This window comes from Mesorhizobium sp. 1B3 (genome assembly GCF_050958605.1).
Classification (GTDB): domain Bacteria; phylum Pseudomonadota; class Alphaproteobacteria; order Rhizobiales; family Rhizobiaceae.
The window spans coordinates 1-54,414 of record NZ_JBJHDO010000007.1; the positions used below are offsets into that span (position 1 = coordinate 1).

Below are 54,414 nucleotides of genomic sequence, written 5' to 3' on the forward strand. Positions count from 1 at the left end.
GGCCGCGTCACAAGCTTGTCGGCCACCTTCTCCCACAAGGGGAGAAGGCAAGACGGCCGCAGCGCTCATGCCAATCGCCAGCATTTGCGATTGGCAGGAGCGCTTCTGCAAAACTCCCCCTTCTCCCCTTGTGGGAGAAGGTGGCCGCGCCAAGCGCGGTCGGATGAGAGGCGCTCCAGAAAGCTCCGCCGGATGTGTGAAATCTCGTAGCCTTGTGGGGGAGATGTCCGGCAGGACAGAGGGGGTGTCGCAGGATGCGATCTGTTAAAAGCGATTCAATAAACCCGGCAGCGCCTTAGGACGACGTCGCATCCCCGTTGCCGCGAGAGGCGTTGCCAGGCTCGCCCGTCCAATTCTGCCCAACCAGATTATGTCCGGGATCACCCACCCGTGTGCTTTCGGTGCTGAACACCTGCCAAGCCGGTTCCTGCCGGGTCTGAAAAAAATAGCCTGCGCCGACGGCGACCACGACAGCGACCACAATTCCCGCGAAGATCATGCCCATCCCGCCACTCCTTTCCTGCTGCTTTGAAGCGACCCGTCTCATCATTGCGGCGCCGGCGTTTGCGGTACGGTCCCTTGCTCTCCCGCCGGCACTTCCGTGCCTGCCGGCGCGCCTGACTTCTGCTGATATTGCAGGTCGAGCGCCGCCAGTGCAATCAGCGGCGGAGGCAGGGCGACGCCCGCCACCCGCAAGTCGCGCGCTGTCTTCTGGCATTGCGCGATGTCATTGGCCGTAGCCAGTTCCTCTGCCCTGGCCATCTCCAGGATGGTCTCTTTGGGCGTACTCGTCACATCCGCGGGCGGCAGCGGCGCCGCCCTGCTCTCTTTCTGCGGCGCGTTCGTCGCCGATCCGCTGGCAGCATTGTCTTTGGCGGGTTCCGGTGCATCGGTCGCTACACCGTCCTGTCCGGTGATCTTCTGCGCAGATCCCGTTCCAGCCTCGGTTTTGGCTGGATCGCCCGAACCGGTCGTTCCCTGCTGTGCCGGTCCCGGCTTGGCGGCGTCCTGCTGAGCGGAGGCCGGCTTCTCGGCGGCGGCCGGCTTGGCAGCCGCCGTAGCAGTGGGCGGCGGCGGTGGCGCCTTCATGAAGGCCAGCAGCTCCTGGCAGAGATTCGCGGGACCGCCGGGCTGAGCGGCGGCCTGACCGCCCGACCCGGAGGCTGCGGGCGCATCGGGGCCAGTTGGCTGCGGCGCAGTGCCGGTCTGTCCGAACGAAGTTGAAGCCGAGAGGGCGAGGATCCCTGCGAGAACGATTATTCTCATCACTGAAGCTCCTTCCTTACATCCTGCGCCGCCGACAAGCTCGACGCCGCAGTGTGCCCGAACGATCCATGAACTTCTGTTGCAAATATCTGTACATCATCGACATGGAGGCTGGCCAGCTTTTGGCCCGCAGCTCTGGCGCATTTTTGCAGCCAAATGGAATAGCCTGGCGTCGCTGAGCTGGGTTCAGGCGTATGCTGAAGGCTCTTCGTCAACTTTCTCGCGTTTTCGGCCCGCCGCTGATCGACGTCGACGTCACCGACACCGGATCGCTCGCGGGGAATGTATCTTCCAGCCCCTCGAGCAGTTGCTCGTCGAGCGTTTCCCGGTCTTCGGCACGACCGGGCGTCCGCCGGTGCTGCCCCCCTACAAGGCTGGTTCCGGTCTTGGCGTTGTGTTTTGCGCGGTGCTTTTCCATTCCGCCTCAATCGCCGGGCCGTCGGTTTGGTTCCGGGCGGTTTCCATCTGTCCAGCCTCATTGGGTCCGTGCCCCATCCGGGCGGCAACCGTGGCCTGCTCGCGTGAAAGGAGGATAGCGACCACGCCGGCCATCACAGCAAGCAAGACAAGAACAAGCAACGCGATGAAAACATTCTTCACTGGCATGCTACGGCCCATGCGATAGGCGCTCGTCGGGAACCCCGCAACAGCATCCAAACGCGGCAAGAGCATTCCGGTTTCGTCGGCCAGGCGCCAGGCCTGTTCGGCGCCCGCCTCCTCGAGCGCGCCGTCGTTTCCGAAAATATCAACATGGTTGATCCATGGCTGCAAATAGCTGCGCGGATGGAACCGGAAGACCACGCTGGACATTGTGTAAGTTCGGGGTACAGTCTTGCCGAGGGGATCGGATCACGTTGCCGCACGACGCCGTCGAACTTCCGTTTCTTTCCGGAGGCGGAGAAGCTGCATCGCTCATTGCGCGATACGACTGGACACGGACTTCGCTCGGTGCGATCGCTTCATGGCCGCCCAGCCTGAAATCCTCGCTTTCGCTGATCCTGCTTTCGCCGGTCCCGATCGTCACGCTTTGGGGCGATGACGGTGTCATGATCTACAACGATGCCTATTCGAAATTCGCCGGCGGGCGCCACCCCGATCTGTTCGGCTCCAAGGTGCGCGAGGGCTGGCCGGAAGTGGCCGACTTCAACGACAATGTCATGAAGGTCTGTCTCTCCGGCGGCACCCTCGCCTATCGCGACCAGGAGTTGACCCTTTACCGCAACGGCGAGCCAGAGCAAGTCTGGATGAATCTCGACTATTCGCCGCTTCTCGACGAGGACGGCCGGCCGGCCGGGGTCATGGGGATCGTGGTCGAGACGACAGCCAAGATCCGCGCTGGGCGCGAGCTTCGCGGCGAGCGCGAGAGCCTGCGCCGGCTCTTCGAGCAGGCGCCAGGCTTCATCGCTCTCGTCACCGGCCCCAGCCACAGATTCACGATGGTCAACGAGGCGTTCCGGGAGCTGATCGGCTATCGCGACGTCATCGACAAGACTGCGGAAGAAGCTTTCCCCGAGGCGGTGCGCCAGGGCCTCCCTCAACTGCTCGATCAGGTCTACAGAACCGCCCAGCCCTTCGTCGCCCGCTCGGCGCGCGTGGCGCTCCGGCATCGCGACCGCGTCGACGAACGTTACCTCGACTTCGTTTGCCAGCCGGTCGTCGCGGAAGGCGGGGATATCACCGGCGTCTTCATCCAGGGCCACGACGTCACCGACAGGAAACGCCACGAATTCGCGCTGCGCGAGAGCGAGGAGCGATTCCGGCTGGTGGCCGAGGATGCGCCGGTCATGCTGTGGATGGGCGACGAGGCCGGACGCTGCCTCTATCTCAACAAGGCCCAGCGCGAATTCTGGGGCGTGGAGCCCGACGGGGTGACAGGATTCGACTGGTCGGGCACGATTCATCCCGACGACTGCTCATTGCTTGCGCCATTCCACGACGCCATGAAGCGGCATCGCAATTTCTCCATCGAGACCCGGATGCGCCGCGCGGACGGCGTCTACCGCACCGTCACCACCAGCGCCCAGCCGCGCTTCGGCCCACGTCGCGAATTCGTCGGCATGATCGGCGTCAATGTCGACATCACCGAAGCCCGCCAGGCAGAAGCGGAACTGCAGGCCCTCAACGCGACGCTGGAGCAGCGGGTGCTGGACGAGGTGTACGAACGTTCCAGGGCGGAAGACCAGCTCCGGCAGTTCCAGAAGATGGAAGCCGTCGGCCAGCTCACCGGGGGCATCGCACACGACTTCAACAACATGCTGGCCGTCATCCTGGGCGGGTTGAACCTGTTGCAGCGCAAGCTCGCCAAGGGCGAGACCGATGTCGAGCGCTTCATCGAGGGCGCCATAGACGCCGCCCAGCGTGCCGCGAACCTGACCCAGCGTTTGCTGGCCTTCTCGCGCCAGCAGCCGCTCTCGCCCGAACCGCTCAAGCCCAACCGCATGGTGGCCGACATGAGCGAACTGCTCGCCCGCACGCTCGGCGAACCCATCGTCGTTCAGACGGTCCTCGGCCCGGGATTGTGGCAGGTGAAGGCCGACCCCGGGCAGCTCGAGAACGCCATATTGAACCTCTCGGTCAACGCCCGCGATGCCATGCCGGGTGGCGGGCGGCTGACCATCGAAACCTCCAACGCCCTGGTCGACGACGTCTTCGCCAGGGAGTTCGCCATCCCGCCCGGCGAATATGTGCTGATCGCTGTCGCCGATACGGGCGAAGGCATGACGCCGGAGGTGATGGCCAAGGCTTTCGATCCCTTCTACACGACGAAGGGTGTCGGCAAGGGCACCGGGCTCGGCCTGAGCCAGGTCTACGGCTTCGTGCGCCAGTCCGGCGGCCATGTGAAGATTCACTCGCAGCTTGGCGGCGGCACGACCGTGAAAATCTATCTGCCCCGCTATCGCGGCGGGCTCGAGGAGCCTGTGCAGGCCGATCGGGCGTGCTCGCATCGCGGATCGCCGGGGGAGATCATCATGGTGGTCGAGGACGAGGACAGGGTCCGCGCCCTCTCGGTCGAGGCGCTGCGCGACCTCGGCTACAGCGTGATGGAGGCGGCGCGCCCGACCGATGCGTTGCGCCTGCTGGAGGAAGGTCGCGACGTGTCGCTGCTCTTCACCGACGTCGTGATGCCGGAAATGTCGGGACGGGACCTGGCCGAGCTCGCCCGCGGCAGGCGGCCCGGCATCAAGGTGCTCTACACCACGGGCTACACGCGCGACGCCATCGTACAGGACGGCATACTGGCCCCAGGCACCAGCCTGCTCGCCAAGCCCTTCAGCATAGACGAGCTGGCGGCGAAGGTTCGCTCCGTGCTGGACGGGTAGGCTCGAAAGCTTCCGCACGGCGAAGTTGCCTCGCCCCTGGAGCGGTTGACCCGGAGTAAGCGGCCGGGCAAAGTTCTGAATTGTCTCGCAATTCTCGCCGGCAATGCCTGACGAAGAATCCGAAGAGATAGAATTGCCGGAAATCACAGAGGGAATTGAGGGATGGATGATCGCAAGCCCTCGTTTCAATCAGGACTTGTGCACAAGATAATCATAGTATCGCAATACTATAAGCCAGAGAATTTCGTCATCAATACAATTTCCGAGCGGCTCGCGGCTCGGGGCCATGATGTGAAGGTCCTGACCGGGATGCCGAATTACCCACATGGCCGGGTCTTTTCTGGATATCGGGGTTTTGCGCCACGCCGCGACAAACACGATTCCATCGAGGTCGTGCGCGTGCCCTTGATCCCGCGCGGACGCGCCAAGGGTCTTCGGCTAGCCCTCAATTATCTTTCCTTCGCCGTCTCCGCCACGCTGGCTGTTCCATTTCTGTGGAAAAAGGCGGATGTCGTCTTCGTCTTCCAACCCTCGCCCGTGACCGTCGGCCTCCCTGCGCTGGCGGTCAAGTGGCTAAGCGGAATTCCGATCGTCTTCTGGGTGCAGGATCTGTGGCCGGAGAGCCTGGCCGCGACCGGCGCCACGCGGAATCAGGCGATCATCGGCAGGGTCAGAAGCTTCGTCCGCTTCCTCTACCGGCGGTCGGACATCATCGCGATTTCCTCCCGCGCTTTCGAAGAGAAGATCCTGACCTTGGCGCCGGGCAGCGACGTTCGCTACCTGCCCAACCCCGCCAATCCAGAACCGGAAAAATCGTCCCCATCGGGCCCGTCGGAAGCAGGCTTCCCGGAGGGATTCCGCATCCTGTTCACCGGCAATTTCGGCGTGGCGCAAGGGCTTGAAACCGTGCTCGAAGCCGCGAAGCAAACTCGCCATCTGCAACACATAAAATGGATTCTCGCCGGAGACGGCCGGCAGCGTGCAGCCCTTCGTTCACGCATCGATCTCGATGGACTGCAGGACACGGTGGCGATGGTCGGCCCATTCCCTGCTCACGCCATGCCCGCTCTCTTAGAACAAGCCGACGCCTTGCTGGTGACCTTGCGCAGGGATCCGCTGTTCGCCCTTACCGTGCCCTCGAAGCTGCAGACCTATCTGGCCGCGGGACGGCCGATCCTGGCGGCCACGGATGGCGAAACAGCTCGCATCGTGGAGGAAGCGCGGGCTGGATACAGTTGCCCGGCGGGAGATGCGGCAGCGCTCGCAAGGGCCGCAATCCGCCTGTCCGAATTGGACGCGCCTGCCCGGCAGGCGATGGGCGAGGCAGGACGGTCATACTATTCACGTGAGTTCGCCCTCGATCACATCGTCGAGCGTCTCGAAAACTGGTTCGACGAGTTGCTGGGGAAACGCGCATGCGCATCCTGATCCTCGGCGGTGACGGCATGCTTGGCCATCGGCTGCTCGCGGAGTTCGAAGGCAGGCACGATGCGGCGGTCACGCTCAGAGGACCGTTCGAGCGCTATGCGGCTTTCCCGGTCCTCAACTCGGGCAAGTGCTTCTGCGACGTCGACGCCCTCGATTTCGGCTCCATCGAGCAAGTCGTCCACATCTTCGAGCCCCAGGTGGTCATCAATGCCATCGGGATCGTCAAGCAGCGCGACGACGCCGACGACCGGCGGCTCGCCATCGAGATCAACGCCTTGCTCCCCCACAGGCTTGCCACGCTGTGTCGCGAACGTGGTGCTCGCTTGATCCATGTCAGCACCGATTGCGTGTTTTCGGGCAGCCGAGGGCTTTATCGCGAGACCGACAATGCCGATGCGGAAGACGTCTATGGCCGGACCAAATTCCTGGGTGAGGTTGTGGCGCCCGGCTGCCTTACGCTGAGGACGTCCATCATCGGACGCGAATTATCGCGCAAGCGCGGTCTGCTCGAATGGCTGATGGCGCAGCATGGCGAAATCCGCGGCTTCACCAGAGCGGTCTTTTCAGGACTTACGACACACGAATTCGGCAGGGTCATCCGCATGCTCGTGGAGTGGAAACCCGAAGCGCATGGTCTCTATCACGTCGCCTCTCAGCCAATCGACAAATTCAGCCTGCTCATGGCGATCAAGAAAGCCCTCGATCTGCCGGTCGAGATCGTTCCGGACGACAGGATCGTCGTGGATCGCAGCCTGGACGGCAGCCTCTTCAACCAAGTCCATGACTACAACCCGCCGAGCTGGAGCCGCATGCTGGCCGAGCTTCGTGAAGGCCTGACGGAAGACCGGTAGCGATGACGATCCATATGAACCATCCCAACGGCGTGCTGAGCGGAAAGACCGTCCTTGTAACCGGCGGCACCGGCTCCATGGGCGCCACTTTCGTCCGCCGTGCTCTTTCGGGCGAAGCGGGCATGCCGCGCCGGATCATCGTGCTGTCGCGCGACGAGGCCAAACAGTATCACATGCGGGTCTCCTTGCTGCGGCGCTGGGCAGCAACGGACGATATCCTCTACCGCAATTTCGAGAGCATCCTGCAGTTCCGCCTGGGGGACGTGCGCAACTATGCCGACGTCAGTTCGGCAGCCAAGCAGGCCGATATCATCATCCACGCGGCCGCCCTGAAGCAGGTTCCTTCTTGCGAATATTTTCCGGACCAGGCGGTGCTGACGAACTGCATGGGCGCGGCCAACATCGTGCGAGCGATCGAGGAGCACGGGCTGCCGGTCGAGACGGTCGTCGGCATCAGCACCGACAAGGCCTGCGAGCCCGTCAACGCGATGGGCATGACGAAGGCCCTGCAGGAGCGGATTCTCATCGCCGCCAATGTGCTGAGTCCCAGCACGCGTTTCGTCTGCACGCGATATGGCAACGTGCTTTCCTCGCGCGGCTCGGTCGTCCCGCTGTTCCAGGAGCAGATACGCAACGGCGGACCTGTGACGGTGACCGTGCCGGAAATGACGCGCTTCCTGCTGACCCTGGACGAGGCCATCGACACTGTCTTCGCGGCGCTGCGGGATGCCTTGCCCGGCGACATCTTCGTGCCCGATGCCATGGCGGCATCCGTGATCAATCTCGCCAAGGCGATGATCGGCGATCGCGATATTGCCATCGAATGCATCGGCAGGCGGCCTGGAGAGAAGCTGCACGAGATCATGGTTTCCGACGAGGAGGCGCCGCGCGCTCTGCGGCGCGGGGATTATTACGCCATCAGGCCGATGCTGCCGGAGCTCGCCCGGGCCGACGATACAGCCGACGAGCCTGCTCTTAGGGACAGGCTGAGTTCGTTCGACAGGGTCGTCGACCTCGAACAGACGATCGCAATGCTGCGGAAGAACGGCACTCTCCCCGCCGACGCGCGACCTCGACAGCGCTCCCTGACGATCCCGTCTTGATGGAGAAGCCGATGAAGGTCGTGACGCTGGTCGGCACCCGGCCCGAGATCATCAAGCTGAGCCTCGTGATGCAGGAACTGGACCGCAACTGCGATCACATGCTCGTCCATAGCGGACAGAATTACGACGACGAACTCAGCGGGGCCATCTTCCGCGACCTCGGCCTGCGCAAGCCGGACCGTTTCCTGGAGGCGGCGGGGGAAACACCGGCCGGGACGATCGCGCGCGTCATCGAGCGTTTCGATGGCGTGCTCGCCGCAGAGCGGCCGGACGCGATGCTGCTTCTGGGCGATACCAACACCGGCCTTGGAGTCATCGCCGCCAAGCGCCGCAGGATCCCGATTTTCCATATGGAGGCGGGCAATCGCTCATTCGACCAGCGCGTGCCGGAGGAGATCAACCGTCGCATCATCGACCATACGAGCGACATCAATCTCACCTACACCGAGCATGCTCGTCGTTATCTGCTGTCCGAAGGGCTGAAGCCGGAGACGGTGATCAAGACCGGCTCTCCCATGAAGGAGATCCTCGACCACCACAGCGACTCCATCGCGCGCTCTTCGATCCTGCGTGATCAGGCGCTCGAGCCCGGACGGTATTTCCTGGTCAGCGCCCACCGCGAGGAGAATGTCGACGATGCCGGTAACCTGCGCAATTTCAGGGAAGCTCTCGACGGCCTGGCGCGTCACTACAGCTGGCCCGTGGTCGTTTCGACCCACCCGCGCACGCGGCGCAGGCTCGCATCGGCTGGCTTGGACGACGCCGGTCCGTTGATCCGTTTCTGCCCGCCTTTCGGCTTCTTCGACTATGTAGCGCTTCAGCAGCAGGCAGCCTGCGTCGTCTCGGACAGCGGCACCCTGACGGAGGAAGCCTCGCTCCTGGGTTTTCCCGGCGTCATGATCCGCAATGCCCATGAGCGCCCTGAAGGCATGGATGAGGCCACCGTAGTAATGAGCGGTCTCGCGCCGGAAAGGGTGCTGGCCGCTGTCGCCCTGACGCGCGGACAACACGAGCGGGGTTTTCGGCCGCGGAACGTGGACGATTATGGTGCCGATGCCGTCTCGACAAAGGTGGTCCGGATCATCTTCAGCTATACGGAGCATGTTCGGCGAACGGTCTGGCGCGAAGGTGAAGCGGCACGATGACGGGCCTGCCGACGTCATGCCTGCCGGGCCGAGAGAGCGGCGGTACGATCGTCGTGCTGGGCGGCAGCGGCCTGATCGGACAGGCGCTCGCGGCACGCTGGCCGGCGGAAGAGAAACGCCGCCTAAGGCTCCTGTTTCACAAGACACAGCCCCGGTCCCGGCCGGCTGCCAATATCGAGCACCGACAGGTGGACATCGGCTCGACGGAGGACCTGCGGCTCGCCCTGGATGGAGCGACCACGGTCATCGACCTGCTGCGCCCGACGGGCGACGGCACGCGCCGCTTGGCCGGCGTGCGGCTTGGCGCAGCGCTGCGGGGGTCGGCCGTGCGGCGCGTGCTCCATGCGAGCAGCATCGATGTCTACGGAAGGACCAAGGTTATCGTCGTCGACGGAGCGACGCCGCCGGAACCCGATACGGAATACGCTCGCGAGCATCTGGCGTCCGAGCGGCTCGCTGCGGACCGGCCAGTCTCGACGACCATTTTGCGGCTCGGGGCCGTCTTTGGACCGGGAAGCCGAAACCTCGTCGCGCTGGCAGCGGAAGTGGCTGTGGCACCCATATGGCGCCTTGCTGCCCGGCGATCCCTCAACGGGACGCGTCGCTTTCATCTCGTCAGCGTGGAGACCGTCACGGAAATTCTGCTCGCGATGATCCATGCCGATGATGCGCCGCCGCGCCTCGTCGTTACCGACGATGCCGCGCCCGAGAACAACTTCGCCTATGCGCAAGACCTTGCTATCGCGGCCTGCGGGAGGCCCGACATTTCCGGCACGCCGATCCTCCCGCGTCCCGCCTTGCGCGCGGCCTTGGCCTTGCGAGGGTATTCGCCTTCCCTTGCCTGCCGACGCTTCTCCGAACCCGGTCTGGGAGCGATCGGCGAACGGGGCGCGGCGGGCTTCCCCGGTCGGTTGAAGAACTATGTCGATGGCCTTGCCATCCAAAGGGGCGAGGACCGCCGTTGAGAGTACTGCTTGTTACCCTTTCATTGGACGCGGCGCGCGGCGGCGGCACGGCGGAACGCACACGCCGCCTCGCCCTTGGCCTCGCGGCGCTCGGCACCCCATGCGAGGTCGTCGCCATCGAGGACGGCTCCTTGGCCGAGGACCTGCGACGGGCTGGCATCCCCGTCCATGCGACAGGTTCCATACGCCTGAAATTCACGATCCCCATGATAAATCCGCTCTCGCTCTATGGCCTGGTGCGCCGCGCCGACCGGATCCACGTCCTCGGCTACTGGAACCTGCTCTCCGTAGCGACAGCGCGCCTGGCGCGAATGCTCGGTCGTCCATATGTCCTGTCGCCGGCTGGAGAATTCGCCGGTCTGGTAGAGCCGCGCCCAATAGGCCGGCTGTTCCACCGGCTGTTCGGCGTCGGGATGATCCGCAATGCAGCCTCCCTTCTTGCAATTACCGCGCTGGAGCGCAGCCAGATGACCGAGCATCTGGGTTCGCTCGCGCCCGAGATCTTCATCCTTCCCAACGGGGTGCCAACCCCGAGCGAATCCTGCCCGCCCCCCGAAGGAAAGAGAACCGTGCTTTTTGTCGGGCGGCTGGCGCCGATCAAGGGACCTGATCTTCTCCTCGAGGCCTTTGCTTCCGTCGCCGCCCGCCATCCTGACGTGCAACTGGTTCTGGCGGGGCCCGATTTCGGACTTCGCGATCAGCTCGCCAATAGAATTGTGGAACTCGGTCTCGAGGACCGCATCTTTCTGGCCGGATATGTCGACGAGGATCGCCGGTCTACGCTCTTCGGAAGCGCCTTGTTCCTCTGCCTGCCCTCCCGCGCGGAAGCGATGGCTCTGGTTGGCCTGGAAGCGGGCGCCGCGGGGCTGCCCCTGCTGTTGACGGATCAATGCGGCTTCGACGAGGTCGCCGAGATCGGGGGCGGCGCAGTCGTGCCGGCGACTGTGGAGGGGCTGGCGGCGGGGCTGGACCGGCTTCTCGCCGATCGAGGGGAGTTGCCCCCCATGGGCCAGCGCCTGCGTGCCCACATTCGGGATAACTACACCTGGCCAAGATTGGCCGGAGTTCTCCGGGATCGTCTTGCGGCGCTCGAACCCCGCTCGAGGAGGGCGCTCGGGTGAGTTCAACTCCTTCGGTTACCATCGTCATCCCAGTCTATAATTGCCGCGACTATGTCGCCTCGGCGGTTGAGAGTGTGCTTCGTCAGGATCACACCCGCCTCGAAGTGATCGTCGTCGACGACGGTTCGACCGACGATACAGCCGACATGATCCGCCCGTTCAGCGACCGGATAAAGTTGATCCGGCAACCGAACGGCGGACAGAGCGCCGCCCTGGCAAGAGGGTGGTCGCGTGCTTCCGGCGAACTGCTCGGCTATCTCAGCGCCGACGATCTGATGCGGCCGGCTTGCGTGAGCATGACTGCGAGCGCGCTCGTCGAAAGGCCAGGTACCGTACTTGCCTATCCCGATTTCGGCCTTGTCGACGCAGCTTCCAACGCGACAGGCGTGGTGATCACGCCCGACTACAGCGAGGCACGCTTGATCGGACAACTCCATTGCCTGCCCGGCCCCGGGGCGCTGTTCCGCCGCGATGCCTATGACCGCGCCGGCCCCTGGAACCCATCGCTGCACATGCTGCCCGATCTGGATTTCTTCTTGCGCCTGGCCTTGCTCGGCCCTTTCGCGCGCGTGCCTCACATTTTGGCGGACTACCGGATCCACGCCAATGCCACGACCTATCGCCCCACCTCGCCCGAACGGGCCGACGAGCCCATGCGAATGGTCGAGCATTATTTCGCCCGATCGGACCTGCCCTTGCGCATAAGGCGCATGGAGGGGAAGGCGAGGGCCAACGCCCTTCTGCTTTGCGGCGTTATGCATGGCCGCTCCCTCCGGCCCGCCCGCGCGGCGAAATGCTTTATCCGCGCGCTGCTCAGCGATCCCGCCTCAGCGTTGACGACCAAGGCGGCGGGTTTCATTGCAACGACCGCCGCCGCCAGTCTGAAACGGGTGCTGCCATGACAACGATAGCCGCTACGGCCGACCTGCCACACCTCTACCTGCAACGCTGGGCAGCAGTTGGCGCGGTGCTCATCGTGGCCGGCGCGTCCGTTCCCGCCACGGCCCACTATCCCGGCACTCCATGGCGGGCAGTCCTTTTCTGTCTCGTCGCCGGAGGGCTCTTGCCGCTCGCCATCCTTATCGGCCACTCGCCCTTCAGGATGCTGACCGCAGCGTTTCTGTGGTTGGGTTTTTGGGCGAAATTCGTGGCTCATTTCGCGCTCAGCGCCCAGTTCAACGAGCCGACCGGCTTGTTCTCCGGAAGCGCCGAGGCGTGGGACCGGGCGCTCCTCGTGGCCACGTCGGGCCTTTCCGGTGTTGCTATAGCCCTCGTCGTCATCGCTCGGTTGCGGCCGACGGAATCCAAACCGCCGGCGGAGACCTCCGAGGATCTTCTGTCCCGCTTCGGCGCTGTCCTGCTGACGATCTCCCTCGTTCCTGCCGTCGCCTTCTTCGGCTTCAACTACAGTTTCGCGATCCTGCGGGTCGGATTTGTGCCGAAGCTCGCCCTGCATCCTTATCTCTATGTGATCGTGGCCTTCGCCGTGAGCTGGGGCATCCTGCTCTGGCTGCTCGGCCTCACCTGGTGGCTCGTCGAACGGCGAAAGCTGGCGCCGACATTCCTCGTCTACATCGCAGCCGTCGAGGGCTCCCTTGCAGCGCTTTCAATGGGCAGCCGCGTGCAGATGCTGCTTCACGTCTGCGCCGGGCTGTTCGCTCTCTGGCAGGGTTGGGTCTGGCGGCGCTGGCACATCCCGTTCTCGGACTGGCTTCGTATGGCGGCGGTGGTCGCCCCGCTTTTTATTGGCGCGCTCGTGCTTGTGTCCTTCGACCGCGCGGTCGCCTTCGCCGAAGCCGCGGTGATCGTACAAACCGAACCGAGTCCCCGCTCGCCAGCCGGCGAGACGGCAAAACCGGAGTTTGTCAAAGCCAGCCCCAAGACGGATGCCAGGCCGCTTCCGCGCCCCGCAGACAAAGAGCTGCGACAGGCGATCGTCGAATCGAACATTCGATCCATTCCACAGGAGATCGGCAGCCTCTTCCTCATGCGCTGGCTCGGACTCGACGGCGTCCTCGCAACCGTCGAGACAGACAGCGTGCTCGGAATGGCAATGCTGCGCGATGCCATACTGGAGCAACCAGCCGCTGGCGTCGACGCCATTTTTCAGCGCATGTCGCACTCCGTTTACACTCGCCTGGACAATTTCGTCTTCATGACCATTCCCGGTCCCGTCGCCATCGCCGCCTTCTCCGGCAGTGCGCTCGTCTGCTTCCTCGCCTTGGCCGGCACGGTGTTGGCCGGAACGCTGATCGAGCATCTCGGGCTGCGGCTCACAGCCAATCCGGCGGTCGCCGCCGTGGCCGGCGTCGCGCTTGCCTATCTGCTCGTGCAGATGAATTTTCCGCGCACGCTATTCTTTTTCGCCATCGAGCTGATCCTCGCCTTTCTGGCAATGGCTGTGATCGGTTGGGTAGCGGGCGCGTACCGGCCGTTGTCGCGGCCGCTTTCCGCTGCGTCCTGAACACTGCGTGAGGATGTCATGGCCCTGTTGAAGACCGGCGCCATCGCATTCGGCGGCAGAATTCTGCAGCTTTCCCTGGGCGCCATCACGGCCCTGCTCTTGCCGGCGCTGATGACGGCATCGGATGTTGGCACCTATTTCCTCGCGCAGGTGGCGATCGCAGCCGGCGCCGTGCTCGCACAGGCCGGATTGACCTTCGTGATACCGGCATCGCTCGGCGAAGCTCTCGCGCGGCGCGATCTCGCGGAAGCGGCCAGCATCTGCCGAGCGGCGCTCCTGCTGTGCCTGGGCGTATCGCTGGTGACCTGTTCCATCGGGCTTCTGCTCGCCCAAGCGGTGCCTGCCGATGCGCTCGCCGCCCTCGGATTCGACAGACCGGTTGTCCGGGCGATCGTGGCCATGATCCCTTTCGCTGCGCTTTGTACTGTCCTGGCAGAAATGCATCGCGCCAGCGGCGACATCACCATGGCTTCGCTGCTGCCCAACGCCCAGGGTGCGGGGGTTGCTCTTCTTGCCCTTGCCGCCCTGGCGCTCGTCTTGCGCCCGGATGTCGTTCAGTTCCTGCTGGCCGGGCTCGCCGGACTGTTTCTGGCCACGGGCGCGGCGTTCCTTCCGCTTCGAGGAAGGCTCGACGTCCTTTCTCGGGCGCACTCTCCCCGCGTGCCGGAGCTTGCAGCAATTGCTTGGCCGGCCCTCGTGACCAGCCTTGCCGCGCTCGTCGTGTCGCTCTCCGACCAGACGATCGCCGGCTTGATCGGAGGACCTATCGAAGCCGCGCATTACGGGCTGGGCCTGCGGCTGTCCGCGCTGCTTATCCTGCCGCTGGCCATCGTCAATGCGACGATCATGCCTCAGATCGTCAAGTTGTGGGCCAGAAGCCGCAAGCGGCAGTTGCAGCATCTGCTGACGGCATCGGCGACGATTGCGAGCTGCGGTGCCGGCGTCGGCCTGTTAGGGCTGCTCCTTCTCGCCATGCTTGGGCCGGAGCCGGTCTGGGACAGCTCCTATGCGCCGGCGCTGACCGTCGCCGTCATTCTGGGCTGCGGCCAGTTCGTGCATACGCTCGGCGGGTCCGCAGGCTACCTCCTTCTGCTTCTAGGCCACCAGAAGATCTTCATGCGTCTCACGCTTATAGGTGGCGCGCTGGCGATCGCCCTCGCCGCGCCGGCCATGAGCCTGTTTGGCATCGTCGGCCTCGCAGTGGTCATGGCCGGCGCCAACGTGGCGCAGACAATCGCCGGCACGCTTCTGGCGCGCCGGCTGCTCGGCCTGGACAGCAAGGCTCGGCCGATCAACCTGTCCCGGCTGTGGCGCGTCCCCCGGCCGTAGGGCATTCCGGCCGGGTCGCCGGCATGTGCGCTCCGGCAGCCGCCTCGATGCGCCACGCGGCCAGCCGGGTTAACCTTCGACAGCCCCGGATTAACCCCTGCTTAACCAAGATCGTGGTTGATGCCACTACTTCCACGCGTGTCGCCATCGTGTCCAGCATCCATACGAACATCGCCGCCATGGCGGCACTTCAGACGAAACGCTCCATCGCAACCCTGCTGTCGCAGCAGACGGACATGATCGCAACCGGCCTGCGCATCCGGGAAGCTGCCGACGGCGCAGCCTAGTGGTCGATCTCGACCTCCATGCGATCCGACGCCAGTTCGCTGTCGACGATCATGGATTCTCTCGGTCTCGGCCTCCATCGTGGACATGGCCTATTCGGCGATGGACAAGACGATAGGGGTTGTCGATCGGATCAAGGCGAGGCTCACGGCGGCGACCAGCGACGGAATTGACCTCCCGGCCCTGCAGACCGAAATCTCGAACCTCGTCGAAAACACGGTCCAGATCGCGCAGTCCGCCAACTTTGCGGGCGTGAACTGGCTGTCGACGGATGTCCCCGACATATTGGAGACCGAAGAGAAGGCGCGCTGGCAACAGCTGACGACCTCGTTCACGCGCGGCGCCGACGGGCAGGTAAGAATCGGGTCGCTTCCGGTCGACCTGCAGAAGACGTCGCTCTACAACATGGACGGCGGAGGCATCCTGCAGGGCGACCCCAGGAGCCCGGGAACGATCGGCGGCATCAGGCTGCCCGACGCCGGGGGCGGCTACACCACCTACAACCAGCGATCAGGATCCCGGGCATCGAGGGATTTCGTTTTCTCGGGGCCGTTGGTCTTCGCGGATGCGAACGACAGGATCAGCTTCGACATCACGGTGGATGCCGACAACCCCGATCCGGCCACCAATGGCGGGCTTCCCGGGCCTTATGGCGGCGGCAGCGCCACGACCACCGTCACGATCGACCGCGCGTTGGTGGATTCGGTTTTCCCTAACAACGGCGGAATCGTTTCCACGTACCGCGAGATGGTGCAGGTGCTCTCGGCGGCGCTTGCCGGAACGGGCGCGTCGGCGGTGACGCTCCGCCACTATGTGGACGACCGTCTTGTCGAGATTCCGAATGCCTTCCGTATCCACACCAGCGAGACGTCCGGGCTGGACGGCTCCCACGTTTCCGTAACCGGGTTCACCTCCAATGTCGGCTCCGGCGGACTGGCGGATTTCACGAGCTACGGGCAGAGGGGAAGCTCCCTCACGCTCACCTTTTCTCCCTTCCAGGTCTATCGGGATGTCGAGATCGGATTCGATTTCTCGATCAACGGCGTGCCCAGCGGCAGCGGGCTGATTACGCGGACGCTCGTCGACACGCTACTGGGCAAGGACGACGGACGCGTCGAAACAGAGGACGAGACGGCAGCCCTGCTCGAGCACCTGATCGGCCAACCCGGATTGGTGATCGAGACGACCGGAGGCGGCATCACCTTACGCACCGATGCCGTCACGGACCGCCTCAACGGAGCCAAAACCGGCATCGGCTTTTCCGGCATCGCGGTGAACATAGAACCGCTTCCGGCAATCGGGTTGAGCGAAATCGACATCGTCGCCAATCCGCACATGATCCGATCCTATCTCGAAACCGTCGATGCCATGCTGCTGAAGCTCGCCAGCGGCGCGGCCGAACTCGGTGCGATCGCGAGCGCGCTCGATATGAGGAAAGACTTCACTGAAACGCTTCGGCAAGCAGTGGCGCGTGGTGTGGGCCAACTGGTCGATGCCGACATGGAGAGCGCCTCGGCAAGATTGCAAGCCTTGAAAGGCCCGCCGCTTGGCGCGGGCGGGCCTTCAAAATCAGTGCGCAAGCGAGGGTTCTACCAGCCCTGACGTCCGTACCAGTCGTCGATGTCGCGGCTAACCTGATCCTTCGCGATGCCGTAGCGCTCCTGGATCTTGCCTTCGAGCTGGTCGCGACGGCCATTGATCTGGTCCAGATCATCATCGGTGAGCTTGCCCCATTGCTCCTTCACCTTTCCCTTGATCTGCTTCCAGTTACCTTCGACGCGATTCCAATCCATGCGTGTTCTCCTTTCGGCGACCATCGCCTGGCAATTCAACGTCCGGGGACGGATTTGGTTTCGCATTTCTTGGGCAGGCAGTGCCACGTTCTCTTTTAGTAGAAATTCCTCATCCAAATTCAATTACGATCCAGAATATAGACAAGACGAACGAAAACAAATCTGAATTATATACTTGCCAATTTCAGTTACGTTGAGCAAATTTGTTTTTCAATTCGTTTATGAACCACGGGAGAAGAACATGGCCGCCTATAGTGTCGTGCGCTTTCGCGCAAAGCTGGACCAGGAAGAAGCGTTCAGGACAACTTTTCTCGGGCTCGATCGCCATTTCGAAGGTCTGCGCAGGTTCGTACTCATCAAGACCGGAGACCGGTCCTACTGTTCGATCGGGGAGTGGGACAGCTACGACCACCTGGCGGCATGCCGGCCTCGGATGATCGCCAACCTCGACCAGTTCCGCCACACCCTCGAGGAAGTGGGTGAAGGTGTCACTGATGCGGTTTCCGGAGAGTCCATCTACGAACAGGTGTTCAAGGGATAGCCGCTGCCGGGGTGAACTGCCGTCCCCATTAGCGCGCACTCGGACAGGGCCGATGCGCGCCGAGTTGCGGCAAGGAAATGCGGCGGATAGTGAGAAGGCATTCCTAGAACCGGTGCCATTCAAGAACAAAAGGCAAATGATAATGCAGGCCGGTGGAGCGCCCCGGTGCGGCATCGCAACAGTTCGCAACCGGCTCTGATCACACCTCCTGATCCCGCACGCACTCCATGACTTCCGCGTCGACGCTGATCGCCACGGCACGTTGGCATTGATCCCACGTCAGATCCTTGTCGATCGTGTAGACGTGGGCGCCGATGAAAATGACGAGAGCATAGAACAATCAGTCGTCCTCCTGGAACAAATCCAAGCGTGGCGCAGGATGCACTCCCGCGCGCGCTTTCATGGCTTGTGGCTAACTGCTGTCTGTTCGACGCTATTCACGCTGGCCGTCAGTCGGCCGAGCTTGCGTCGAGGGGCGGTAGTTGGACTAATTTCCCCAACGTAACGTGTCGAGAAGCGACAGATGTTTTGCAATTAACGCCAAGATCTGTACTTCTCAACTTAAATTAGTCCAAGAATTTTGGGACTGCCATTGCCAATTCTTGTCTACTGACCGCCCTATGTCAGCAGAGAATGTCGCCACGACTTAGGGCATCTCACCGTACCAGTCCCGCAATGCTATGGTGCATTTCGCGCAATCGACCAAAGGACACACAATATGCCCGGAATCACCCGCCGCGCATTACTCGCCGTTACCGGCGCCGCGGCCGCCGTCAAACCGGCATCCGCTGGAGGGGAGACGGTTTCGCCGGAGTTGCAGGCGTTGATCGCAGCGCATGAAAGGGCCTATGCGGTATTCCATCGGGTGTTTCCGCGACCCGGCAGCCCAGCGCACGAGCGTGAGCAGGTGGACCGGATCGAACAGCAGGCGCTGCTGGCCGTCTGCGCCTATTCCGCTGACAGCCGAGGTGACCGCCGGGCAAAGGCGGAGTATCTATTGGCCGTAGAGGCCCGCGGCGAGCTCGACCGTGAAGAGCACATGCAGGCAATCCTCCGTTCGATGATGCGGGGCTGATCATTGCGCCCGCCAGAATCGGCCCGTCAGACGTTTATCGACATGCGAAGAAAGTCGCGTAGTCGCCAATGACGGAAACTCCTGCATAACGCATGTCAGGTCGAAGCAGGTTCCTGTTGTGGCGGGTGGATCCCCTCCATCCAGAAAAGAGCTGCTGAGCGTTCTGATGATCAAACCCGACGTTTTCGACGCATATCCCGCTGAAGCCCGCAGCCTTGGCTTGGGCCAACCTTCGGTCGTAACCCTGATGGCCAAGGTCGCGCCGAGCGGCCTGGTACTGGCTATGTTGCCTCGCCAAAGCCTTCAAAGCGGCCTGTGATGCCAGAGGGGGAAGCCCTCGGCTCGCCCGGTAGGAATTGATGAGGCTTAGCGTCTCGGGCCCGAAATCAACTTTCGGGGGCGCAGGCCGTGCCGACGCCGCACAACCCGAAACCAGAAGCGCAATAGCGATCGTCTGCAGAACTTTCATTCTCGGCATCCAAGATTGAAGCGGCCAGCGAGCCCAGGGACGAAGATCCGAGCGGCCAGTTTAAGACAAGGCCGGGCGGACCTGTAAGCGGTTTCGAAGAGACGGGGTACCGGCCGGAATGATGCGGCGATGAATTGCACCTACACAATTGAGGTGGCGATTATGACCGATATTTGTTTCGCCTTCAAAGTGGATTCCGACGTTGCTATCGCGCTGGACAGTCTCGTGGCGAGTTCCGGCAGCCGAATAAGCCCCCGTCTCGTTGGGGGCACAACTGGACGGGGGCCGTCGAAATTCTCTTCGTGCTTGGGGAATTAGGCCGGGGTCGCTTCTGCGGCCAAGCGCAAGGACGCGAGCTTTGTTCCCGTCGGGTCTGCCCAGGTCGCTTCGGAACTAGATGAAAGTGCTCGGCAGATACATCGTGATCCACGGGACGAAGATGACCAGCAGCGATATCAACAGGATGCAAAGGATTGCGCCCCAGATATCGATCCGCAGGATGCTGATGCCGGCGATGTCGGAGGCGATGAAGGATTGCAGGCCTACCGGCGGCGTCAGCGTTCCCATCATCAGGGCGATGATCATAAGGATCCCGAACTGGATATCCGGCACGCCGTAGGCCGTTGCCAGCGGTGCAAATAGCGGGATGAAGATAAGCAGTGCGGAGGTCGATTCTAGGAAAAGCCCCACCACGGTGATGAACGCCAGCGCGATCAGCATGAAGACAATCGGGTTCGTTGTGACGTCCTTCATGAAGTCGCCGACCACGAAGCCGAAGCCGGAGATCGACAGCGCGAATCCGAAGATCGCACTGGAAGCAATGATGAACATCGGAACGGCTGTCGCGACGGCCGCCTCCTGCAGGATCTCGCCGAGATTCCAGATGGAAAACTCGCGATATACGAGAATTCCGAGTGCAATGGCATAGACCGCTGCTACAACGCCTGCCTCCGTGGGGGTCGTGATGCCGAAGCGGATACCGCCCAGGATCAGGATCGGAGCAAGCAGCGCCGGCAGGGCCTTAAGGAAGACCGGCCAGGTCTGGCTCCAGTTCAAACGCTCGCCGTGCGGATAGTCGCGCCGCTTGGCCTGGACGAAAACCAGGCCGATCAATGCCGTGAACAACATGAAGCCGGGTACGATCCCCGCAAAGAACAGGCCGCCAATCGACGTGTTGGTGATCGCGCCATAGATGATCATGACGATCGAGGGGGGGATGATCGAGGTGATGATGGACGCGGCAGCAGTGATGCCAGCCGAGAACGGGGCATCATAGCCTTCCTTCATCATGCGTGGGATGAGCATGCGTCCCTGAGAGGCCACATCGGCAGTCGCCGATCCCGACATGCCCGAGAAGAAGAGGCTCCCCAGGACATTGACGTGCCCCGTCCCGCCGCGCCGGTGGCCGATGAGGCAGTAGGCGAAATCAAGGATGTGTCGGGTGACACCGCTGCGGTTCATGATGACGGCGGCGGCGATGAAGAATGGCACCGCCATCAGCGTATAGGAGTTGATGCCGCCCAGCATCCGCTCGGCCAGGATGTTGACAGGGATTCCGGAGGCCAAAAGCGAAACGGCGCCCGACAGCAGGAGCGCGATGGCAACGGGCACGCCGACGAGCAGCAGGCCAATCAGCAATGCAAACAAGACGAGAGCTTCCACTGACGTCAGTCCTTCTTCTCAACCGGGCGGTTCTCATACGTCCATTGCCACAGGGCGACGAGCATGAGCGCAACTGCGACAGGAACCGCGCCGTAGAACAGGACCGCGGGGAAATCGGGAAGTGTATATGAGGGGGTCGCGCGATTGCGCCATGCCACGAGCAAGCCGGACCAAAGCAGGAGCGCCAGCGCTCCTGCGGTGATCAGCGCGCGCAGCAACTGCAATACCGGCCTTTCTCGGCCTTCGAATATGTCGACCTTGATATGGGCGCCGACCCGGAACGCGGTAGCGGAGCCGAGAAACACGATCCACACGAAGAGATATCGGGAAATCTCTTCGATCCATGTGACCGGGTGATTGAAAACATATCGCAGAAGAACCTGCGAGAATGTGAGCGATAGGATCGCCAACATGAAAACCGCATTGGCGCGGCCGAGCACATACCAAAAACCGGCGCTTCTCATATCCGTCGTCTCCTCCAAATGGCCGTCCAGCCCGTGTCATCACGGGAAACTGCCCTCCCTGGGAAGGCGCAGTTGCGCCCTCTTCCTGCCAGACCACCATCTGTGATCAGCCGCCCTTCCGCTCATGGGCGCAAAAGGGCGGCGAGGAAGATGAAGGCAGAATCCCTGATCGACGGGAGACCGTTAGTTTTCTTCGGTCATCAGCTTGATGAAGTCGGGGATGTCCGGATGCCGGGCGGCGATCTCATCGTTGAGCGGCTTCATCGCATCGCGCCATTCCTGCGCGTCAGCAGGGCCGACGATCTTCAACCCGAGCCCAGACAGGCGGTCATAGGCGCCGGCCTCTTCGACCTTGGCGACTTCGAGGTCGGACCAGTCACCGGCCTCCACGGCGGCCTCGCGAACGAGGGCCTGGTCTTCCGCCGACAGAGCCTCGAACTTCGGCGTGTTGATGGCCACGACCATGGAGCCGAACATGTGGTTCGTCTTGAGGAGCGACTTCGCCACCTCGTTAAACTTCATGTCGATGGCCGTCGCCGGAGGGCTGTCCAATCCTTCGGCGATACCGGTCTGCATGGCGCTGTAGACCTCTCCCCAGGTGACCGGGGTCGGGCTGGTGCCCATCAGCTCGAACATGCGAATCCAGACCGTGTTTTCGGGCGAGCGCATGCGCTTGCCCTTGATCTCGGCCAGAGTCGTCGGCGCCTCGCCGACGAAAAGCAGGTCGCGGAAACCGAGATGAGCGTAGCCCAGGATCGTCGAGTTGCTGTTGGCGCGCACGCCCTCGGCAAGCTTCTGGCCGAACTCGCCCTTGTAGAGCTCGCGCGCATGGTCCCAGCCGCGGAAGCTGAACGGCAGAGATGTTACGGCTATGGCCGGGTAGACCGTTTCCAGAATGGCCGGCGACGTGATCGAGACGTCGACAGCCCCCTGATTGACCAGATCGTAGGCTTCGCGCTCCTGACCGAGCTGGGCGCCCGGAAAAACGCGAACCTTGACCCGGCCGTCTGTCTTCTCGTCGACAAGCTCGGCGAACTTGTTGGCAAGCTTGTCAACCGTGCCACCGACGGCGTGGTGATGTGCCAGACGGATCGTCTGTGCGTGAGCCGAACTGAAGGCGATCGTAACCGAGGCAGCAAGTGCCAGCATCACCATGGAAACACGAGACATTCAGTACCTCCTCATTACAGAATCTGACGAGTGTTCTTACTCGGGGATGCTGGGTGCCTACCGGATCTTCTGGCCGATGACCGGCAGTTCCTTCGGAGCAAGGCCGAGAGTCAGAAGCCGGAACCCGTTCTCGGTGACGACGACCAAATCCTCGGTGTGATAGAGCCCGCCCTGACCGTCCTTCGCGACCGGTTCGATATTGATGACCATGCCGGGACGCAACGGCGTCTTCACGCCGGGGCGCAGCATTGGATCCTCATGCAGTTCCACGCCGAAGCTGTGTCCGATGTGAGGCATGTGGAAGGCTACGCCGTGCTTCTTGAACTCGTCCCGGCACAGATAGAAGAGATCCTCGGCCAGCACGCCCGGCGCAACGGCGTCGATGACGGCCGTCTCGATCGCGATCAACGCTGAATAGATCTGGAGCTGAAGGTCGGTCGGCTCGCCTGCCGAGTAGGTGCGGGCGAAGTCGCTGGCAAAGGCGCCATAGGTTCCGCCGACATCGAAGCGGATGATGTCGCCCGGCTGGGGAATCACGTCGTCGCGCGCGATGGCGTGTGGCTGCAGGGAACGCTCGCCGCTGCCGAAGCACATGAACAACGTACCATCTGCACCGTAGTCGATGATGTTGTTGGCGATGCGCTTGGCCATGGCGAATTCGCTGTCTCCGAGCTTGCTCGCCGCCATCGCATCGAGCGTCGCCTGGTGGGTCGCCTTGGTCGCCTTCTCCAGAATGGCGATTTCATCGGCACCCTTGACCGACCTGACCGCCGCAATCACGTCAGTGGTGTCCACCCACGTCACTCCGGGCAGGCGCTCCTTCAGGCGCTCAGAGCTGGTCACGGGCAGGTAGGCGAGATCGATACCAACCCGGCCGCTCGAAATGCCTGCCTCCTTCAGATGATCCGCCAGCACATCGACGGGGACGTCGACGAATTCCGTATAGGTGCGGATGTCGTCGATCCAGCTTTCGTCACGGGTCAGCGACTCCTCAATGCTGCAAACGATCACGAATGGGTCCGACTTTGCCGGCAGGACGGCGAAAGCTTGGCGCGGACGGATCATCTTAACCGTCAGGACGAAGGCGCCCGACGCGTAAGTGAAGTTCTCCGGGCTCATCGCCACGATAGCTTCCAGCCCCTCTTGCGAGGCCAGCTTTCGTAGCGCTTCCGAGTTCGGCTTGAAACGCATGACTTCTCCTCTCCAACTAAGGTATCTTCATTTTGTCGTCTAAGTGACGGCATATTGACTCCAACTTCTTTTTATATCAAGGATGATTTGCAAGCGATCGCTGCGAGCAGGCGGTGATCCCCCGGCTCGATTCGTCAACGGTCGCAAATTGTGTCGGCCTGGCGCGAATGCTAAACGATGGGATGTTTCATCGGATACGGCAGGGGAAACGTGTCGCCACGGCTGTCAGAAAGCGAGATTCAGAAACTCGTGCAAACAACATCACCCGGGCTTTCGCAGCTCGAACTTTCCCTGATCGTCGCCTTCAATGCGCTTCAGCAATGGGTAGGCCGGTGTGGCGCGGCTGCGGGCGGAAAAGAGTTTTCCCCTTTCGAATTGCTCGTTCTGCACATGATCTCGTACGGAGATGGAACGAAGCGGATCGCAGACGTGTGTTTCGCCGTGAAGGTCGAGGATACCCATCTCGTCGCCTACGCGATCAAGAAACTCACCAAGTCCAACCTCGTCACCAGCACGAGATCCGGCAAGGACACATTCTTCAAATGTACCGAGTCCGGCCAGGCGCTCCTGGCGCGCTATAAGGAGGTGCGGACGCGCTATCTTGTGCGCACGATTGCGCGCCTGGCCGGGAGTGATGTCGATCTGGACCAGACGGCTGAGACCCTGCGGCTTTTAACCGGTCTCTACGAGCAGGCCGCACGCCAGCTGGAAATCGGTGTCGACCAGCACGACCTGCCGTTGGTATAGGCAGCTTTCCTCCGGGGGAGAACCGTCACGGGTAGAGAAATCGGCCTAAAGCGCCGGATACTAATCGGATGCGTCTCCGGCCTCCTTCAAAGGGGGTCAAACTCGCCGCCGCCGAGATCACGGCCGCCTACCTGTCGGAACTCGAAAACGGCAAGAAGGGCCTTCGCTGGAGGTCCCCAGGAAAATCGAAGGCGCTCAACGTCACGGTCGATGACATCGCCGCCGCCTAAACCTCGGCAAACGTGAAATCCACGGCGTTGGACTCGCGACTGTCGGTCCTCATCGACACCACACCATGGCCGCACCGCTCATGCTGTTTGGATCCATGACCGACGTTAACTCGGCCGACGAGGCGTAGTGCGTGGGGGCAGCAGCGCCATCAAAGAGGATCACCGGATTCGACGTGAAATTTTGGTGCCGGTTACACGCAAGGACGACCGCGAGGGCATTGAGGCTCACCTGCTCACTGACCCGCGTGATCAACTCCCCTGAATGAATTCGCCCTCTGATTTATTTCCTTGATCGGGGAAGACCTCCGTGGTTCCGGGAGACGTCTCACCCAAGCACCACAGTCGCGAACATCGCCATATTGGACATGCTTTAGTTGTTGTTTTTATGCATGTCGTCCACCCAAAACCGCTGCACACTCTTGGACGACGTGCAGTAGAGACCCAAATCATTGAAAATGGGATGGTACGCCCAAGGGGAATCGAACCCCTGTTTGCGCCGTGAGAGGGCGCCTGACTTACAACCGACCCGTCCGCAGTTTTCCGCCAATGTTTTTTGTCTGTTCCGCTCCCGTTCACACGCTGTCCGCTATTGTCCGCAACCATACGTGGCTATATATTTGACGCATATTTGACGGGTTTGGGGGCTCAATGTCCAAGACACTGACCGAAGCGGCAGTTTCGACGCGGAACGCTAGATCGAAGCTGAGCAAGGGCGTGCATTGGCGCGGCCTGAATGCCGATGTCCATCTTGGGTACAGGAAAGGCAAGCGAGCGGGGCGTTGGCTCGTGCGCTGGTATGTCGGAAATCAGAAGTATCAACAGGAGACCATCGGCGCGGCCGATGATGCTTTAGAAGCAGACGGAAAAGATTGCCTGACGTTCGACCAGGCTAAAGCGCGCGCACTGGAAACCGTTAAGGATCGTAAGGCGGAAGCAAGGGCTAGCGAGGACGGGCCCGCCGCAACCGTCCGCTCTGTTGTTGAAGCCTACATTGGCGCCCGCGAAGCCCGTGAGGAAAGCCAGACTGGGGAAGCCCCGAAGAAGCGGGACGCGAAAAACCGGCTCACCAAGCACGTGCTATCGGCCGAAATTGCCGAAATAGCCCTTCACGCTTTGACGGAAACCGACCTTGAGAAATGGAAAAGCGGACTTTCCACGAACCTTGCGCAGGACACGGTTCAACGACTGATTAATGACTTCAAGGCAGCCCTGAACGCTGGCGCTCTGAAGCATCGCAAAAATCTCGCCGCTGAAATCCCGCTGGTGATCAAGAACGGCCTGAAAGCCGGGGAAGCAAGCGCCCCGACCGCTCGGGACAAGCAGGCCCTCCCCGATGCTGAGATCCGCCGAATTATCCAGGCTGCCCGAGAAGTAGACGAGGCCGAAGGGTGGGAAGGCGATTTACTGCGCCTTGTTGTGCTTCTAGCCGCCACAGGTGGCCGGTTCTCTCAGGCTCGCCGAAACTGTGTTGCCGATGTCCAAGCCGCGCAAGGCCGGCTCATGATGCCAGTAAGCCGCAAAGGCAGAGGAAAGAAAAAGGTCTCGCATATAGCTGTGCGCGTTGGTGAGGACGTGATTGCGGAACTCCGTCCCGCCATCGCAGGGCGCCGCGGTGCGGAACCATTATTGGAGCGTTGGAGACACAAGCAGGTGCCGGGAGCGAACGGGCGTCCCCAATGGGTTCGGGATCGTCGCGGGCCTTGGCTGAATGCCTCAGAGTTAACCCGCCCTTGGCAGCAGATCATCGAAAAGGCTGGCCTATCGGCCGATGTCGTTCCCTATGCGCTTCGCCATTCTTCCATCGTCAGGCAACTGCGGGCCGGGTTGCCCGTGCGCCTTGTGGCGGCATTGCACGATACCAGTTCCGAGATGATCGAGGCGCATTACGCCGCTGCCATCGTGGACGCTCTGGACAGCTTGGCGGCGGGCGCCGTTGTCCCGCTGGTAGATCCCGATGAGCGTAAGGTGATCCCCCTACGCGCCGGACAGGCCTAGATTCGAACCCGCAGGGGTAGGACGGCCATCCGACAAGCCGGTGAAGCACCTCCCGGTTTCCCTGCGGCCCCGAAAGGTGCGTTCGCAAAGGTGCTGCGATGGCGTTAGATCGTTTGGCAAAGCTTACAGAGGCCCATGAACGAGGCCGCATCAACGCTTTCTGGTCCCAACCTGATAGATGGCCCTTCGATGCTCTGGAGCACATTTTCTTAGCAAGAGCGATAAATCTGCTCGGTCGCGCGACATGTGATGATTGGCCAGACGAAGAGGCCAGGATTGCTTACCAGCCAAAGTTTCGGGATGTAGCCCTCAGCCTCCGCGAGCATTGCGCTTGGGAAAGGCTAAAGACAGCGGTTCAATTGCCGGAGGGGAGTTTTGAAACTTTGCCGGCCCATCGTTGGAACAGCGCGGACCAATTCGCGGAATGGATGAAGATATGCGCCGCCCCTAGTCCCGACGTGCATCCTCATCGTCACCCCCTGGCTGCGGTCCTCTACTATCCCCTTTTCGTAGAGCGCGAGGGCTTTGACTCTCTCCTGCGTGAACGCAAAAACAAGGCAGCGCTTGCCAAGAGTTCCAAACCTCCTCGACGGCAATACAGTCAGGACGAGGTTAAGGAATATATCGAGTTTCTTTGCGCCGAATGGAAAGAGGATCGTTGCCGACGATATGAGCGCGACGAGCTATATAACATAGTCTCGTCAGACGAGGGACGATTTCCGGGCATCACTACGACTGTCTATAGGCCTGCGTGGGATGCCGCAGACCGGCCACCCGCGTGGAGGACTCCCGGCCCCAGGAGCGAGTCGGAGCTAAACCTTCCCGATTTGGCACGACAATCCCGAATTCCGCAGCCGTAGAGTGAGAGAGCGGCTGCGGAAATAGCTCTCCGCAAGATTCTTGCGGCTGCGGGATTATTCTCGCAACCTAATTGCGCAAACATGCACCTGCGGGTTTCCTGCCGGGGTTCTGGCGGATTTCTATGTTAACGCTTTGTCTTGGCTGCGGATTTTCGAACTGCGATTCTTTCCGCATGCACTGACATCCAGTCGAGTGCAGGAAAGGATAAAGTCTATGACAACCCCAATTGCAGTCGGAATTCCCGAAGCCGCAGCTATGATCGGCATAGGACGAAGCAGCCTTTACGTTCTGTTTCGCGAAAAGAAGATCACACCTCGGAAGAGCGGGAAGCGCTCGCTGGTACTAGTCGAGGATCTGAGACGTTACGTCGAAAGCCTCCCCTCGGCGGAGAGGGGGTGAGTGCATGATTGCACATAACGAAACCGCCGCCCCGACTGGCATCGGGAACGGCGGAATAGGAAAAATTATCGCGACTTCTTCCTATCTCACCGTCGCCCCTGCGGCAATTGAAATCTGCGCTCCAGAATACGCCGCCCGCAAAGTCGCCTCCCGCTTCCGGCTGCGGATTGAGACGGCCCGCGTTGTCTGCCATCTGGCAGGATTGGCGGTGTGCCATGAGTGAGGATCGCACCGAAGATAAGCTGCTGTCCCGTCAGCAGCGGTGGGCAGTCAAGAACCCTAAAGCTGTCTGGGCGCAACAGGCCCTGCGATCCGCTCTGAAACGCGGCTTGCTTGAGCAGAAGCCTTGCGAGATCTGCGGAGAAACCCAGGTTGACGCCCATCACCCGGACTATGACCGGCCAATGGACGTGCAATGGCTTTGCCGTCTGCATCACCGCCAGCTCCACAATGAGGAGCGTAAGAAGCGGAGGGCGGCGGCATGAGCAAGCGCAAGCTCGACTGGCGCCGCGCACGACTTAGCGCGCGGCCTTCCATCTCCGTCCGCGATGAAGACGAGTTCCGCGGCCGGGACGCTGCTGCCCGCTGGCTCGCGTGGCGAAAGAAGCCATCTCGGAAAAAGCGTCGTCAAGGGGAAATCCCATCATGACGGCGCCCCATCACGACATCGCTCCGGCCTTTCGGCCGGAGCTCCCCGTGGACGGCGTCCCGTCCGCTATCAAAGGTCTTATCGCCGCTCTCCAGCGGGAATTGCTGGAGGGCGTGCTATGAGCAAGGATCGCGACAAAGCAGCAGATACTGCAAGGGCCGCCTTCAAGTTCTCCCTCATCGAGACGGTCAATGCCGATCCGCAGATGAAGCCGAATGACCTGAAGCTGATTTGCGCATTGGTGAGCGTTATGACGTGGCCTAAACGTGAGGCATGGCTAGTTATGGCGCGAGCGCGGGCTATGACCAAGCTTTCAGAGAGTGAGGTATCTCGCAGCCGAAGCAGGCTCCAGACGCGTGGATATGTCTCCGAGCCGAGGAAGCGGGGCCGCACGAATGTCTATACTGTCGAAAACCCGCACCTGGAAGCCATTCGCGACCATGTGGCTATACATACCGAATGGCATCGCGAACGTGGCGCCGATCGTGTCGCCAGGTACAGGCAGAAGCCCAAAATAACACCTCCCCAGAGTGTTACGGAAACTACCCAATCACACCGTCCTAGAGAGCGTTACATCACACCTCCGGAGAGTGTCTATTCCGTGCATACCGTAGAGGGAAGGGCATCGAGAGAAGCCCACACTTCTCAAGGTAGAGCACTTCACCCCCCTCCGTCCTGTGCAGGGCAGGAAGCACCCTTGCGCAAGCAAGATGGAGGTCCCGAAACGCAAATCGGGCACTCGACCAGAAGACCCGCGCCCAAAAATTCGTACCTCAGAGCCAAGGAAGGCAGGATTGGTGCTTCAGGCGCTGAAATCGGGGGACACGTGCCCTTTCCCGTCCCCGACAACGAGGAGGAGCTTAAGGCCACGCTGTCCACCTTCAAGGGTTTCAGCCCGTCTGTCGTTGGTTACTTCCGACTAAAGCTCATGGCAGGGCAATTAACGCAGGCCATGATCGAAGAGCAGCAGAGGCTTGCATCATGAAGATACGGGTGGGGAATCCAGCGCAGCTTGATCTGTTAGATTGGGCTGCAGAGAGGCCGTCTGTTAAAATCCTCTCGATTATCCCGGCGATAGCGCGTCAGATGTGGCGCGAGCGATATCAATCGCCCGCGGTCAGTGATGGCAAGCTGATTGCGATGTCGAACCGGCCGCGAGGATAACTGTGCCTCCCTTAGCCAAAAAGTCTCAAACAGCCCATTCCATATTGCGGTTCATCGCCGGCAAGATTAGATCCGATTTGGGGACAAGGTGGGGGCGACGTTTTTTTGCAGATTCAATTGCTGACAGCCGGGCCGGACGGCCCCGCGGCTTCGGAGGATCTTGCCTGCCGATTTCGCTGCCCGAGGCAAAGCTTTTGTGGAGTGGCTCGTTGAAGAAGGTCACGGCTTCTCACCAGGCCTGGCTTCAACTAAGGGCGGCGCGTCTCCATGCTCGTGAGATCCGTTGGAGGGAATGGCGACGAGAAAGGAACAGAAGCCGCAATTCGGGACGAGAGGTCGTACTGGAGCGAGACGGCTCCCGATATCGTGGCCGAGCGCTCCAAGCCATTCCCATGCCAGAGGTCTTCTGCCTCGATTCAAACGCGGAGGAGACGCTCACTTTTCTTGCGAAGATGCGTGAAAATCTTCTGTCTCGTGCGGTCCAACGCGTTGATCGAAAGGGGCGCAAGGGCGCTCGGGGGAAGCCGATATCACGATACTACGACCTGGCAACGATGCGATACATTAGCCCCACGGCGGGTCTGATCCTCGCGGCCCTGTATCACCGGGCCAAATCAATCACAGGCCAAAAGCTTCATACAATCAATGAGCATCTTTGGGCCCCCGAGGTTCGCCGGACCTTGAGATCTGTGGGCTTCCATGAATTTCTTGATATGCAGAAACCGGCCCTTGATGGCGGGCTGACGTCACCGGTCATAATTCAGAAGTTCACTTCCGGCAGCCAAGCCGACGGCAAGCCGGTTGGGAAGCTGCAGGAAGCACTTACGAAGCTCCTTCCTGACGAACTCGGCGAGAAACTTCTCGCGGCCGAACCCTACGGTGGGATGTTCGAGGCGATACTGAATTCGCACAGCTGGGCATACCCTGCGGACCATGACTGGGACTACCCGCCCCTACGGAATTGGTGGCTCACCGGTGCTGTGGATACTGCCACTGGTCGGGTTACCGTCGCCGTGTTCGATCAAGGCATTTCAATCCCGGTGAGTCTACCGCATTGGAAACACTGGGGCAAAGTCGAGGAGCGGGCAAAAAAGATCCTAGCCAGGTTGCGGCTCACCGAGCCGATTGAGCATTTCTCGAACGATGGCTATGCGATACGCCTAGCGATGACAATCGCGAAGTCGCAGACCAATCTCCCGCAGCATGGTAAGGGCCTCCACACAATGGTCGAGGTCGCGCAGCGGGCTAGACATGGTAGACTAAGAATTATTAGCAGGAACGGTGAGTACGTTTGGGAGACTGGAAAAAGGCCCCAGATGCTAGCGTATGGGAACCCGATTGGTGGCACCCTTGTTGAGTGGACGCTCGATCTGTAGAATGTGAAGCTATGGACAGGACGATTAGTATTGCCCGGGATTACACGACGTACCCAGGCCCCCGATATGCAGCGGATGGCCCCTTTAGCGGCGAGACGTTTCGCGACACCATTTTAGCGCGTGCGCTTCAAGAGGCTATCACGTCCGGCGGCGTAGTCACGGTGGTCTTAGACGACGTGGCTGGCTACGGATCTTCGTTCTTGGAAGAGGCGTTCGGCGGACTAATCCGCAAAGGTTTCGATCGCTCACAAATCAAGAGGCATTTGCGCGTGGTTGCCCAAACCAATAGGTTCCAACATCACGCTCGCACGGCCCAGAGATATATCGACGAGGCAGCGCCGATAACTGTTCAATAGCGTGTCGTTGCTCCTCTCTGGATTCATCGGGGCGCTCATTGGCGCAAGCATCACCCTCTTCTTCAACATTTGGAAGTTCCATCGCGACGAACGCACTGCGAGGTGTGACGAGATGTGCGACGCCATGGCCGCAGCGGCTGAAATCGCTTCCAAATATTGGGCAACGGACTTCGCCGATGATGCCGATCAGCGCGTGCAGGAAGCCCGGATCTACGGAAGTCAGGCGTTGATTGACGGGCTGTACGAGGACCTACGCATAGTGCTTCGCGAAAAGGACGCCGTGGTGGTCGACGATGCCCTTTCCGAACTATCTATGGCGATGTCTGGAGGCGCTTTCTCTGTGGGCGGGCGGTCACGAGATCCTGATAGGGTGTCAAAAGCACCTCGTGCAGCGAGCCTTGCCATGGTCGAGCTTAGGCGGGCCCACAGACGAACCTTCCCATTGGGCGGGCTGATGAACGCTTTTCACGAGAACAGGCGCCGCAAGTTGGATATGCCAAGCGGGATGGATTGGGGTGTGGGGGAATCGGAGCCGGCGAAAGCGCCATCGGCCTCCACCGCGCCCTGAACAGTCCGCATCATATCGAGTGGCCTCATGCGCCTCCCGTAGACGGCGCGTGAGCAGCGCCATCTCGAAATGCGCGCAAGATGTTTGCGACACTCGGCCTGGAAGCGCGAATAATATGCACGACGAGCCTCGCTGAGCGCAGTAGTGTCGGCGGTGACGATCGCTTCTCCAGGATATGGAGACAATGCACCAGACCGTCATGAGCTACAGTATGCGGCTCCGCGTGACATGTGACCACTATCGTGCAAATGCAGGGCGGGTGGCCTCGTAGCCGTACCGGCAGGCGCCAGCCACAGCATTAGTCGTTTCATTAGAAAGATCAGCAGCGAAAAAGAGCGCCCGGCTCGCTACTGGTTTTGTTGTGGCTTCGGGATATATGCCGGCCCGGCTGCTCGGATACGAAAACTCACCTTCTTTACGCACTTCTCGGGCGCCACGGCCGCGTGTTCCCCTCCCACGACCGAGTATTTGTATTGAATGTTCGCTACCAGATTGCTCGACAGGAGCTTTGCTGCGTCATCCGTTAGGCGAATGCCTATCTCAGCTTTTGCCAGCGGAGGAACATAAATCGGGAACCGATCAGCCGATTTTACCCACGGGCTCTCTATCTTTTGGCCGAATCCCCCGATCTCAGCGCGAGGGCGGTGCCAGACATAAAAGGAGAAGTTGCGCGCCGGTTCCAATAGCCACATATCCTCAATGTACGCGCCGTGGCCGGTCAGGTTTAAGAACTCGAACGCCACACAGGGACAATTTCCGTCCTGCCAGGTAGCTAGCACCCGCAGCGCCACCGGCCCTTCCCTCTTGATGTACTCCCAAGCAGCACCGGCAGCGGATTTCGTGCCTTCTCCAAGGAGGCCAGCACCTGTCGATATAGCAGCTCCCACGAGCAGGCCGGTAAGGCCAAGGTCCGCTAAGTTCTGAAAGTCTTGGTTGGACTTTCCCATGATCTCCTGGTTCGTCTGATCGTTGTCCATTATTATCCCTCTCAAACATGATCATGTGGGACTGCGGCGTGAGCCCCATACTTTCATCAAATATGTATATCTTGCTTTCACGCAAAAGTGAACTAAGCAAATCGGGAGAATTGACGCCAGCGGACACTACTGGACATTAGGGGACATCAGTAGAAACACTATAAGGCATTGTAGATAAACTGGTTTTTCCTGCTTCGCGGTGCTACATTTGGGCATCAAACGGAGCATTCGACATGCGCTATCGTGAAGCAATGGCAGGACGGGTAGTGGCCCGTCTTTCGGCAGAGGAACAACGGATTATCTCGTTGGCCGCCCTCAATCGCGACGTGACCGTTTCCGAATTCGTACGACAGGCTGCCATCAGGGCAGCGCGACGGGTGGCGGCCTGAACATGGCCGATATCGCCACCGTTCCCTCAACAAAGACACTCATGGGCCTCTGGCTTCGTCACAAGACCGAGTGCCGGCCGATTGGCGGGATCGTCTCCGATGCGCGCGCCGGCCGCCTAGCTGGCATCAGGCAGCTGGATAGCGGATTCGGCTTCGAAGTGATCGATCAGGCCGCGGCGCTGGCCTCTATGCGCAAAGAAGGAATTTGAAATGCCAGGCAGCATTTATGATTGGTCGAAAACCGCAGGCCAGAACGACACCGCCGATGCCGATATTGATTGGCGGGAGGGCATGTTCGCAGATGCCGTGAATGACAGCGGCCGTCAGATGATGGGCCGAAACGCTGAGTTCCGTGACGACATCACAGGGACACTGACGGCAACCGGCACGGCCAATGCCTTGCTCCTCACCGCTAATTCTTCGTTCACCTCGCTCGCCAACGGTAGGAAACTGACGTTCCGCGCCGCGGCGAACAACAGCGGCCCCGCATCCATCAACGTCAATGGGCTCGGTTCGAAGAAGATTCGCGCCATGGGAGCTTCAGGTGATGTTGATATTGCGGCCAATGACTTGCAAGCGAACGGCGTCTACACGCTGGTCTATTCATCCACGGCCGACACCGGAACAGGCGCTTGGATATTGTACGCGCCGCTCAACAAAACGATTGACGGCAATAAGGTTGACGCCTTCCCTGCCGGCACGCGGCTGCCTTTCCAGCAATCCACGGCGCCGGTCGGTTGGGTTAAGGTCACGGATCACGACAACGCAGCCCTTCGAATCGTCAACGGGACAGTGACGACGGGCGGCACGGTGGCATTTACCACGGCATTCGCGAGCCAGAGTGTAGGGGCAACGGCAATCACTGCCGCTCAAATGCCTTCACATACGCACGGCTTCGCGGGCACCACCAGCGCTGCTAGCAACGACCACACTCACGGCTTTGTAGGGACCGGCGGCACCGACGTTCAGGGCGTCCATGGCCACAATTTCCAGGCGAACACCGGTCAGGTTGTGGGCAACATCTCTGCCGTTACCAACGACATTGATGAAAACACAACTTATCAGGGCTCCACGAATCCGACCGGCGCGTTCCGGGCCTTCACCATACAGGGTAGTGGCGCTCACGCCCACAACGTCACTGTCTCAGGCACGACGGGCGGCATTAGCGCAAACCACACGCACACCTATTCCGGCACGACGACCGGGGCCGGCTCGGGCGCGACCCACACGCATACGCTGGATATCGCGGTCAAATATGTCGACTTCATTATTGCAGAAAAGGCGGCCTGATCATGCCGGGGCTATTGGATCTTCTCACAGGTGGGAGCGGGCTTGCTGGCCTCTTGAACGGTCAAGGCGGCGGCCAGCAACCAGGCCCATCGCCAACGGGCGGCATGAGCACCAGGACGCCGACAGCCCGTTCAATGCTGGACGCGTTAGGGGAGCCTCCCGCACAGGGAACAGGCGGCATGTCCACCCGCCTGCCTATGGGCGCGGCGGGCCAGGCCGCGCCGAGCCGCGGGGGCTCGAACTGGGGCGACGTGCTGGGAAACATCGGTATCGCCCTGATGATGGCGGATCCTCTTGGCCGCAACAATCAAATGGCCGCCATGATGATGCGCAACAACGAAAAGCGCCGGGACCGGAACGAGACGCAGGAATGGCTGCTCGGTCAGGGCGTAGACCAGGGCACGGCAAAGTATCTGAGCCGCGACACTGACGCGCTGCGCTCCTGGTACGAAGGCTATCGCAATAGCAAAACACCGGATTGGGAAATCGGCACCATCTACGACGATCAGGGCCGCGAACAGAGGATCATGTACGATTCCCGCAACCCGTCCCAATACAGCCCCTTGGGCGGGGCCAAGAGCAACGTCATGTCGCCGGCAGAAGAAGCGCAGAAGATCCGACTTGCTCAGGCCGGCAGGGCCGAAACCAACGTCAATGTCGGGGCCGAAAAGGGCTATGACAAGACGCTAGGCGAGGGCTACGGCAAGACGTTCCTGGGTATTCAAGACGCGGGCCGCACTGCCCGTAGTGCCCTCGGCACGCTCGATGTCATGGAAAACGCCATGAGCCAGCCTGGTTTTTATTCCGGCGCTGGCGGCGATCGAAGCTTGCAGTTGCGTCGGTGGGGCGCGGCCCTGGGCATTACGGACCCGGAGGGCATTCGAGACATTGAAAGCTTCAACGCGATGTCCAAGCAGGCCGCTCTCGACAGCATGGGCGGCTCTCTCGGGACAGGCTTCTCGAACGCCGACCGTGATTTCGTCATCGACCAGGTTCCGAACCTCGGCAACACGCCAGAAGGCAATGCGCAGCTCATCGACATTCAGCGGAAGATCAATCAGCGCAGGATCGAGATAGCGGGCAAGGCCCGAGAATATGCGCAGCGCAATGGCGGTCGCATTGATTTCGGCTTTGACGACGAGCTGGCGCAATGGGCCGATCGCAACCCGCTCTTTCCACCAAGGCCATCAGGCGGCGAAGGGCCTGAACGGGTTTACAATCCTCCTGCCGGCGCGCCTCGCCCCAGAGCGACCAACCCGAGCACGGGCGAAACGGTAGAGTTTGACGGCAGGCAGTGGGTTCCGGTTCGATGAGCAATATTCCTCCCCCGCCTCCGGGTTTTGAGATGATCGAGGGGAACGCCCCTCAGGGCTCGTCTATGCCGGCTCCCCCTCCCGGTTTTGTCATGCAGCCCCTGACGCAACGGGACTCGGCCGGCATCCGGCAGACTCGCACGGCGGCACAGGGATTCGCGGATTTGCTGACGTTCGGTCTGGCCGATGAGGCGGCTGCTGCTGTCGGCACTTTGGGCGGCATGCTCCCCGGAGGCCATGGCAAGGGCTATTCCGAATTGCTCGAGGAGATCCGGAACGAAGGCAAGGCAGAAGCGGCCGAGTTTCCGAAGACGCATCTAGCGGGGCAGGTTGCAGGCGGTGTCAGCGGAGCCGCCGGGCTCGCTCGTGGCGGGTTGTCTCTGGCGGCCAACGCGGCACAGGCCGGGAAGGGTTGGCTTACGCGCCTCCTGTCCGGTGCTGCCGATGGTGCCGTTGCAGCCGGGGCATATGGCGCCGGCTCGGGGGAAGGGCTTCAGGATCGAGTTTGGCAGGCGGCCCGGAACGCTCCTGTTGGAGCTGCCTTTGGTGCCGCAGGTGAAGGCTTGGCCGTGGGTGTGGGTTCCCTATGGCGGGCCCTTACTGGTGGTGCTGATGACGTGGCGCGGGGCGCAAACCCAGCCGCCAATGTCGAGGAAGCCGCGAAGTTCGGAATTCCCCTCACTCGTGGTCAGGCAACGCGATCTGTCGCCCAAGCAGGTGTCGAGGATCAGCTTGGCAGTCAGCCCGCTATGCAGTCCTTCAAGGCGAGGCAGGGCGAGGCGGTCGCGGAATCGCTTGGGAATATGCAGACGCGCCTTGCTGGCACAAACAGGCCAGTCCCTGATCAGGCGTCGGCATGGGAAACCGTCCAAGGTGGCCTTCGCAATACCCGTGACGAACTGAAGGCGGCGGGACGGGATGCCTACAAGCAGACGGTAGACAATCCGAACATCTTGGTTTCTGGGGAAGCTGTCAGGGAGCTACCCGACTTCATCCAGAATCGGCTTGCCTCGGAAAATATCATCGTTGATCCGATGTACCATCAGGGCGCGGCCAAGGCTCTGGCGTTCATCGATGACTATCTTGGCCGGATGCCGACATTCGGCAAACCCGCGCAAGGCGGCCAGCGCAGGGTTTCGGGGCCGGCTGGCGAGATCCAGAGCGTTGACGCGCAATTGCGCTGGCTTGAGAACATGCGGGCGGCCATCGGGAAGAACTTCCCCGCGATCGGGCAGGACGCGCCGGCTATCGCGGTCATCAAGCGATCTATCGACGAATGGACAGACGACATTTTCGAGCGCGGGCTTGTGTCGGGCTCAGATGACGTTCTCGACCAGCTTAAGACGGCTCGGGCGAAATGGTCGGAATATAAGGGCCTGGTCGAGCCGAGATCCAAAGTGGGCGGAAAGATCAACCCGCAATACGAGGCACAGGTCCGCATTCGGAACATGATCGAAAAGGACATGTCGCCGTCCGAACTTGGGGGTTACCTGTTTGGCTCCTCGGTCGCGGCCCCGAAAAATATGTCCTTCGCTACAGCCTATGAGCTGAAACGTCTTTTGGGGCCTGATAGTCCTGAATGGGCAGCAGTTCGGCAAGCTGTCTGGCTCAGAGCTACCAGGGCGGGCGACGAGGCGATGAGCCCCGCCAGGATCGCGAAGAACCTGGATGGGCTTCTTAACGGCGACGGCAAAGGCCTCTCGCAAGTCGTTTTTTCAGGCGACGAGCGCGAGGCAATGAAGAGCTTTGCCAACGTTATGCGCTTGCTGTCGCATCCGAAGGCCGGCTTGAACAACAGCAACACTGCAAATCGTCTGGTCCCGCAGCTTCAGCGCTGGGGCTCTACCGTCATGGGCATGCTGTCAGGCGGGGCGGGGGCTGCGGGTGGTCTCGACCCGCTGTCGTCGATCGGCCTCGGGGCGATGACGACGGGCGCGCTTAAGGCAAGCGGGGCAGCCAGGAACGCCTTACGCACCAACACCGCCATTTCCAAGCCGATTCCGGCAGCGCCCACCGGCAACAGTGGCGCGACATTGCGCGGGGCATCTCTGCCAATGGTCCCGCTGATGGAGCCGCTTGTTAGCTCGCGGCGTCCTTAGGGCCGAAGATGGATCCCGTAACCCAATCCGCGAAAGGGACGGCGACATACGTATCGACTAGTGGAAGGACGAAATACGCGAACAGGAACATGCCGAGGGCAAAGGTAGCAATGCACAGGAGACGAAAGCCCAACCCCTGGAGGGGCGTGAAATGCGCTGGCGGCCTGAAGTCGTCGGGCATCGGCATGGTTGAAAGATAGGTGAGATGCAGTGAAAACGGAAGCCGTTCAGATGCAGACTTACTCCGACATAATGGAGGCCGTGACGAATAACGTGGTCAACTCCAGTGACGACGTTGCAGCGGACGTATGCACGGGATTGCTCACCCAGCGCAGTGATATCGCACCAGCGGAAAGGGCCTTTACGCTCATGGCCCATGCCCGCGGCTTCCATGCCAGAGCAGACGCGAAGCGTCAGGAGGGCAACCATGTCCTGGCCGACTTCCTGTTTGGCTTCGCGCAACATCTCCTAGAACTCGCCGCTACGGAGCATTCCCACTTCATGGCCGAATTGATCGATGCATTCGAGGTCAAGCATTGACGAACAGCCTATCCGCGCCCTGCCAAGCAAGGCGAACAACAGGGACGCACATCAGCGGCAGCAATAGATGAACGACTCCGATTTCCAAGAGAACAGCCGACAGGCGGTTGCAAGGCAGGGTGAGCCGCCGAAAGACACGCGTTGGAAACCGGGCCAATCGGGCAATCCTAAAGGCCGGAAAGCAGGCTCGCGCCTCAAAATCCTGGTCGATCTCGATGAGCAGGCAGAGGCGGCCGCGAAAGACATCGTCAAGGCGATGATCGAAAAAGCAAAGGGCGGAGACGCTGTTGCCGCCCGAACGCTTCTTGAGCGCGTTTGGCCGCCCAGGAAGGGAGCGCGGCTGCAATTCGATCTGCCTGCAGTCAGGAAGGCAGACGAGCTTCCTACAGCCATATCGGCCATCAACCAGCAGGTGGCTGAAGGCGACCTGTCCCCGGATGAAGGCGCCTTGGTTGTCGGCCTTCTGGAGGCGCAGAGGAAGGCTATCGAGACGAGCGAGCTTGCGGCTCGTGTCGCAGCCCTTGAGGAAAGGATGGCGCCGAAGTGAGCCTGACAGCCCGGATATCCCGCATAGAAGCCCAGGCACCCACGATGCCGCACTTAAGCATTGTCGCTGCGGATAAGGAAGAAGCCGAACGGCAGATTGAAGACGCTTTTCTGTCAGCAAAGAGGCCTTTCGCCGTTGCCCTCACAGCGGCTGGCAGATCGGAAGAATTCACCGTGGGGCAGATAGCCCACGAGGACGCCCTGCAGGAGCTTGGATCATGACATCGATCGCCGCACGCCTCGATAAACTGGAGGCCAGGATGCCAGCTCCGCAAGCTCAAGGCCGGGTCTTCCGGGTCATTGTCGACGAAGGCGAGGACGAAGGGGCGAAGCTCGCGGAACTCGGCTTCAGCCCCGACAGCAATGACTTTGCCATCATCCATCGCATTGTGCACCCGAAGCGAGGCCCCCATCATGGCTAGCGGGCTCGGTACGCGCCTCGACAAGCTGGAGCGCAGGATTCCGGCTCCGCGGGTAGGACGGCGTATCATAATCTCCCTGTCGGATGATGATCTCGAAAGCGGAGATTTCGCGAGCATCCCCGTGACACCCGCTCCTGACTTGAAGAAACACCTGTTTGGAGGGTGAACGGTGAGCATCTCAGCACGAATAGCCAGTCTGGAGCGCCGTCACCCTGCGGAGCGGTTCCGGCGGTATACCGTCCACCTCGTTACGACCGACGAGGAAGAGGCTGGGGCTTGGCGGGAACTTGGGGCGTCCGGCTATGTGCCGCGACCGGTTGAAGTGGCAATTGTCCGGCTGGTAGTCCCTCGCGGCTGTTAAAACAGCAAGAAAATTCGCATACCTAAAATGTTCAAGCCTGCAAGATGCTCCTACCTAGAACCGAGGTATGGGAAGCAATAACAATGTTGACTATTCTCGCAGCATTCATAGCGGGAGGCAGCCTTGCGAACTCGTTTAGCATTACACCGAGACTTGCTCTTTATATGCCTAGCGCTCTTAATATCATTGACCGCAGGCACGTACACACGCGCGGCAGAACAACTGACAGCAAGACAGTGCTTGGTGATTGAGGAGAAATTCTGCACCTATCAAGGCGAGCGTCTCCATTGCACCGAGTATATGAACCAATGTCCAAGACGTCTGCGCTTTGTGATCCCGTACGGCGACGGAGGCAAAGACGTGTCGTTAGGGCCAAGGGAGGAGTGGCGTCGGAGTTGGCAACTATATCCGTCGCTAACTTTTTATTGCGGTTCATCTCGCTGCGGTGACTTAGTTGACATTGAGGAGCTTAAGAATCTTGCCAACGAGGAAACTTGGCTAATCGCCGACGGCATGACGAACTTGACCTTTCGGAAAGAGGGCGAGTTAGTCCAACTAAGCGACGTTCGACCGGGCGATGTTTTTACGGTCGGCGCTCATAACCTGTTTTATATTAGCCCGAATATACGAGAGAGTGAGTGGATAGCTGGCAAAGAAAGGACAGTTGTCGTCGAAGAAATTCGACAAGACAACAACCTACTTTTCCCCAGTTCTCGATGGGTACGTGTGGCGGTCATCCCAACGGGCACAGCAGCTGGCATGCCTGCCCCAGACGGAAACGACGAAGCTGGCGGCGAAGCGTCTTCTCAAGTCAGAAACGGCATTTGGTGGGAGGAGCCGATAGCTGAGGCAACAGGTGGATATGATCCGGAGACTAATAGGACGCTTATCAATAGTTATAATCTTGTTGTTTTCGGGCCATCTAGTGTCGAGAGCGCGATAAAGGCCGTCGTAGAGGAGTGCGTGTCGCTGTCGGCGGGAGCCGCCTACACTGCATTCAAGGCTACACCATCTCCCGAAATTGCTGCGAGAATAGGAACGGCCTGGACAACGTTTCACGGAGCGCTTGCCGAATGTTTCGCGCTTAAGAGCGTATATTCAGCATTGCGGAAGCAATTTGACGTTGGATATATTCGGCGTGGCCGGTGGGTAGATGGGCTTAGACTGAGGTTCACTGCGGAGAACCCTACAACCGAGCACTACAAGCGGTTCCATAGGCTCGTTGACGACAAGCTTCCGGATCCAGTCAACAAACTTGTCAATTTTTATATAGCAAGCCAAGAGTACCCAAGCGTCGACATCCGCCTTGACCCTCCCAAAATAGCAAGAGATTTTCTAAAGCAGCTTCCCCCTATGGATGAGCTTCGCGATTTCTTGGGACAAGCGGAACATCTCGCTGAGGGCGGCGGTAAGAAAATCCTCAGCGACCTCAAACAGGAGGCCACGGAAAAGTTCCGGCAACTTGGATCTGAAGCCGCCACAGCGGGGGAGAAGCTCTTACACCAACCAGTGCGACTAGTGGGCGCGGGAGCTGATGAATTGAAAAAGGCGGCACCAGGAATTGGCGGCGCCTTGATACCAAGGATCGAAGACGGGCGGGTTCGTCTTGGCCCAGCTGTTTTTGACGTCCCGGACGTGGATCTGCCGCCGATTGATCTCAATCCGTGCGGCGAGAGATGTTTTGGTGCTTGCGTCCGGATTTGTTAGTGCTCAGATCGTACTTGTGTGGTTCACTAGTGCTTGGCACTGCACATCTGTCAGCCCCGCTCTCGGAAGCTGGGCTGACGCGCTCCGATTTAGTGGCAATGAACGCTGCCCGCGCTCCTGTCCATGTGGCAGCACTGACCAGGAGGCGAACTCTTGCGGCAGCCGCCGCCGTGAGCAGTCGCAAAGGTGGTCGCCGCCGCCAATATGGCGAGCGCCGTCGTTAAGGCTTTCATGTAATCCCCCCACAGGATGTTAACCCCGCGAGAGTTGCATGAAGTCCTCGGGAACACAATTGGCAGTTGGTCTATCCTTGATGGACCAGCAGCCGCCTTTAGCCGCTCACCGGCAAGCGCTTGCCTCGCCGCCACTCCCACGGCTCAATGAACAATCCCCGCCATATGCCAACCTTGCCCTGGCGCGCTGTCTGCTGATCGTCAGCGTACCGGCCCTTGCTGTACCGCGGCCAGTCCAGCGCGTGACCGTGTCGCACTAGCCACGCAGCGACGTTGGCGCCGTCCGCCCTGAAACAGTCCGCCACGATCCGCCGATAGCGGTCACGGTCGACCTCTACGCAGCGTGTCGGTCGGCTGGCGGCTAGATAGTCATCCAGGGCGAGAGCTGCAGCCTGGCCGCATCGGTATTCCTTACCGCTCGAATCCCGGCAGAGCTGGCGGCTTTCAGGAGCATCGATACCGTTGAGTCGGATTCGCTCCCCATGGATCTCGATTGTATCCCCGTCGATCACGGAGGCGCGGCCAGCTGTTGCCGAGTCGCCCGATGGGGCAGGGAATGAGAGGAGCGCCGACAGGGCGAACGCCGCCGCCAGAGTAGTGCAGGTTTGAATCAACTTCTCGGCGCGAATGAAACGTGGCCTTAGATCTGAACGCGCTAGTAACGCGCGATGGATTTCCTGCGGCACCGTTTATCTCTGAAACGCAATGAGCGACACCATTATCTGCCGGGTAGCAAGCGACGACAGTGGGCGCTTGTGCAAGATATCAGCCTGGTTGCCGGCATTGCGGCGCTCCTTGCTCTGATTGCCTACAAGCCGCTTACAGCAGTTCGGATCGAGTCGCCATGGGAGGCTGTTCGGCACCTCGCGTCTTCGCCTAACTGCAGTGCGGCACGCTTGGTCGGTCTGGCACCAGCCTTTCGCGGGCAGCCTGGCTATTGGTCATCGCATGATGCCGATAAAGACGGCATCGCTTGCGAGCCCTGGCCACCGCGAGCGGCGAAGTAGTGGGACGGCGCCACTGGCCCTATCTGCCGACGCCTCGCATTTTCAGTACTTCGCAGAACTCCCTCACCATGTCAGCTGATATGTCGGACGGAAAGCACAAAGGCGCATGTCCGCCAGCCCTGCTCCAGGCGCTTCGCTTTCCGCATCGCCATCCACGGGCGTCTCGATTGTAAGGGCAAGGGCAATTTCCGGGATAACGCGCGATGCTCTCCTGGATCATTTGATCTTTCAATGACGGTATCGGAATTTGGCAGTTGAATGTCTGGGCGCGGGGGATGCTTGGCGACAGGGGAAATGTCACCGCTACCACGGTTGCCAATCTAACGATTTTGCAGCCTATCCCATTGCCGGGTCACAGTAACACAGCTCTACCCGCCCATATGTTGAGCGTGGGGCGTTACGTCGCCGTTACTGGCGCCCATCGATCATGCGGACTCAGACAAAACCGGCAGGCGCGGCCTAGGGCGGGCGTTCACGGCATCAGAGCACACGAGGACTCGGCATAGCGCAACCGGACGTCCTTGACCTTCCCTGGCCGAAACCGGGCATGCGTGTCAATTGCGCTTTCATACCCTCCAACCCGGCCAGGTCGAATCCACCATTGGCATGCCGCCACAGTAGGTGTCGTAGACAAACCGCCCGTTGGACCGGTCACGGCACCGCCACATGACTTGGCCATACTCGTTGTAGAACTGATCCCAAGCCACACCATAGGCGGGGCCGGGGGAATAGTATCCACCGCCATTATTGGCAGCAGCGCCGATTGCAACCCCTGCGGCGGCGACCGCGATACCGGCAGCTATCGAGTTGTCGGCGGCAATGAGCCGGCTGCACTTCTCGGCCGTGGCGCCACGCCTGACCAAATGCTTCGCGACTTCCCGGCGATAAGTCTGGTCAGGATGGGTCGCGAGCTCCCGACAGAGCGTGTGCGTGCCCTCATCGTTTAGATTTTTGTATGCGTAGGTCGAGTTTGTTGAGCAGCCGCCAAGCATTGCAGCTGCCGCACTTACTACAAGTGCTGATGTTCTCATCTGATATCCCCTACCCGCCATCGTTGCAGCAGGAAAGTCCGCGAAAGTCCAGAGCGTTCGCGCCACGTTCGCCGAAGGCAGTAGCGCCCCCTTGCCGCCGTCGCGGAATCGTGCTGCGATAGCTGAGCCCTACACTCCCTCAATCGGAGTGCTCCCCCCAAGGCGTGTACGAACTTCTGATGAGCCCATTTTGGGTCTGCGGAATAATCTATTGGGATGGAGCACTATGGCCGACAAAGAAGAAAAGCCGCATCATCTTCGGCTTGCAGCAGAAAATGACCAGGGGGCGGTCGATCGCGAGCTAGCAAGGCAGGACCTGGAGTGGCCACTTTGCAATTTGGCTGCCAATTTGATGCGAATTTCGCGCGGTGCGGGGAGCCCGCACGAAATTCTCGCGCAGTGCATTAGCGTCGTGAAGGCGTATCGGGCCTTCAGAGAAGTTTGCCGCACTTGGCCCTCTCACGAAGAAACATTGAAGATCCTTTCTGTTCGGAGAGAGCGACCTGCCGGAGCCCACTACGACGCGATCGACAGGGGCGCTGAGCGAGTGCTCAGTGGCGCGTTGCGGATGGCTGCCGGGCGTCTGCTGGATCAGGGCCTACAGGCGGGCCACGGCCACAATGAGATGTTCGAAGGCATAATCCAGATCGAACGCGCTCGTGAGGAGAACCGGAAGCGCGTACAGGCAGAAAGTCGGTCGAGCAACGACTCGGCGGTGCGCTCACAGCCGAAGCAACGGCGTGCCAAACGGCTGGACATCAAGCGCTAGGACCCCAGCGATGAAGCGTACGAGGGGTGGCTTGTGGAATGCGCGGCTGGAGAGACAAATGATCGTCGACAAAATGAGAACCAGTTCTGACACGACTGGATCTCGTCTTGCATGGTCCGAAGCGACCGGTGACTACGTTATCGAATGCCGGCGACACCGGTATTGGAAAATGGAGCCCGATTGCATCTTTAGCAAGCGCAATCTGGAGCTGAGACTTTACAAGAGCGGGGAAACTTGTGCGGTGGCGGAGTTTGTTGAGTGGCGCTCCGGTGGCGCTTCCTTGCTCGACGAGTTCGTCGACGAGGCGGATATGGACAGCCAGGCCGATTATGACATGGCTATTGTGATGCACGGTTCTTGGCGGTGGCACGAGGCGCCGTTCGACTACGGCACTGTGGTGAGATTCGAACGTTTGGCGATTGACACACGTCGGGATGCGGGACGGCTTGCGTGGGCTTTGATCCAGGCGGCGATAACTCGTGAGTTTGGTCGACGCGGAGCGCTGATGCTCCTTAAGGCCTTCCCGCTGGAATACGAAGGTGAAGTCACGCCTCATAGGAGGCCGTTTTTCGAAAGGCGGGTGAGGGCAATGCTGCGCCTTTATTCACGCACCCTTTCTGCCAAGCCGTTGCCGAATGAATGGGGTGCCGACGGGTGGATGTGGCGGCCGTTGCGCTATTGTCCACCGCCAGTGTCTCCAAAGCCAAAACGCCGCGCTCGGCCCAAGCTTTCTCATCCGTAGAGGAATATCCGCCCAAAGACCTGATCGGCGAATGCCCGAAGTTCGGCTTCAATGACCTCTTCAGCGAGGCTCGCAGCGACCATTTGCGAGCGCATGCCCGCAAGGACCTGCTTCCAATAGTGGTCGGCGCCGCGTCCTGTCTTTTCGGCAAGGACTTCGGCCGTTCGCCGAATTTTCCCAACCCGTTTTGCTGCAGGAAAGGGAATAACGACGCATTGGGCCGCGGTCTGGTCATCATTTACAGCGTGTCCGAACGTCACTGCCGTTCTCCTACCTGGGGCCATAGTATTAAGAGCACTTCGGGTTTCCGAAATCGGCTGAGGCCGTGAAAACGCTGGATCGGAGACATCAGGAAGCCTTACGGATTTCGGGTTTCCGAAGCGGGCGGATTTCGGAATTCCGAAGCGAGGAATTTTTCTTTCCGCTTGCCTTGGCTCGCTGCTCTCTCATCAGATGACGGACGGTTTCCGACCACTCGCGCGCCCGCTCCATTGTCGTTCGGCGCCACTCGTTTGTTGCTCTGGCGCCTTCATAGTCGCCATCGGTGGTAAGACGAAAGCGGCTGGGATGGGCGGTGCCGTCACCGGCCCGACCGCGTTCGATCCTGAGAAGCCCCTTGAAGGCTAGTTCATCGAGAGCATCGGCAACATACTCTGCGGTCACCCCATAATCATGGAACTGCTCATGGGTAACAATCAGCTTCCCGTTGCTGGTGCGACCGTGACCTATGTGCTCGATCACTAGGCGGTCAAATGCCTTCCGGGCGTTATAGCTGAGGGTACGGTAGGCAGGGCTTTCCAGCATTTCCCGCGTGTAGGCGTACCAGCCGCCCTGGTCCGTAGGAGGCGCCGTGTGCTTTGCGACAAGGGAGGCAGTTTTGCCTCTTTCTGTCCTGCTTCCGTCGCGCTCCGTACTCCTCATTGGCTTGGGCCTCCTGGCTTTGCCAGTCGAACGCCCGCCCCGCCGCCATTCTCGGGGATGAACACAACACCGCGCTGCTCCAGCGCAAGCCGGACCAGGAGCCACGTGGATTCCTTCCCGGACCCAGCGTCAAGTTTGTTCAGCGTGTTGCGATGCAGCCCCGTTATTTCCGCGAGCTGAGGATTGGAAAGCCCTAGAGCCGCCTTAGCCATCTTGAACTGCTCAGGTGTCAGTACTTTGCCACTCACTGCGAATTCCTATGCCAGTAGCACAAAAAGTGGGTTGACAGCATATGCTATCACTCCTAATTTAGTGCTGTCAGCACACGAAAGCAACGGCCATGTTCAACCGCAGTGACATCATGAAAAGGGCTTGGCAGCGCTACCGTTATCAATATGGCCGCCGCCAATTCGATCGGTCCAACTTTGCCTACTGCCTCCGTTGCGCATGGGGCAAAGCAATCCGCGCCACCAAGACCATGGCCGATATTCGAGCCGACGCTATCCGCTACGAACTGGCAACGCTCGAAACGCGGTCCTTTCAACAAAACATCGAACCGCGCCGCCGCATGCTGACGGCCGAACTCGCCGCCCTGGCGGCATAGTCACCTTGGGAGATAATGGCATGGCAACTGAGCCGAAAATCGTGGAACCCTTCTTCGTCGAGGACAAGGTGGTTACCGGCCTAGCTCTGGCCGACGAAATCGCACCCGGCGTTTTCCGCTGCTCGTTCTATTCCGAGCAAAGGAGCCTCGCATACGGCATTGGCGGGAAGGAACGAACCGTCACCGCGAAGTTCATTCTCACGGCGGACGCCATGAAGGCACTGGCCCAGGCACTCGCCACCGCTGGGGAGAGCGCCCCTGACGAATTCGCGGACGTGCCCGCCGCTTCGATTCACCAGCACTAGCTGCAATCACAACTTGGGAGAACTGAAATGACCCGAACACCCGTTCGGGCAGCCACCGAAGGCTTGCCCTCTATCGACCGCCGTAAGGCACTGTCTGCCGCTGGTATCGGCTTGGCGACCATTCTGACTGGCTGCAAGCCGCCTCTCGCCCCCGCAGTGGCATTTGCCGAGACGGAAGAGCAAAGCCCTGTCATGCAGCTCTTCCAGCAATGGCAGGCAACGTATCACAGCGCAGACGACACGCCGGACGAGGTTTGCGACGCACTAATGGGTGTCTGTTCCGAGCTCGAAGAGCGCATGATGGCTTTGCCGTCGATAAGCGCTGCTGACCTCGCTGCAAAACTAGTTGTCACTACCAGCTACGGCGACTTCGAATTCGACTCTGAAAGCGACCTATACGCTGAAATTCTCGCACTTTGCGGGGGGTGGAGATGAGCACGCGTCCTCGGAACACGAACGTAATTATGACCCTGTTCCGGCGGTGGGAGGACGTGGAAACCGATCTTTCCTGTCCCAACGTCGATGATAACGAGATCGAACGCCTAACGGCTGCCGGCAACGATCTGGAGGACGCAATCCTTGCGCTTCCGGCCAGGACCGTGGCCGATTTTGCAGCCAAGGTGCTTGTCCATACCCTTTATGGCCAATTCACCCTCGACGGAGATCCTGCAGGCGAACGCCTTATCGAGGAAGCTATCGCCTTGGCCCGGTCTTCCCGCTCCACGAGGAAATCGGCCCCTCCGGCCAACCTCCTGGACGCGGTAAGAGCGGCGAGGGCGAAGCTATGACCGCCCTCCCTTCACCCTCCATCTACTGGATTGCCCCTTCTGCCACGCCACGGCAGCGCGTCGAGGCCGCTATCGAGCGCCTTATCGCGCTTCTGGATGTGATCGACGGCGACGAGAATCTTGAAGACAATGGCGACGGCGAGCCCTGGCTTGCCGGCTTCTGTGGTGACTGCCGGGATCTGGAGGCAGATCCAAGCGACGACGAGCCCTCGCTAGGCTCTCCCGAGAGACACCCATTCTCGCGAGAATTCACGATAGACGGGGTGTTGCAACCCCGTAGCGGTTGGCTTTTGCGACACAGCGGCGGCTCTCAAGAACATTGGGCCGATGGGTCGTCCTACATTCTCTATGATCTGGAGGAAGAGAACGAGCACGGCGAGGCCGCGCACTTTTGAGCCTTGCCGTCTTTAGGGGGAACAGGGCTCAACGGGAATATTGGAGATCCACCCGGCTCCCACCGTTTGAAAAGCCACTCGGGTGACTACCACCTATCTTCAGAGTCCGCTGGTCTCGCAAGCCCAAAGCCCCGCTTCTCCAAACTGGGGGAGACGCGCCACGCGTCGATGGCGCGTCCAGCGTAGAGTAAGAGAGAGCCCGCTCCTCAACAGCCGCTACCACCGCAGCTACCACCGATCGATGAACATGTGTCCGTCAACACGCACTTGGACTGAGAACCAACTTTGCAACAGCAGCTGCCACTAGAACAAGCAACCTGTATCACAGGTCGCTCCGTATAAGGCCTTTCAATACGAGGTTTTACAAGAATACTAACTACTACCGGTTTCTTTTCTGCTACTGATGAATTGATGTCACCAGCAACAGCAACAGGAAGATTCACCACAAGGGCAAACACAACAAACATAGATTTAATCATTTTACTCCTCCATAATTGGCACCGTGCGCCAACGTAAATTATTATGTAGCATTTTTGAACAACAATAAATGATAAAACTAGAGCCCAATCCGAACGCCAAGACATCCGCACTCGCGCAGTACGTCGCACGTAAATTATCCTTTGAGCGCCACTGGCTTTACAGTACGAGGAAGGCTGTAGATATCTTGACAGCGGACGGTTTGCTTCGCCCTTGATCTTTCCTGGTAACCAGCCAGCGACCGCCTCAACCGCCCTTTAGCCGCGATGCGATCCAAGCGACGACGTTACCATTTTCCCAGAACGGCTCATGAATAACTGCGCCCCTGGCGCGATCAAGATCAACATCGACGAGTAGGACCTCAACGTCTGGTTCGCATTGGTCACACCGGAACTTGATGTTCTGAGGGTCGCGTCCGCCGCCATAGATCATCATGAGATCCGAAGACCGGTAAAGGCGTGTATTATCGCAACGTCGACAGGTGGCCTTGACGAGCATGCCACGGCGGACGGCCTTACCAAGGGTATTGATCGGCTGCGCCATGGCTACTTGTCGGGACTCGTGCGCGGTCCGGTGAGCGTCCGCCCAATCCACGGCGCCTCTTTCCCCGTCACTTCGCTAACCGTTGCGAGCAGCGCGTCATGCAATCGCTGCAGCGCCCAATAGTCGGCACAGGAGGTGCGCAGGTTCATGCTGTAGCTCACAATAACCCTATGAACGCCCTCCATATCGGCCGCAAAACGGTCCTTCATGATTATCTCGTCTGGTTTCTTCCGGCGGCTTGCCATCGCATCCTCGCTCGTTGCCTGTCGTGTTTTCTCCGCCGCATCGTAGGCAAATATTCCTCAAGTCCGGCGCGTGGCAAGATCCGGGTTGACAATTTTGTTCTCATTTTGTTCACTGCCCACAGACGCGAAGGAGAACGTCATGAGACACGCATCCGAGCGGCCGATCCCCGTCATCAAGATCACAATCCCGACTGCCACGCCCGCTGAGCTGGAACGCGGCGTCGAAGCTGCCTTATCGGTTTTCGTTCAGTCTGGAATCCATCCGTGCCAAGCCGCCGAGGCCGTCTATAAGCTGGAGGGGTGGGATGTTTCCGGCTTTGATCCTGCGTTGGAGCTCACCGAAGCGGAAGACGAAATGGTCTCGGCCTGGCTACAAGCCGGACAGTCCGCAATCGCTGCCGCATGCTCCGAGTGGGAACCCGAGCGGCAGAGGCCGTTAAACGCCAACATGGAATTGATCATCGACCCGGAGACACAGCTGGCCGAGCGCGACGCTGCCCTGTCGACGATCCGCGCCTATATCAAGGCTACCGACGGGGCCGGCGAGGAGCTTGACGACAAGGTTCCGCAGCTCGCCCAGATCATTGCCAGCGACATCGAGGACCGGTTCAAAGCGAGGGACTTGGTTGCAGACCTGACCATCGCTTACACTACTCTCCAGATGGCGAGCTATTATCCCGACCAGCCCGCCGAAGCCATGAGGCAGCGAGTGCTCGATGCAGTCAATGCGCTCGAAAGAGAGGCAGCGCCGCGCCAAGCGGCATGACCGGAGCAGATCAGCTTGTGCAATCTGTACAACGTCACGACGACGAGACAGGCCATCCTCGAATGGTCCCGGGCGATGCGGGACCGGACCGGCTTTAACGAGGAAAGCCGCGACGTTTATCCCAACTACCTTGCCCCTGCGGTGAGAGTTGGCGCCGATGGCGAGCGCGAAGTCGTGCCGTTGCAGTGGGGCATGCCGACACCACCGGACCGCGTCAAAGGCAAGACCGATCCGGGTACGACCAACATCCGCCGTCCGCAGATTAAGCACTGGCAGCAGTATCTCGCTGTCGGCAACCGCTGCCTTGTGCCGGCGACGAGCTTTGCGGAGCCCAGCCCGACCCCGGGCGACAAGGATCCGGAGACGGGCGTCCAGCGAAACTACTGGTTTGCCACGGCGCCCGATCGGCCGCTCTTTGCCTTTGCCGGCCTATGGACACCCTGGCGTGGCGTCCGCAAGGTCCGAGACGGGGAGCAGGATTTCGAGCTTTTCGGATTTTTTACCACCGACGCGAACAATGTCGTGAAACCGATCCACCCCAAGGCGATGCCAGTGATCCTCACCACAGCCGAGGAGATGGACGTTTGGCTCCGCGCGCCGTGGTCCGAAGCCAAGGCGTTGCAACGTCCCCTCCCCGACGACAAGCTCGTCATCGTCGACAAGCCCGCCACACAGATCAAATACCCGGACGCCGCGGCGCAAGGCTCGTTGCTGTAGCCATGTCTGACGATCCATCAGTTCCCAGACTGATCGTCGCTCCGCACAAACTATATGAGCATTGGTGCGAGCATCCCGGCTGCAAAGCCTGGGGCGGATGGGGCTTCCCGCAGGGCAAGGCTACGGTATGGTATTGCTTCGAGCATCGCGGAGATGGTGATGACCGTAAGCCCGCCGAAGACAGCGCTGCCGTATGTTGATCGCTACCTCGACTGCCAACTCGCCTCCGAGGACGCCTTTCATAGCCTGATCGAAAGCATCATCGCGGCGGGCTGGACGGCCGACGAGGCGGCTTACGCCGTGACCGGCCTTGCCCAGGCCCATCTCCTCGCCCGGGCGGCCAACAAGCAGACTGACGCCAAAATCCAGTCCCTTCGCGGAAAGGCGCTTCGCTGATGCCCGTCCGGCTCACCATCGAAATCGACGACGAAGTGGCGGACGCGATGGATAAGATGGTGGCCGACATGAATCTCGATTTCCCCCGCGAGTTAGCCGCTGCGGCTGCGCTGCGTGATTGGCTTATTGCCGTCGGATATCTCCAGAACGATGATCTCGAGGAAGATACGCCGCCCGAGGGCGAGGCGTGAAATTCTATACGCAATAGGGCCCGCGTCCCGTTCGGGGGCTACTGGGACGCGGGCCGCCGAAGCTCCCTTCGACCGGTTGGGGGATGGCCAAGATCGCTCCGCCGGGGCTAAACACAACGGAGGGAGCTTTGTTCCGGTCGCGCGCAACCATTCGTCGCGCGAACAACTCGATTCGAGGTTCGCCGAATGGCAAAAAAGGCCCGGCCGAAGCCGAGCCAAGACTTGGGGATGACGGGCATGGAGGGGGAGGGTCATGGGAATGCCCGTCGGCAACCTAACGGCGAAATGGCGCCTATGTTCCCCTACTAGTCAAACTATCCCCACCTCTCCGACAGGACGATGGAGGTGGTGAATACGATCCGTCCGGATTCATCCCAAACCGAAATCGAAACCTCTCCGGCCGGCCGGCCTGGCAGCAAATCTCGTAGGAAGTCCGGCAGGGACGGTAAGCAAAAAAGACCCGGCCCGGAGTGGTGCTACCGGGCCGGCAGGTAAGGCGAGCCACCTGAGGGTGGGGTACTGGGGGGTATGGCGGCTCGCTACCCATAAAACGCCTCAACAGGTCGAGCCGTTCCATTAGCGATCTGCGATATGACTAGCCACTTATGCTTTAGGTACTGCTGCCGGCTTTCGTCGCTGGCCAGATTTCTGACGAGCATGGTGGCCTCCTTGGCGGGAGGTAGCATGACCAAGACAGAGGTCACCGTCGATTACTGGATCTTGGTAGTGACTTGCGCTCCCTCGCCGTCGGCCCGGAGTTGACGGTCTGACGGAATGCACGGAAAGTGGTAGCTCTTTGTTCGAGGACGCCCGGGGAGCGAACCTATGCAACTTCATCAACGTGGCGTTGACCTTCTGGTGAACGTCCTCGACTCTATCGATCGCGTCGACCAGCTTACAGCTGCCGATACACGGGCCTTGCTTCAGGAAGTCGCTGAAGTCATGAGCCTCATCCTTGAGCGTGACGCTCGGCTCGCCCTAAAAATGGAGCGGCGCTACAGCGCGGAACAGCTGGCGCGCGAAACGATGCAGGTTCAAGCGAACCCAAAGAAATCACCGCGGCGGCGGTAACCGACGCGAAACCTAATGCACGAGAAGCTGCAGACTTGGAGCGGCGGAACGTTCGGTCTTTTCCGCTGTTCTGTGCGATGGCGAAAGGCGGTATAAATCCTGGCGTGATTGAATGGATCCGGAGGGAAATCGCGCGAATAAGGGCCTTCATCCATTCGCAGCCGCAACACGAAGAACTGACTGACGTGGACACATTGTTGTCGGTCGCAGAATCCGAAGCGGAACGGCACAAGGGGGACAGCAAGCCTGATGACGGCGACGCGAAGGGCTAATAGCAACTCTCCGCCTTTTGCAGGAACTGTGGAGCAGCCCCAAACGCAGAAAAAGCCCCGACGGCGTGAACCGGCGGGGGGGGGGGTGAGCCGAGATCGCTACCTCAATCTCAGATCACATTCGTCTATCGACTCTACTCACGATTTCTGCATCATGGCCCAGGCTCTGGGGAGGGCTTCGGGGACGGGCACGTGCAAGATGCAATCAAGTCACTAATCGACGCCTGCAAAGGGCATCACGATCTGCTGGCCTTTATCGGGATTGGCATTCTGACGGCCGCCGTCGCCATATCCACCGCCTCGGTAACCATGACCATCGCGTTCCCCATGATAATGGGTGTATTGTGGGTCGGGTCGCGATATGCTCTTTTCAAGTTACAGTCGCAGGAACGATTGCGTGATATGCGACACCGTGCGCTAGAGAACTCGCAACGAGTTTTGGATAAGCGCGTTTCGGACGAAGAGTTGGACCTGATCGTTTGGTCTCGGAAGAACACGGAGGGAAACGATGAGCGTTGAAACCGTAGGATCACTCGCCCTGTCGGGTGCGATCGGCGCCGTTTTTGGCGGGGTCATCACGAACATGTGGTACGCCACAAAGCAGCAGGAGAACCGCTGCCAGTTTCTCAAGGACTTTGGGCGCCAGCTCGATGATGCGTTCTCAACCGCCGACACGCTTCTGACCAACATGGACCTGCCGAAGGAAGTCAGAATAGCGCTCATTCGCCTTCTGGCCGGCCATGCCGACACAGGGCTTGGATCCCGTATGGCCGACGCTTTCCTTCAGGTGGCGTTTCAACCCCGTGATGACGATGAAACGAATCCCCTCACGGAGGCGATGACGGCTCTATTCTCACACAATCGCTCGCTCGCTAAGTCCGCACATATGGCGCTGTCGACGCTGGTTATGGGGCTACTTGTGGTCCACAAGGGCGACACGATGCAGGTGGACAAGGTTAAGTCGCAGGCTGCGAAAGACCCTGAAACGCTGCTCAACCGAGTATTCCAAGCATTTCGAAACGGCGGCGGCGGGACCAACCACAAGCAGCCGAAGTTCGCCTAGTTCCATAAGCGCCCGGCCCCGGCTGGGGTTTTGCATGTCAGGTGCCCAAACACGAAAAGCGCCCCGCCAGTCGAAGCCCGCGGGGCGCGTGACATGCGTCGACCAAATTTGTGTTAAGGCGGTGTGATCTGACGGCGACGATGCCTATCAGTTAACGGCGATGCCCGACGTAGCGAAAATATGGCTTGGAGGCGATACCGTCATTGTCCGCGTCGTGGGACGGCCAGTATCCGGGCTGCCCCCGGCG

Annotated in this window: 67 protein-coding genes (1 of these 67 only partly in view); 50 read left to right on the forward strand and 17 right to left on the reverse strand. The window is 60.5% G+C overall.

The features are described from left to right. Positions 1-295: 295 nt before the first annotated feature. The 3 genes from ACCO56_RS19055 to ACCO56_RS19065 form a co-directional block, all read right to left on the reverse strand. The gene (locus ACCO56_RS19055) at positions 296-505 is read right to left on the reverse strand and encodes a hypothetical protein (RefSeq protein ID WP_433642416.1); all 210 of its coding nucleotides are present in this window, start codon (positions 503-505) and stop codon (positions 296-298) included. Between the two features lie 41 nt (positions 506-546). Then, positions 547-1,266 (reverse strand): hypothetical protein, encoded by a 720-nt coding sequence (locus ACCO56_RS19060; protein WP_433642417.1) that lies wholly within the window; start codon positions 1,264-1,266, stop codon positions 547-549. Between the two features lie 366 nt (positions 1,267-1,632). After that, on the reverse strand, positions 1,633-2,076 hold the full coding sequence (locus ACCO56_RS19065; RefSeq protein ID WP_433642418.1) for a hypothetical protein: 444 nt from the start codon (positions 2,074-2,076) through the stop codon (positions 1,633-1,635). Positions 2,077-2,120: 44 nt separating this feature from the next. On the opposite strand from ACCO56_RS19065, the gene ACCO56_RS19070 reads away from it, so the two are divergent. From ACCO56_RS19070 to ACCO56_RS19125, 12 genes are all read left to right on the forward strand, one after another. Further along, complete coding sequence (locus ACCO56_RS19070; protein ID WP_433642419.1) at positions 2,121-4,586, forward strand: PAS domain S-box protein; 2,466 nt, start codon at positions 2,121-2,123, stop codon at positions 4,584-4,586. A 162-nt stretch (positions 4,587-4,748) separates the two neighbouring features. Next, complete coding sequence (locus ACCO56_RS19075; protein ID WP_433642420.1) at positions 4,749-6,014, forward strand: glycosyltransferase family 4 protein; 1,266 nt, start codon at positions 4,749-4,751, stop codon at positions 6,012-6,014. Further along, a complete protein-coding gene (locus tag ACCO56_RS19080; RefSeq protein ID WP_433642422.1) occupies positions 6,002-6,865 on the forward strand; it encodes a dTDP-4-dehydrorhamnose reductase family protein in 864 nt (287 codons plus the stop codon). Before ACCO56_RS19075 ends, ACCO56_RS19080 begins: the two co-directional genes overlap by 13 nt. Before the next feature lie 2 nt (positions 6,866-6,867). Beyond that, positions 6,868-7,968, forward strand: coding sequence for a polysaccharide biosynthesis protein (locus ACCO56_RS19085; RefSeq protein ID WP_433642423.1), 1,101 nt, complete (start codon positions 6,868-6,870; stop codon positions 7,966-7,968). Between the two features lie 11 nt (positions 7,969-7,979). Further along, positions 7,980-9,113: a UDP-N-acetyl glucosamine 2-epimerase gene (locus ACCO56_RS19090; RefSeq protein WP_433642424.1), complete on the forward strand. Its 1,134-nt coding sequence runs from the start codon at positions 7,980-7,982 to the stop codon at positions 9,111-9,113. After that, entirely contained in the window at positions 9,110-10,078 is a 969-nt protein-coding gene (locus ACCO56_RS19095) for an NAD-dependent epimerase/dehydratase family protein (RefSeq protein WP_433642425.1), read from the forward strand. Before ACCO56_RS19090 ends, ACCO56_RS19095 begins: the two co-directional genes overlap by 4 nt. Then, positions 10,075-11,199 carry a glycosyltransferase gene (locus tag ACCO56_RS19100; RefSeq protein WP_433642426.1) on the forward strand — a complete coding sequence of 375 codons (1,125 nt, stop codon included), beginning with the start codon at positions 10,075-10,077 and terminating at the stop codon, positions 11,197-11,199. Before ACCO56_RS19095 ends, ACCO56_RS19100 begins: the two co-directional genes overlap by 4 nt. After that, positions 11,196-12,101 (forward strand): glycosyltransferase, encoded by a 906-nt coding sequence (locus tag ACCO56_RS19105; RefSeq protein WP_433642427.1) that lies wholly within the window; start codon positions 11,196-11,198, stop codon positions 12,099-12,101. Before ACCO56_RS19100 ends, ACCO56_RS19105 begins: the two co-directional genes overlap by 4 nt. After that, complete coding sequence (locus tag ACCO56_RS19110; RefSeq protein WP_433642428.1) at positions 12,098-13,663, forward strand: hypothetical protein; 1,566 nt, start codon at positions 12,098-12,100, stop codon at positions 13,661-13,663. Before ACCO56_RS19105 ends, ACCO56_RS19110 begins: the two co-directional genes overlap by 4 nt. Positions 13,664-13,681: 18 nt before the next feature. After that, positions 13,682-14,992, forward strand: a complete 1,311-nt coding sequence (locus ACCO56_RS19115) for a lipopolysaccharide biosynthesis protein (RefSeq protein WP_433642429.1) — start codon at positions 13,682-13,684, stop codon at positions 14,990-14,992. Between the two features lie 113 nt (positions 14,993-15,105). Continuing rightward, the gene (locus ACCO56_RS19120) at positions 15,106-15,279 is read left to right on the forward strand and encodes a hypothetical protein (protein ID WP_433642430.1); all 174 of its coding nucleotides are present in this window, start codon (positions 15,106-15,108) and stop codon (positions 15,277-15,279) included. A 76-nt stretch (positions 15,280-15,355) separates the two neighbouring features. Next, the gene (locus ACCO56_RS19125) at positions 15,356-16,879 is read left to right on the forward strand and encodes a flagellin (RefSeq protein ID WP_433642751.1); all 1,524 of its coding nucleotides are present in this window, start codon (positions 15,356-15,358) and stop codon (positions 16,877-16,879) included. On the opposite strand, the gene ACCO56_RS19130 is transcribed toward ACCO56_RS19125, so the two are convergent. Beyond that, on the reverse strand, positions 16,867-17,070 hold the full coding sequence (locus ACCO56_RS19130; protein WP_433642432.1) for a CsbD family protein: 204 nt from the start codon (positions 17,068-17,070) through the stop codon (positions 16,867-16,869). The genes ACCO56_RS19125 and ACCO56_RS19130 overlap by 13 nt on opposite strands. Positions 17,071-17,311: 241 nt before the next feature. On the opposite strand from ACCO56_RS19130, the gene ACCO56_RS19135 reads away from it, so the two are divergent. Further along, positions 17,312-17,611, forward strand: coding sequence for a DUF718 domain-containing protein (locus ACCO56_RS19135; RefSeq protein WP_433642433.1), 300 nt, complete (start codon positions 17,312-17,314; stop codon positions 17,609-17,611). Between the two features lie 199 nt (positions 17,612-17,810). Here the strand turns inward: ACCO56_RS19135 and ACCO56_RS19140 are convergent, their stop codons facing one another. Next, positions 17,811-17,951: a hypothetical protein gene (locus ACCO56_RS19140; RefSeq protein ID WP_433642434.1), complete on the reverse strand. Its 141-nt coding sequence runs from the start codon at positions 17,949-17,951 to the stop codon at positions 17,811-17,813. A 378-nt stretch (positions 17,952-18,329) separates the two neighbouring features. Here ACCO56_RS19140 and ACCO56_RS19145 point away from each other — a divergent pair, with 378 nt between their 5' ends. Beyond that, positions 18,330-18,686, forward strand: coding sequence for a hypothetical protein (locus tag ACCO56_RS19145; protein ID WP_433642435.1), 357 nt, complete (start codon positions 18,330-18,332; stop codon positions 18,684-18,686). A gap of 34 nt (positions 18,687-18,720) precedes the next feature. Here the strand turns inward: ACCO56_RS19145 and ACCO56_RS19150 are convergent, their stop codons facing one another. From ACCO56_RS19150 to ACCO56_RS19170, 5 genes are all read right to left on the reverse strand, one after another. Further along, positions 18,721-19,164, reverse strand: a complete 444-nt coding sequence (locus tag ACCO56_RS19150; protein WP_433642436.1) for a CAP domain-containing protein — start codon at positions 19,162-19,164, stop codon at positions 18,721-18,723. A 384-nt stretch (positions 19,165-19,548) separates the two neighbouring features. Continuing rightward, positions 19,549-20,817, reverse strand: coding sequence for a TRAP transporter large permease (locus ACCO56_RS19155; protein ID WP_433642437.1), 1,269 nt, complete (start codon positions 20,815-20,817; stop codon positions 19,549-19,551). Between the two features lie 5 nt (positions 20,818-20,822). Next, positions 20,823-21,281 (reverse strand): TRAP transporter small permease, encoded by a 459-nt coding sequence (locus tag ACCO56_RS19160; RefSeq protein WP_433642438.1) that lies wholly within the window; start codon positions 21,279-21,281, stop codon positions 20,823-20,825. A gap of 183 nt (positions 21,282-21,464) precedes the next feature. Further along, on the reverse strand, positions 21,465-22,451 hold the full coding sequence (locus ACCO56_RS19165) for a TRAP transporter substrate-binding protein (protein ID WP_433642439.1): 987 nt from the start codon (positions 22,449-22,451) through the stop codon (positions 21,465-21,467). A gap of 57 nt (positions 22,452-22,508) precedes the next feature. Beyond that, the gene (locus tag ACCO56_RS19170; RefSeq protein ID WP_433642440.1) at positions 22,509-23,642 is read right to left on the reverse strand and encodes a M24 family metallopeptidase; all 1,134 of its coding nucleotides are present in this window, start codon (positions 23,640-23,642) and stop codon (positions 22,509-22,511) included. A gap of 210 nt (positions 23,643-23,852) precedes the next feature. Here ACCO56_RS19170 and ACCO56_RS19175 point away from each other — a divergent pair, with 210 nt between their 5' ends. From ACCO56_RS19175 to ACCO56_RS19225, 11 genes are all read left to right on the forward strand, one after another. Continuing rightward, positions 23,853-24,389, forward strand: a complete 537-nt coding sequence (locus tag ACCO56_RS19175; protein ID WP_433642441.1) for a winged helix DNA-binding protein — start codon at positions 23,853-23,855, stop codon at positions 24,387-24,389. A 68-nt stretch (positions 24,390-24,457) separates the two neighbouring features. Continuing rightward, positions 24,458-24,619 (forward strand): hypothetical protein, encoded by a 162-nt coding sequence (locus ACCO56_RS19180; protein WP_433642442.1) that lies wholly within the window; start codon positions 24,458-24,460, stop codon positions 24,617-24,619. A gap of 648 nt (positions 24,620-25,267) precedes the next feature. Continuing rightward, positions 25,268-26,614 (forward strand): tyrosine-type recombinase/integrase, encoded by a 1,347-nt coding sequence (locus ACCO56_RS19185; protein ID WP_433642443.1) that lies wholly within the window; start codon positions 25,268-25,270, stop codon positions 26,612-26,614. Positions 26,615-27,688: 1,074 nt separating this feature from the next. After that, positions 27,689-27,874, forward strand: a complete 186-nt coding sequence (locus ACCO56_RS19190; protein ID WP_433642444.1) for a helix-turn-helix domain-containing protein — start codon at positions 27,689-27,691, stop codon at positions 27,872-27,874. Between the two features lie 4 nt (positions 27,875-27,878). Further along, a complete protein-coding gene (locus tag ACCO56_RS19195) occupies positions 27,879-28,097 on the forward strand; it encodes a hypothetical protein (RefSeq protein ID WP_433642445.1) in 219 nt (72 codons plus the stop codon). Then, a complete protein-coding gene (locus tag ACCO56_RS19200) occupies positions 28,090-28,359 on the forward strand; it encodes a hypothetical protein (RefSeq protein ID WP_433642446.1) in 270 nt (89 codons plus the stop codon). Before ACCO56_RS19195 ends, ACCO56_RS19200 begins: the two co-directional genes overlap by 8 nt. 160 nt (positions 28,360-28,519) lie before the next feature. Next, positions 28,520-28,645, forward strand: coding sequence for a hypothetical protein (locus ACCO56_RS19205; protein ID WP_433642447.1), 126 nt, complete (start codon positions 28,520-28,522; stop codon positions 28,643-28,645). 575 nt (positions 28,646-29,220) lie between these two features. After that, the gene (locus tag ACCO56_RS19210) at positions 29,221-29,508 is read left to right on the forward strand and encodes a hypothetical protein (protein ID WP_433642448.1); all 288 of its coding nucleotides are present in this window, start codon (positions 29,221-29,223) and stop codon (positions 29,506-29,508) included. Between the two features lie 571 nt (positions 29,509-30,079). Continuing rightward, positions 30,080-31,063 (forward strand): hypothetical protein, encoded by a 984-nt coding sequence (locus tag ACCO56_RS19215; protein ID WP_433642449.1) that lies wholly within the window; start codon positions 30,080-30,082, stop codon positions 31,061-31,063. Between the two features lie 11 nt (positions 31,064-31,074). Continuing rightward, positions 31,075-31,419: an STAS-like domain-containing protein gene (locus ACCO56_RS19220; RefSeq protein WP_433642450.1), complete on the forward strand. Its 345-nt coding sequence runs from the start codon at positions 31,075-31,077 to the stop codon at positions 31,417-31,419. A 1-nt stretch (position 31,420) separates the two neighbouring features. Further along, positions 31,421-31,987: a hypothetical protein gene (locus ACCO56_RS19225; protein WP_433642451.1), complete on the forward strand. Its 567-nt coding sequence runs from the start codon at positions 31,421-31,423 to the stop codon at positions 31,985-31,987. Positions 31,988-32,334: 347 nt separating this feature from the next. On the opposite strand, the gene ACCO56_RS19230 is transcribed toward ACCO56_RS19225, so the two are convergent. Then, on the reverse strand, positions 32,335-32,964 hold the full coding sequence (locus ACCO56_RS19230; RefSeq protein WP_433642452.1) for a hypothetical protein: 630 nt from the start codon (positions 32,962-32,964) through the stop codon (positions 32,335-32,337). Between the two features lie 233 nt (positions 32,965-33,197). Here ACCO56_RS19230 and ACCO56_RS19235 point away from each other — a divergent pair, with 233 nt between their 5' ends. The 10 genes from ACCO56_RS19235 to ACCO56_RS19280 all read left to right on the forward strand — a co-directional run bounded on the left by ACCO56_RS19235 (position 33,198) and on the right by ACCO56_RS19280 (position 41,631). Then, positions 33,198-33,353, forward strand: coding sequence for a hypothetical protein (locus ACCO56_RS19235; protein WP_433642453.1), 156 nt, complete (start codon positions 33,198-33,200; stop codon positions 33,351-33,353). Positions 33,354-33,355: 2 nt separating this feature from the next. Further along, positions 33,356-33,562 (forward strand): hypothetical protein, encoded by a 207-nt coding sequence (locus ACCO56_RS19240; RefSeq protein WP_433642454.1) that lies wholly within the window; start codon positions 33,356-33,358, stop codon positions 33,560-33,562. Between the two features lies 1 nt (position 33,563). Continuing rightward, a complete protein-coding gene (locus ACCO56_RS19245; RefSeq protein WP_433642455.1) occupies positions 33,564-34,643 on the forward strand; it encodes a hypothetical protein in 1,080 nt (359 codons plus the stop codon). A gap of 197 nt (positions 34,644-34,840) precedes the next feature. Continuing rightward, positions 34,841-35,956: a hypothetical protein gene (locus ACCO56_RS19250; protein ID WP_433642456.1), complete on the forward strand. Its 1,116-nt coding sequence runs from the start codon at positions 34,841-34,843 to the stop codon at positions 35,954-35,956. A 164-nt stretch (positions 35,957-36,120) separates the two neighbouring features. Continuing rightward, a complete protein-coding gene (locus ACCO56_RS19255; protein ID WP_433642457.1) occupies positions 36,121-38,055 on the forward strand; it encodes a hypothetical protein in 1,935 nt (644 codons plus the stop codon). A 210-nt stretch (positions 38,056-38,265) separates the two neighbouring features. Then, the gene (locus ACCO56_RS19260; RefSeq protein WP_433642458.1) at positions 38,266-38,595 is read left to right on the forward strand and encodes a hypothetical protein; all 330 of its coding nucleotides are present in this window, start codon (positions 38,266-38,268) and stop codon (positions 38,593-38,595) included. Between the two features lie 67 nt (positions 38,596-38,662). Further along, a complete protein-coding gene (locus ACCO56_RS19265) occupies positions 38,663-39,142 on the forward strand; it encodes a DUF5681 domain-containing protein (RefSeq protein ID WP_433642459.1) in 480 nt (159 codons plus the stop codon). Continuing rightward, positions 39,139-39,363 (forward strand): hypothetical protein, encoded by a 225-nt coding sequence (locus ACCO56_RS19270; RefSeq protein ID WP_433642460.1) that lies wholly within the window; start codon positions 39,139-39,141, stop codon positions 39,361-39,363. The genes ACCO56_RS19265 and ACCO56_RS19270 overlap by 4 nt, the downstream gene beginning before the upstream one ends. Further along, complete coding sequence (locus tag ACCO56_RS19275; protein WP_433642461.1) at positions 39,360-39,563, forward strand: hypothetical protein; 204 nt, start codon at positions 39,360-39,362, stop codon at positions 39,561-39,563. Before ACCO56_RS19270 ends, ACCO56_RS19275 begins: the two co-directional genes overlap by 4 nt. A gap of 601 nt (positions 39,564-40,164) precedes the next feature. Beyond that, positions 40,165-41,631 carry a hypothetical protein gene (locus tag ACCO56_RS19280; protein WP_433642462.1) on the forward strand — a complete coding sequence of 489 codons (1,467 nt, stop codon included), beginning with the start codon at positions 40,165-40,167 and terminating at the stop codon, positions 41,629-41,631. 331 nt (positions 41,632-41,962) lie between these two features. Here the strand turns inward: ACCO56_RS19280 and ACCO56_RS19285 are convergent, their stop codons facing one another. Then, positions 41,963-42,550, reverse strand: coding sequence for a thermonuclease family protein (locus ACCO56_RS19285; RefSeq protein ID WP_433642463.1), 588 nt, complete (start codon positions 42,548-42,550; stop codon positions 41,963-41,965). On the opposite strand from ACCO56_RS19285, the gene ACCO56_RS19290 reads away from it, so the two are divergent. Further along, positions 42,533-42,871, forward strand: coding sequence for an excalibur calcium-binding domain-containing protein (locus ACCO56_RS19290; protein ID WP_433642464.1), 339 nt, complete (start codon positions 42,533-42,535; stop codon positions 42,869-42,871). The two genes, ACCO56_RS19285 and ACCO56_RS19290, sit on opposite strands and share 18 nt — an antisense overlap. A gap of 566 nt (positions 42,872-43,437) precedes the next feature. On the opposite strand, the gene ACCO56_RS19295 is transcribed toward ACCO56_RS19290, so the two are convergent. Next, the gene (locus tag ACCO56_RS19295; protein ID WP_433642465.1) at positions 43,438-43,902 is read right to left on the reverse strand and encodes a hypothetical protein; all 465 of its coding nucleotides are present in this window, start codon (positions 43,900-43,902) and stop codon (positions 43,438-43,440) included. Positions 43,903-44,128: 226 nt separating this feature from the next. On the opposite strand from ACCO56_RS19295, the gene ACCO56_RS19300 reads away from it, so the two are divergent. Then, positions 44,129-44,671: a hypothetical protein gene (locus ACCO56_RS19300; RefSeq protein ID WP_433642467.1), complete on the forward strand. Its 543-nt coding sequence runs from the start codon at positions 44,129-44,131 to the stop codon at positions 44,669-44,671. Positions 44,672-44,729: 58 nt separating this feature from the next. Beyond that, positions 44,730-45,413, forward strand: coding sequence for a hypothetical protein (locus ACCO56_RS19305; protein WP_433642468.1), 684 nt, complete (start codon positions 44,730-44,732; stop codon positions 45,411-45,413). Here the strand turns inward: ACCO56_RS19305 and ACCO56_RS19310 are convergent. Together ACCO56_RS19310 and ACCO56_RS19315 are read right to left on the reverse strand one after the other, a co-directional pair. Next, the gene (locus tag ACCO56_RS19310; protein WP_433642469.1) at positions 45,404-45,673 is read right to left on the reverse strand and encodes a DUF6074 family protein; all 270 of its coding nucleotides are present in this window, start codon (positions 45,671-45,673) and stop codon (positions 45,404-45,406) included. The genes ACCO56_RS19305 and ACCO56_RS19310 overlap by 10 nt on opposite strands. An 88-nt stretch (positions 45,674-45,761) precedes the next feature. Then, positions 45,762-46,334 carry a hypothetical protein gene (locus tag ACCO56_RS19315; protein ID WP_433642470.1) on the reverse strand — a complete coding sequence of 191 codons (573 nt, stop codon included), beginning with the start codon at positions 46,332-46,334 and terminating at the stop codon, positions 45,762-45,764. 340 nt (positions 46,335-46,674) lie between these two features. On the opposite strand from ACCO56_RS19315, the gene ACCO56_RS19320 reads away from it, so the two are divergent. The 5 genes from ACCO56_RS19320 to ACCO56_RS19340 are packed head-to-tail and all read left to right on the forward strand — an operon-like array spanning position 46,675 to position 48,426. Then, a complete protein-coding gene (locus tag ACCO56_RS19320; RefSeq protein ID WP_433642471.1) occupies positions 46,675-46,938 on the forward strand; it encodes a hypothetical protein in 264 nt (87 codons plus the stop codon). A 20-nt stretch (positions 46,939-46,958) separates the two neighbouring features. Next, positions 46,959-47,243: a hypothetical protein gene (locus ACCO56_RS19325; RefSeq protein ID WP_433642472.1), complete on the forward strand. Its 285-nt coding sequence runs from the start codon at positions 46,959-46,961 to the stop codon at positions 47,241-47,243. A 27-nt stretch (positions 47,244-47,270) separates the two neighbouring features. Continuing rightward, complete coding sequence (locus ACCO56_RS19330) at positions 47,271-47,678, forward strand: hypothetical protein (protein WP_433642473.1); 408 nt, start codon at positions 47,271-47,273, stop codon at positions 47,676-47,678. Continuing rightward, a complete protein-coding gene (locus ACCO56_RS19335; RefSeq protein WP_433642474.1) occupies positions 47,675-48,031 on the forward strand; it encodes a hypothetical protein in 357 nt (118 codons plus the stop codon). Before ACCO56_RS19330 ends, ACCO56_RS19335 begins: the two co-directional genes overlap by 4 nt. Then, the gene (locus ACCO56_RS19340; RefSeq protein WP_433642475.1) at positions 48,028-48,426 is read left to right on the forward strand and encodes a hypothetical protein; all 399 of its coding nucleotides are present in this window, start codon (positions 48,028-48,030) and stop codon (positions 48,424-48,426) included. Before ACCO56_RS19335 ends, ACCO56_RS19340 begins: the two co-directional genes overlap by 4 nt. Positions 48,427-49,448: 1,022 nt before the next feature. Here ACCO56_RS19340 and ACCO56_RS19345 read toward each other — a convergent pair. Then, positions 49,449-49,655, reverse strand: coding sequence for a hypothetical protein (locus tag ACCO56_RS19345; RefSeq protein WP_433642476.1), 207 nt, complete (start codon positions 49,653-49,655; stop codon positions 49,449-49,451). Positions 49,656-49,830: 175 nt separating this feature from the next. Here ACCO56_RS19345 and ACCO56_RS19350 point away from each other — a divergent pair, with 175 nt between their 5' ends. The 7 genes from ACCO56_RS19350 (at position 49,831) to ACCO56_RS19380 (ending at position 54,167) form a co-directional block, all read left to right on the forward strand. Then, positions 49,831-50,457, forward strand: coding sequence for a hypothetical protein (locus ACCO56_RS19350; protein ID WP_433642477.1), 627 nt, complete (start codon positions 49,831-49,833; stop codon positions 50,455-50,457). Between the two features lie 15 nt (positions 50,458-50,472). Further along, the gene (locus ACCO56_RS19355) at positions 50,473-51,174 is read left to right on the forward strand and encodes an SOS response-associated peptidase (RefSeq protein WP_433642478.1); all 702 of its coding nucleotides are present in this window, start codon (positions 50,473-50,475) and stop codon (positions 51,172-51,174) included. 159 nt (positions 51,175-51,333) lie between these two features. Then, positions 51,334-51,570 carry a hypothetical protein gene (locus tag ACCO56_RS19360; RefSeq protein ID WP_433642479.1) on the forward strand — a complete coding sequence of 79 codons (237 nt, stop codon included), beginning with the start codon at positions 51,334-51,336 and terminating at the stop codon, positions 51,568-51,570. Then, entirely contained in the window at positions 51,570-51,761 is a 192-nt protein-coding gene (locus ACCO56_RS19365) for a hypothetical protein (RefSeq protein ID WP_433642480.1), read from the forward strand. The genes ACCO56_RS19360 and ACCO56_RS19365 overlap by 1 nt, the downstream gene beginning before the upstream one ends. Positions 51,762-52,586: 825 nt before the next feature. Beyond that, entirely contained in the window at positions 52,587-52,832 is a 246-nt protein-coding gene (locus tag ACCO56_RS19370) for a hypothetical protein (protein WP_433642481.1), read from the forward strand. Positions 52,833-53,296: 464 nt separating this feature from the next. Next, complete coding sequence (locus ACCO56_RS19375) at positions 53,297-53,623, forward strand: hypothetical protein (RefSeq protein WP_433642482.1); 327 nt, start codon at positions 53,297-53,299, stop codon at positions 53,621-53,623. Beyond that, positions 53,613-54,167 carry a hypothetical protein gene (locus ACCO56_RS19380; protein WP_433642483.1) on the forward strand — a complete coding sequence of 185 codons (555 nt, stop codon included), beginning with the start codon at positions 53,613-53,615 and terminating at the stop codon, positions 54,165-54,167. Before ACCO56_RS19375 ends, ACCO56_RS19380 begins: the two co-directional genes overlap by 11 nt. A 151-nt stretch (positions 54,168-54,318) precedes the next feature. On the opposite strand, the gene ACCO56_RS19385 is transcribed toward ACCO56_RS19380, so the two are convergent. Then, a protein-coding gene (locus tag ACCO56_RS19385) for an excalibur calcium-binding domain-containing protein (protein WP_433642484.1) crosses the window boundary here: on the reverse strand, positions 54,319-54,414 show its 3' portion. 276 nt of this gene lie beyond the right edge of the window; only the last 96 of its 372 coding nucleotides appear in the window; its start codon lies beyond the right edge, outside the window; its stop codon occupies positions 54,319-54,321.

Excerpts from the sequence above, each read along its gene's own strand:
- ACCO56_RS19055 (WP_433642416.1), bottom strand. The coding sequence starts at position 505 with ATGGGCATGATCTTCGCGGGAATTGTGGTCGCTGTCGTGGTCGCCGTC.
- ACCO56_RS19060 (WP_433642417.1), bottom strand. The coding sequence starts at position 1,266 with ATGAGAATAATCGTTCTCGCAGGGATCCTCGCCCTCTCGGCTTCAACT.
- ACCO56_RS19065 (WP_433642418.1), bottom strand. The coding sequence starts at position 2,076 with ATGTCCAGCGTGGTCTTCCGGTTCCATCCGCGCAGCTATTTGCAGCCA.
- ACCO56_RS19075 (WP_433642420.1), top strand. The coding sequence starts at position 4,749 with ATGGATGATCGCAAGCCCTCGTTTCAATCAGGACTTGTGCACAAGATA.
- ACCO56_RS19080 (WP_433642422.1), top strand. The coding sequence starts at position 6,002 with ATGCGCATCCTGATCCTCGGCGGTGACGGCATGCTTGGCCATCGGCTG.
- ACCO56_RS19085 (WP_433642423.1), top strand. The coding sequence starts at position 6,868 with ATGACGATCCATATGAACCATCCCAACGGCGTGCTGAGCGGAAAGACC.
- ACCO56_RS19090 (WP_433642424.1), top strand. The coding sequence starts at position 7,980 with ATGAAGGTCGTGACGCTGGTCGGCACCCGGCCCGAGATCATCAAGCTG.
- ACCO56_RS19095 (WP_433642425.1), top strand. The coding sequence starts at position 9,110 with ATGACGGGCCTGCCGACGTCATGCCTGCCGGGCCGAGAGAGCGGCGGT.
- ACCO56_RS19110 (WP_433642428.1), top strand. The coding sequence starts at position 12,098 with ATGACAACGATAGCCGCTACGGCCGACCTGCCACACCTCTACCTGCAA.
- ACCO56_RS19115 (WP_433642429.1), top strand. The coding sequence starts at position 13,682 with ATGGCCCTGTTGAAGACCGGCGCCATCGCATTCGGCGGCAGAATTCTG.
- ACCO56_RS19130 (WP_433642432.1), bottom strand. The coding sequence starts at position 17,070 with ATGGATTGGAATCGCGTCGAAGGTAACTGGAAGCAGATCAAGGGAAAG.
- ACCO56_RS19135 (WP_433642433.1), top strand. The coding sequence starts at position 17,312 with ATGGCCGCCTATAGTGTCGTGCGCTTTCGCGCAAAGCTGGACCAGGAA.
- ACCO56_RS19145 (WP_433642435.1), top strand. The coding sequence starts at position 18,330 with ATGCCCGGAATCACCCGCCGCGCATTACTCGCCGTTACCGGCGCCGCG.
- ACCO56_RS19150 (WP_433642436.1), bottom strand. The coding sequence starts at position 19,164 with ATGCCGAGAATGAAAGTTCTGCAGACGATCGCTATTGCGCTTCTGGTT.
- ACCO56_RS19160 (WP_433642438.1), bottom strand. The coding sequence starts at position 21,281 with ATGAGAAGCGCCGGTTTTTGGTATGTGCTCGGCCGCGCCAATGCGGTT.
- ACCO56_RS19165 (WP_433642439.1), bottom strand. The coding sequence starts at position 22,451 with ATGTCTCGTGTTTCCATGGTGATGCTGGCACTTGCTGCCTCGGTTACG.
- ACCO56_RS19170 (WP_433642440.1), bottom strand. The coding sequence starts at position 23,642 with ATGCGTTTCAAGCCGAACTCGGAAGCGCTACGAAAGCTGGCCTCGCAA.
- ACCO56_RS19180 (WP_433642442.1), top strand. The coding sequence starts at position 24,458 with ATGCGTCTCCGGCCTCCTTCAAAGGGGGTCAAACTCGCCGCCGCCGAG.
- ACCO56_RS19185 (WP_433642443.1), top strand. The coding sequence starts at position 25,268 with ATGTCCAAGACACTGACCGAAGCGGCAGTTTCGACGCGGAACGCTAGA.
- ACCO56_RS19190 (WP_433642444.1), top strand. The coding sequence starts at position 27,689 with ATGACAACCCCAATTGCAGTCGGAATTCCCGAAGCCGCAGCTATGATC.
- ACCO56_RS19195 (WP_433642445.1), top strand. The coding sequence starts at position 27,879 with ATGATTGCACATAACGAAACCGCCGCCCCGACTGGCATCGGGAACGGC.
- ACCO56_RS19200 (WP_433642446.1), top strand. The coding sequence starts at position 28,090 with ATGAGTGAGGATCGCACCGAAGATAAGCTGCTGTCCCGTCAGCAGCGG.
- ACCO56_RS19205 (WP_433642447.1), top strand. The coding sequence starts at position 28,520 with ATGACGGCGCCCCATCACGACATCGCTCCGGCCTTTCGGCCGGAGCTC.
- ACCO56_RS19215 (WP_433642449.1), top strand. The coding sequence starts at position 30,080 with ATGCCAGAGGTCTTCTGCCTCGATTCAAACGCGGAGGAGACGCTCACT.
- ACCO56_RS19220 (WP_433642450.1), top strand. The coding sequence starts at position 31,075 with ATGGACAGGACGATTAGTATTGCCCGGGATTACACGACGTACCCAGGC.
- ACCO56_RS19230 (WP_433642452.1), bottom strand. The coding sequence starts at position 32,964 with ATGGACAACGATCAGACGAACCAGGAGATCATGGGAAAGTCCAACCAA.
- ACCO56_RS19235 (WP_433642453.1), top strand. The coding sequence starts at position 33,198 with ATGCGCTATCGTGAAGCAATGGCAGGACGGGTAGTGGCCCGTCTTTCG.
- ACCO56_RS19240 (WP_433642454.1), top strand. The coding sequence starts at position 33,356 with ATGGCCGATATCGCCACCGTTCCCTCAACAAAGACACTCATGGGCCTC.
- ACCO56_RS19245 (WP_433642455.1), top strand. The coding sequence starts at position 33,564 with ATGCCAGGCAGCATTTATGATTGGTCGAAAACCGCAGGCCAGAACGAC.
- ACCO56_RS19250 (WP_433642456.1), top strand. The coding sequence starts at position 34,841 with ATGGGCGCGGCGGGCCAGGCCGCGCCGAGCCGCGGGGGCTCGAACTGG.
- ACCO56_RS19265 (WP_433642459.1), top strand. The coding sequence starts at position 38,663 with ATGAACGACTCCGATTTCCAAGAGAACAGCCGACAGGCGGTTGCAAGG.
- ACCO56_RS19275 (WP_433642461.1), top strand. The coding sequence starts at position 39,360 with ATGACATCGATCGCCGCACGCCTCGATAAACTGGAGGCCAGGATGCCA.
- ACCO56_RS19290 (WP_433642464.1), top strand. The coding sequence starts at position 42,533 with ATGGATTTCCTGCGGCACCGTTTATCTCTGAAACGCAATGAGCGACAC.
- ACCO56_RS19295 (WP_433642465.1), bottom strand. The coding sequence starts at position 43,902 with ATGAGAACATCAGCACTTGTAGTAAGTGCGGCAGCTGCAATGCTTGGC.
- ACCO56_RS19300 (WP_433642467.1), top strand. The coding sequence starts at position 44,129 with ATGGCCGACAAAGAAGAAAAGCCGCATCATCTTCGGCTTGCAGCAGAA.
- ACCO56_RS19305 (WP_433642468.1), top strand. The coding sequence starts at position 44,730 with ATGATCGTCGACAAAATGAGAACCAGTTCTGACACGACTGGATCTCGT.
- ACCO56_RS19315 (WP_433642470.1), bottom strand. The coding sequence starts at position 46,334 with ATGAGGAGTACGGAGCGCGACGGAAGCAGGACAGAAAGAGGCAAAACT.
- ACCO56_RS19320 (WP_433642471.1), top strand. The coding sequence starts at position 46,675 with ATGTTCAACCGCAGTGACATCATGAAAAGGGCTTGGCAGCGCTACCGT.
- ACCO56_RS19325 (WP_433642472.1), top strand. The coding sequence starts at position 46,959 with ATGGCAACTGAGCCGAAAATCGTGGAACCCTTCTTCGTCGAGGACAAG.
- ACCO56_RS19330 (WP_433642473.1), top strand. The coding sequence starts at position 47,271 with ATGACCCGAACACCCGTTCGGGCAGCCACCGAAGGCTTGCCCTCTATC.
- ACCO56_RS19335 (WP_433642474.1), top strand. The coding sequence starts at position 47,675 with ATGAGCACGCGTCCTCGGAACACGAACGTAATTATGACCCTGTTCCGG.
- ACCO56_RS19340 (WP_433642475.1), top strand. The coding sequence starts at position 48,028 with ATGACCGCCCTCCCTTCACCCTCCATCTACTGGATTGCCCCTTCTGCC.
- ACCO56_RS19345 (WP_433642476.1), bottom strand. The coding sequence starts at position 49,655 with ATGAAGGACCGTTTTGCGGCCGATATGGAGGGCGTTCATAGGGTTATT.
- ACCO56_RS19350 (WP_433642477.1), top strand. The coding sequence starts at position 49,831 with ATGAGACACGCATCCGAGCGGCCGATCCCCGTCATCAAGATCACAATC.
- ACCO56_RS19360 (WP_433642479.1), top strand. The coding sequence starts at position 51,334 with ATGACCGTAAGCCCGCCGAAGACAGCGCTGCCGTATGTTGATCGCTAC.
- ACCO56_RS19365 (WP_433642480.1), top strand. The coding sequence starts at position 51,570 with ATGCCCGTCCGGCTCACCATCGAAATCGACGACGAAGTGGCGGACGCG.
- ACCO56_RS19370 (WP_433642481.1), top strand. The coding sequence starts at position 52,587 with ATGCAACTTCATCAACGTGGCGTTGACCTTCTGGTGAACGTCCTCGAC.
- ACCO56_RS19380 (WP_433642483.1), top strand. The coding sequence starts at position 53,613 with ATGAGCGTTGAAACCGTAGGATCACTCGCCCTGTCGGGTGCGATCGGC.